This window comes from Streptomyces sp. NPDC001536 (genome assembly GCF_042894505.1).
Taxonomy (GTDB): Bacteria; Actinomycetota; Actinomycetes; order Streptomycetales; family Streptomycetaceae; genus Streptomyces.
Genome location: NZ_JBIAVQ010000002.1, coordinates 1 through 57,671, shown reverse-complemented (window position 1 = coordinate 57,671; position 57,671 = coordinate 1). Strand labels below are relative to the sequence as shown.

Here is a 57,671-nt window from a genome sequence, read left to right as displayed (position 1 = left end):
ACGCCTACCGGCGCCGGCTCTACCGGCTCGCCGACCGCCGCCGCAGTGCCGGCCCGGCCGGCCCGGTCACGCCGGGGACGGTCTTCCTCCAGCTGGACGGCGTCGGCCACGACGTCCTGGAGGCGGCGGTGAAGAAGGGCCTCATGCCCACCGTCGCCCAGTGGCTGGACGGCAGCCACCGCCTCACCCCGTGGCGCACCGACTGGTCCAGCCAGACCGGCGCCAGCCAGCTCGGCATCCTGCACGGCAGCAACGAGGACGTGCCCGCCTTCCGCTGGTACGAGAAGGACAGCCAGGAGGTGATGGTCTGCAACCGCCCCACCAGCGCCGCCGAGCTCCAGCGCCGGGCGGTCGAACGCACCGGTGACGGCGGGCTGCTCAGCGCCGACGGCGCCAGCCGCGGCAACCTCTTCAGCGGCGGCGCCGACGAGCAGGCCCTCGTGCTGTCCATCGCCACCCGCCGCCGCAGCCGCGAGACCCGGTCCCGCGCGGGCTACTTCGCGTACTTCTCCGACCCGGCCAACGCCGTCCGCACGGCTCTGTCGTTCTTCGCCGAGGTCGGCCGGGAGATCGCGCAGTCGACCGGGAGCCGGGCCCGCCGGGTCCGCCCGCGCGTCAGACGCGGCGGCCTCTACCCGTTCATCCGCGCCTTCGCGACCGTCGTCGAACGGGACGTCGTCGTCGCCGCGGTGATGGGCGACATGCTCGCCGGGCGCACCGCCGTCTACGCCGACCTCGTGGCGTACGACGAGGTCGCCCACCACTCCGGGCCGCACAGCCGGGACGCCGAGAAGGTCCTCGAACGCCTCGACCGCTCCCTCGCGCTGATCGAGAACGTCGCCGAGCACGCCCCGCGCCCGTACCGGATCGTCGTCCTGTCCGACCACGGCCAGAGCCCCGGCGAGACCTTCCGTACCCGCTACGGCCTCTCCCTGGGCGATCTGGTGCGGGCGGGCTGCGGGCTGCCCGTGCCGCGCAAGGCGCAGCGCACCCACAGCGGTGCCGAGGCGCGCGCCGCCGTGCGGGCCGCGCTGCGCCGGCCCGTCGAGGAGCGCGGTGAGCAGCGCCGGCCCTCGCGCCGCCGCTCCGAGCCGCTCGTGCTGGCCTCCGGCAACCTCGGTCTGGTCTCCTTCCCGGACGTGCACCACCGGATGACCAAGGAGGAGATCGACGCCCGCCACCCCGCCCTGCTGACCACGCTCGCCAACCACCCCGGCATCGGCTTCCTCCTGGTACGCAGCGAGGAGCACGGGGGAGTGGTGCTCGGGCCGTTCGGCACCGAGATCCCGCTCGACCGACTCGACGAGGAACCGGGCCCGTTGGCCCCCTTCGGGCCGGGCGCCGCCGATGCCGTGCGCCGCACCCACGGCTTCGCGCACACCGCCGACATCATGGTCAACTCCTGGTACGACCCGGTCGACGGCGAAGTCCTCGCCTTCGAGGAGCAGATCGGCTCGCACGGCGGTCTCGGCGGCGCCCAGGGCCGGCCGTTCCTGCTGTCGCCCGTCGTCCTGTCCGCGCCCGTGGCGGACACCGAGGAACTCGTCGGCGCCGAGCACGTCCACCGCGTCCTGCGCCGCTGGCTGCGCGAATCGGACGGCCCCCAGGTGCCTTTGACGACCCGTCAGGACGAGGACCGGCGCGCGGCCTAGCGCGCGGGGTCTGCCGCTCCTCCATACCCCCATGAAACGGAGGAGCGGCTCACACAGAGGACCGCGCACACCGTGTCACCGCGGCACGGTTTTGCCCAGGGCACATTCCGGTCACAGCCGCTCGCCCCGGACATGCCGCCCCGTCCCACCCGTGAGCGGCTCCGGTGGTACGCCCCTCGCGCCGCGGGCCCGGAAAATCGAGTGCGCCCGCGCGAGGCCCCGCACACACTGTTCGTATCGGACCCCGCGCACCAGCGCGCCCTTGTCGAACATCCCCTGGAGCCACTGCGTGCAGGCCGCCGTCACCGTCACTCCCGCCCGGATCCCGGAGCTGCTGCTCGGTCTCGCGACCGTACGGCCGGTCTTCATCTGGGGCGCCCCCGGCATCGGAAAGTCCTCCCTGGTACGGGAGTTCGCCGAGTCCCTGGGACTGGAGTGCGTGAGCCTGCTGGGCACCCAGCTCGCCCCCGAGGACCTGATCGGCGTGCCGCAGATCCGCGACGGCCGCTCGGTGTTCTGCCCGCCGGAGGCGATCGCCCGCGACGAGCCGTACTGCCTGTTCCTGGACGAGCTCAACGCGGCCACCCCGGATGTGCAGAAGGCGTTCTACTCGCTGATCCTGGACCGCCGGATCGGCGACTACGACCTGCCGGCCGGCTCGATCGTGATCGGCGCCGGCAACCGCGCCACCGACAACGCCCTCGCCCGCCCCATCGCCTCCGCGCTGGTCAACCGGCTCGCCCACGTCCATCTGGAGGCCTCCGCGAAGGACTGGCTCGTGTGGGCCGCGGGCAACGGCATCCACCCCTGGGTCCTGGACCACCTCGTCGACCGGCCCGACCACCTGTGGTCCAAGCCGCCCAAGACCGAGGAGCCGTTCTCCACGCCCCGTTCCTGGCACATGCTCTCCGACGCCCTGCACTCCTTCGGCCGCGGCCTCGACGAGGAGACGCTGAAGGTGATCGCGCACGGCACGCTGACGCCCGCCCACGCCGTCGCGTTCTGCGGCTACGTCAAGATCGTGCGCGGCCAGTACGGCATCGAGGCGATCATCAAGGGCGACGCCCGCTGGCCGCACCGCATGGAGGACCGCGACCTCCTGTACTACCTCGCCGAGTCCTTCCGCGGCCGTCTGGTCAAGGAGCTCCCCGCCAGCAAGGAGCACCTCTCGGCCACCGGGCAGCAGACCGCGTACCGCGCCAAGTCGCTGCTCGTGCAGCTCGCCGAGATCTCGGTGGAGGTCGCCCAGAGCGTGATCGCCCCGGACACCGACGGCAACCCGCTGCTGCCGGCCTGGTTCCTGGTCGAGGCGGCCCGCGACATGCCGCGCCTGGTGGAGGCGCGACAGTGAGCCGTACGAAGGGGGCGGGCCGGTGAGCCGTACACGCGCCGCGAAGCCGCCCAAGAAGGACCTCGCCGCCGAGGCCTTCGCCGAGGGACTGCGGCTGGTGCGGGCCAACCGGGCGCTCGCCGCGACCGGGTTCAGCACCTGCCGCAAGGAGGACTGCCCCCACGCGCCCGCCTCCGGGCTGGTCCGCGTCGACTCGGACGGCATCCTGCACGTCCACCCCACCCGCCGCGCCGACCCCGTCGACTGGGCCTGGGCGGTCGCCCATGCCATCATCCACCTCGGCTTCGGCCACGTCCCGGCGAAGGAGGGCCGCCGCACCCAGGCCGACCGGTTCGAGCTGGCCGCCCGCTGCGCCGTCGTCAACCGCTTCCTGCTCGGCTTCCCCATCGGCCGCACCCCCGAGGACCTGCCGCCGTCCTACCCCGAAGGCGACGAGGAGCAGCTCGCCGCCCGCTGGCGCCGCGACGGCATCCCGCCCGCGTACGCGCACTGCGGCACGGCGGGCCACGAACCGGACCAACTGCTCGTGCCCTGGGACGTCTGGCGGGGCGGCACCCCGAAGAACTGGCAGCTGGACTTCGCGCACGCCCTCACCCGGACCGTCGCCACCGCCATGGACGTGGCGGGCGGCCGCCGTTCCTCGATGCGCGGCGGTTCGACCCGACTCCAGCCGTGGGAACGGGCGTTGAGCTGGTTCGTCTCCTCCTACCCGCTGCTCGGCGGCATCGCGGCCGGCATCACCCTGGTCGCCGACGCCGAACTGGCCCGCGCGCACGACATCTCTGTCGCCGCGGTCAACGCCGAACTCGCCGAGATCTACATCAACCCGCTGCGCGAACTCGACGACGAGGAATGGCGGTTCGTCCTCGCCCACGAGATGCTGCACGCCGCCCTGCGCCACGGCGACCGCTGCGGCACCCGCGACCCCTACCTCTTCAACGTCGCCTGCGACTACGTCATCAACGGCTGGCTGGTGGAGATGCAGGTCGGCACCATGCCCGACGGGCTGCTGTACGACCGGGAGCTCAAGGACCTCTCGGCCGAGGAGGTCTACGACCGTATCGCCGGTGACCTGCGCCGGATGCGACGGCTCGGCACCCTGCGCGGCAAGGGCCTCGGTGACGTCCTCGGCGGCCCGCTCGGCTCGCCCCGCGACTACGTCGACCTCGACGAGTTCTACCGCCGCGGCCTCGGCATGGGCCTGGACCTGCACCAGGAGCAGTCGCGCGGTTTCCTCCCCGGTGGCCTGGTCGAGGAGATCCGCGCGCTCAGCCATCCGCCGCTGCCGTGGGACGCGCAACTGGCCCGCTGGTTCGACGAGTTCGTGCCCCGTCCCGAGGCGTTGCGGTCGTACGCCCGGCCCTCGCGCCGCCAGTCGTCCACCCCGGACATCCCGCGTGCGGGCCGCTGGTTCCCGCCCGAGGAGATCGCCCGCTGCACCTTCGGCGTCGTCCTCGACACCTCCGGGTCCATGGACCGCACCCTGCTCGGCAAGGCGCTGGGCGCGATCGCCTCCTACGCCGAGGCCCGGGACGTACCGGCCGCGCGGGTCGTGTTCTGTGACGCGGCCCCCTACGACGCCGGATATCTGCCGGTCACCGAGATCGCGGGCCGGGTCCGGGTGCGCGGTCGCGGCGGTACGGTCCTGCAGCCCGGGATCGACCTGCTGCACCGCGCGGACGACTTCCCGCCCGGCGCTCCCGTGCTGGTGATCACGGACGGCTGGTGCGACGTCCTGCGGGTACGGCGCGAGCACGCGTATCTGATCCCGGAGGGCGCGCGGCTGCCCTTCAGCCCGCGCGGGCCGGTCTTCAGGGTGAGCCGCGCCCGAGTGTGATCGGATGGGGTGCATCACCCGGAACCGGGACCACACGAAAGGACTGACCGTGGCTACCACGCGCTCCGCACACACCGTCTGGGAAGGCAACCTGCTCGAGGGCAACGGAGTCGTCACCTTCGACTCCTCCGGCGCCATCGCCGAGCAGCCGGTGACGTGGGCTGCCCGCACCCAGGAGGCCAACGGCAAGACCAGCCCCGAGGAGCTGATCGCGGCCGCCCACTCCAGCTGCTTCTCGATGGCGTTCTCGCACGCCCTCGCGGGGGCCGGCACCCCGCCCACCAAGCTCGTCACCTCCGCCGACGTCACCTTCCAGCCCGGCGAGGGCATCACCGGCATCCACCTCACCGTCGAGGGCACCGTGCCCGGCCTCGACGAGGACGGCTTCGTCGCCGCGGCGGAGCAGGCCAAGGTGAACTGCCCGGTCAGCCAGGCCCTCAAGGCCGTACCGATCACCCTGTCGGCGAAGCTGGCCTGACACCCGCACGTCCCGCGATGCCGCGCCCCCTTCGCGAGGGGGACGCGGCATCGCCCGTTTCCGGGTACACGGGTACTCGGCATGGGTACGCGGCATTGACAACAGCCCGCTCAAGTTTTGTGCTGGAGTCCGGGAAGTGCCCTGGCGGAAGGGGACAGCGATGGGACGCGCGGTCGGGATCGATCTGGGGACCACGAACTCCGTGGTGGCCGTCCTGGAGGGCGGCGACCCCACGGTCGTCGCCAATGCGGAGGGGGCCAGGACCACGCCGTCGGTCGTGGCCTTCGCCAAGAACGGTGAGGTGCTCGTCGGGGAGGTCGCCAAACGGCAGGCGGTGACGAACGTCGAGCGGACGGCCCGCTCGGTGAAGCGGTACATGGGCGACGGGAGCTGGCGCTTCCCGGACCAGGGGGATGTCGACGGCACCCGCTACCGGGCGCAGGAGCTCTCCGCGCGGGTGCTCCAGAAGCTGAAGCGGGACGCCGAGTCCTATCTCGGCGAGGACGTCACCGACGCGGTGATCACCGTCCCGGCGTACTTCGACGACGCCCAGCGCCAGGCCACCAAGGAGGCCGGGGAGATCGCGGGCCTGAACGTGCTGCGGATCATCAACGAGCCCACCGCCGCCGCGCTCGCCTACGGCCTGGACCGCGGCGAGGAGCAGACCGTCCTCGTCTTCGACCTCGGCGGCGGCACCTTCGACGTCTCCCTGCTGGAGATCGGCGACGGCGTCATCGAGGTCAAGGCCACCAACGGCGACACACGGCTCGGTGGCGACGACTGGGACCAGCGGGTCATGGAGCACCTGGTGAAGAAGTTCCAGGGGCAGTACGGCGTGGACCTCGGCAAGGACAAGATGGCGCTGCAACGGCTGCGCGAGGGCGCCGAGAAGGCCAAGATCGAACTGTCGAGCTCCTCGGAGACGACGATCAACCTCCCCTACATCACCGCCTCCGCCGACGGCCCCCTGCACCTCGACGAGAAGATGACGCGCGCCCAGTTCCAGGAGCTGACCGCCGATCTGCTCGACCGCTGCAAGACCCCCTTCCACCAGGCAGTCAAGGACGCCGGCATCAAGCTCGCCGCCGTCGACCACGTCATCCTCGTCGGCGGCTCGACCCGGATGCCCGCCGTCACCGACCTGGTCAAGGAACTCACCGGCAAGGACCCGCACAAGGGCGTCAACCCGGACGAGGTCGTCGCCGTCGGCGCGGCCCTCCAGGCAGGCGTCATCCGTGGTGACGTGAAGGACGTCCTGCTGCTCGACGTCACCCCGCTGTCCCTGGGCATCGAGACCAAGGGCGGCATCATGACCAAGCTCATCGAACGCAACACCACGATCCCGACCCGCCGTTCGGAGATCTTCACGACGGCGACCGACAACCAGCCCTCGGTGGGCATCCAGGTGTACCAGGGCGAGCGCGAGATCGCCGCGTACAACAAGAAGCTGGGCGTCTTCGACCTCACCGGACTGCCGCCCGCACCGCGCGGCGTCCCGCAGATCGAGGTCGCGTTCGACATCGACGCCAACGGGATCATGCACGTCTCCGCCAAGGACCTGGCGACCGGCCGCGAACAGAAGATGACGGTGACGGGCGGCTCCGCGCTCCCCAAGGACGACATCGACCGCATGATGCGCGAGGCCGAGCAGTACGCCGAGGAGGACCGCAACCGCCGGGAGGCGGCCGAGACCCGCAATCACGCCGAGCAACTCGTCTACCAGACCGAGAAGTTCATCCGCGACAACGAGGAACGCGTCCCCGCCGACACCAAGTCCGAGGTGGAGTCGGCGATCGCGGAGCTGAAGACGCTCCTGGAGCAGAACGCCGACACGAACGCGCTGCGCACCGGCGTCGAGAAACTCGCCACCGTCAGCCAGAAGATGGGCCAGGCGATGTACGCCCAGGCGCAGTCCGAACCGGCCGCCGGGCAGGAGCAGTCGGCGTCGTCCGAGTCGCCGGAGGAGGAAGGCGTGGTGGACGCGGAGATCGTCGACGACGAGAAGGACGACAAGGGTCAGAAGGGCGGCGCGGCCTGAGATGCTGGCAGTACCGGACTTCACGGAGGGATACGAGCATGGGTGACAACAGGAAGCGGCGCGCACGGTTAGCGGCACTGGCGGCAGGTTCGCTGCTGGCGGGGGCCGCGGCCGTGGGCGTGCCCGGGGTCGTGGACAGCCCGGACAACCGGGACTGGTCCGTGGACGCGGCCCCGGCCGGCCACCACGACAACAGCACGGACGGGCACTACGACGGCGGCGCCGCCCCCGCCGGCCACGTCGACGGCGGCTGACGGACTACGCGCCCGTCTTCTCCCACCCCCGCCGCTCCGGCCGCGGCCCCAACTGCTTGGGGTCGCGGCTGCGGTACACGACATAGGGGCGGAACAAGTACTGCACCGGCGCGCTGAACATGTGCACCAGCCGGCTGTACGGCACGAACGCGATCAGCGCCATCCCGATCACCGCGTGGACCTGGTACAGCACCGGCACGCCCTCCATCCGGTCGATGTCCGGCTGGAGCGTGAACAGGCTGCGCGCCCAGGGGCCGATGGACTCACGGTAGTTGTAGCCGTCGCCGGAGGCGTGGGTGAGCTTGGCGATCATGCCCATCGCGATCGCGGCGAGCAGCACCAGGTACATGAGCTTGTCGTTGGCGGTGGTCGCCTTGAAGACGGGTGCCTTCGTCCGTCGACGGTATACGAGCACCAGGATCCCGCCGACCGCGAGCACCCCGGCCGCCGTGCCGCCGTAGAGGGAGAGCAAGTGGTACGCGTGCTCGCTGACCCCGATGTTCTCGGTCCACGACATCGGGATGAACAGCCCCACGATGTGCCCGGCCAGCACGAACAGGATGCCGTAGTGGAAGGCCGGCGAGGCGATGTTCAGCAGCTTCGACTCGTAGACCTGCGAGGATCGGGTGGTCCAGCCGAACTTGTCGTAGCGGTAGCGCCAGATCAGACCGGCGACGAGCAGGGCGAAGGCGACGTACGGCAGGACGCCCCAGAGGAGTGTGGTCATGAGCGCACCCCGGTGTACGTGTTCGGCAGTGTGGCGCATACGGCATCCAGGACGGATGCGTACGGTGTACCGAAGTCGGTGAGCCGGGAGCGCAGCTGCTCCAGGCCCTCCCGGTGTTCGATGAGCAGGGCGGTGTCGCCGGTGCGGGCCGCGAACTCCAGGACCGCGGGCAGGAAGTCGGGCAGCTCCTCGCCGGTGAACTCCAGTCCGGCCGCCCGGTACACCTCCTTGAAGCGGACCAGCGACATACCGCGCCGGCGGGTGTCCCCGTCCTGCCACCAGCTCAGATAGAGGCTGTGCCGGTTCTTGAAGTCGAAGACCTGGACGTAGTGCGCGGCCAGTTCCTGCGGCGGGGTGAGCGCCGCGTGGTCGACGAACTCCCGTAGCTGCGGGGCCGCTTCACGCAGCAGCGGCAGGCGGGCGCGGAAGTCGTCGTCGGGATACGTCAGACAGAGCGCGGCTGCCTGGTACAGCACGGCGTACGAGGGCATCAGACCTCCTCGGCGTCGGCCGGGTCGTCGGACGTCTGGCGTTTGCGCAGACCGTGGAAGTTCTCCACGGACACGACCGGCAGCAGCTTGCGGCCGGAGTCCTGGCCGAACGGCCCGTCGCCGCCCATGCCCGGGCCGCCGTCGTACTCGAGGGAGCAGTCCTCCGGGATCGCCGACTCCTCCAGCCGGCGCGCGTCACCGACGGCGGCGGTCGGGATGACGTAGCGGTCCTCGTACTTGGCGATCGCCAGCAGCCGGTACAACTCCTCGATCTCCGCGGGCTTCATGCCGACGGCCTCGGTGACCGAAGGGTCCGGCTCCTCGCCGAGGTTGATCGCCCGCATGTGGGCGCGCATCGCCGCGAGCTTCTCCAGGGAGGCCCGCACCGGGGCGGTGTCGCCCGCGGTGAAGACCTCCGCGAGGTACTCCAGGGGGATGCGGAGCGTGTCGATGGCGCCGAAGAGGTTCTGGGCGTCCTCGCCGTCGTGGCCGGTCTCCGTCAGCGCGTCCACCACCGGGGACAGCGGCGGGATGTACCAGACCATCGGCATGGTGCGGTACTCCGGATGCAGGGGGAGCGCCACCTTGTACGTGCTGATCAGCGCCCGCACGGGGGAACGGCGGGCTGCCTCCATCCAGTCGTAGGGGATCCCGGCCTCCTCCGCCGCCCGTTGCACGGCGTGGTCGTCGGGGTCGAGGAAGACGCCCAACTGGGCTTCGTACAGGCCCTTTTCCTCGGGCGTGGAGGCCGCGGCGGTCACCTTGTCGGCGTCGTACAGGATCACACCGAGGTAGCGCAGCCGCCCCACGCACGTCTCCGAGCAGACCGTCGGCAGACCGACCTCGACGCGCGGGTAGCACATCGTGCACTTCTCGGCCTTGCCGGTGCGGTGGTTGAAGTAGACCTTCTTGTACGGGCATCCGGTCACACACATCCGCCAGCCCCGGCAGTGGTCCTGGTCGACCAGGACGATGCCGTCCTCCGCCCGCTTGTACATCGCGCCGGAGGGACACGAGGCGACGCAGGACGGGTTGAGACAGTGCTCGCAGATGCGCGGCAGATAGAACATGAAGGTCTGCTCGAACTCGAACTTCACCTTGTCCGCGGCCTGTTGGCGGGTGCGCTCGACCATCGGGTCGAGATCGCCGTAGGCGGGGGCGCCGGCGAGGTTGTCGTCCCAGTTCGAGGACCACTCGATCTTCATCGGCTTGCCGTCGATCTGCGACACCGGCCGGGCCACCGGGTAGTCGTCGCCGAGCGGGGCGTCGGTGAGGTTCTTGTAGTCGTAGGTCCAGGGCTCGTAGTAGTCCTTGATCTCCGGCAGCTTCGGGTTGGAGAAGATGCCGAGGAGCTTGTGGAAACGGCCGCCCGCCTTGAGCTTGAGGGCGCCGCGCTTGTTCAGCTCCCAGCCGCCGCGCCACTTCTCCTGGTCCTCGTAGCGGCGCGGATAGCCCTGGCCGGGCCGGGTCTCGACATTGTTGAACCAGACGTACTCCATGCCCTGGCGGTTGGTCCACGCCTGCTTGCAGGTGACCGAGCAGGTGTGGCAGCCGATGCACTTGTCGAGGTTCATGACCATCGCGATCTGTGCCATGACGCGCATCAGTACTCGACCTCCTGGCTGCGACGGCGGATGACCGTGACCTCGTCGCGCTGGTTGCCCGTCGGGCCCAGGTAGTTGAACGCCCAGCTCAACTGGGCGTAGCCGCCGACGAGATGGGACGGTTTGAGGATCAGACGGGTGAGTGAGTTGTGGATGCCGCCGCGCTTGCCGGTCGTCTCCGTCTTGGGGACGTTCACCGTGCGTTCCTGCGCGTGGTGCATGTAGACCGTGCCGGCCGGCATGCGGTGCGAGACGACCGCCCGGGCCACGACCACGCCGTTGCGGTTGGCCGCCTCGATCCAGTCGTCGTCCTTCACACCGATCGCGTCCGCGTCCTGCGGGGACATCCAGATGGACTGGCCGCCGCGGGAGAGGGCGAGCATGAACAGGTTGTCCTGGTACTCGGAGTGGATGGACCACTTGTTGTGCGGGGTGAGGTAACGGACCGTCACCTCCCGTTGGCCGTCCGGCCCGAGCTCGGGTTCGTTGAACAGCTTGTTCATGTCGAGCGGCGGCCGGTAGATCGGGAGCGCCTCGCCGAGCTCGTGCATCCAGTCGTGGTCGATGAAGAAGTGCTGGCGCCCGGTGAGGGTGTGCCACGGCTTGAGGTGCTCGGTGTTCAGCGTGAAGGCCGTGTACCGGCGCCCGCCGGCCTCGCTGCCGGACCACTCCGGAGAGGTGATCACCGGGACGGGGGCCGCCTGGGTGTCGGCGTACGTGATCCGCTTGCCCTCGTGCTCGGCCGCGAGGTGCGCCATCTCCTGGCCGGTGCGCTCCTCCAGGGTGTGGAAGCCCTGGGTGGCGAGGCGGCCGTTGGTGGTGCCGGACAGGGACAGGATCGTGTTGGCGGCCTTCACCGCCGTGTCGAGGGCGGGGCGTCCCGCTGCGGGGCCCTCGCGGACCACCCCGTTGAGTTCCCGGAGGTGGTCGACCTCCTCGTCCGGCCTCAGGGCGATGCCCTTGCAGGGCAGCCCCAGTTCCTCGACCAGTGGGCCGAGGGCCCGGAACTTCGCGCCGATCGCCGTGTAGTCCCGCTCGACGACGGTGAGGTTCGGCAGGGTCCTGCCGGGCACCGGATCGCACTCGCCGCGCTTCCAGTCCAGGACGATCCCGCCGGGCTGGGCGGTCTCGCCCGGGGTGTCGTGCTGCATCGGGGTCGCCACCAGGTCCTTGCGGACGCCGAGGTGCAGGACCGCCATCTCGCTCAGCCGGTCGGCGAGCGCCTTGAAGGTGTCGAAGTCGGTGCGGGCCTGCCACGGCGGGTCCACGGCCGGGGTGAAGGAGTGCACGTAGGGGTGCATGTCCGTGCTGGACAGGTCGTTCTTCTCGTACCAGGTCGCGGCCGGCAGGACGACGTCCGAGAGCAGCGTGGAGGAGGTCTGCCGGAAGTCCAGCGAAAGGAGCAGGTCGAGCTTGCCCTCGGGGGCCTCGTCCCGCCAGGTCACGTCCCGGGGCCGCTCGTCGGGCTCGGCCTCCTTGGCGCTCAACGACGAGTGCGTGCCCAGGAGATGCCTGGTGAAGTACTCGGCGCCCTTCGCGGACGAGCCGAGCAGGTTGGCCCGCCACAGCGTCAGCACGCGCGGCCAGTTCTCGGGGGCGTCGGGGTCCTCGCAGGCGAAGTTCAGTGTCCCCGCCCGGAGTTCGGCCACCGCCTTCGCCACCGGGTCGCCGAAGGCCGCGCCCAGCTCCAGCGGGTTGCGGTCGAAGGTCGGGTACGACGGCATCCACCCCGAACGCGCCGACAGGGCCAGGCAGTCGGCGCCCGTCATGCCCTTGAACCGGCCCTCACCGAGCGGCGAGGCGAGCACGTCGGCGCTGAAGTGGTCGTAGCGCCACTGGTCGGTGTTGAGGAACCAGTAGGCCGTGCCGATCATCTGGCGCGGCGGCCGCGACCAGTCGGAGGCGGCGGCGAGGGTGGCCCAGCCGGTGACCGGGCGGCACTTCTCCTGGCCGACGTAGTGGGCCCAGCCGCCGCCGTTGCGGCCCTGGCAGCCGGTCAGCTGGAGCAGGGCGAGGAAGGAGCGGTAGATCGTCTCGGAGTGGAACCAGTGGTTGGTGCCGGCGCCCATCAGGATCATGCAGCGGCCCTTGGAGCGCTCGGCGGTCCGCGCGAACTCCCGGGCGATCTTGACGCACTTGGCGGCCGGGACGGAGGTGTGCACCTCCTGCCAGGCGGGGGTGCCGGGCGCTCCGGCGTCCTCGTAGGAGGCGGGCCAGCTGCCGGGGAGGTCGGGGCGCTGCACACCGTATTGCGCCAACAGTAGATCGTAGACAGTCGTCACCAGGGGGCCGTTCGGCCCGCCCAGCCGCGTCGCCGGGACACCGCGCCGTACGACGTCGCCCCGGCCCTGGCCGTGCTCGCCGCCCTCGGTGTCGAAGCGGGGGAGCAGCACCTCGACGCCACTGGAGATCTTCTGCCCGTGCAGGGTCAACGTCGGCTCGATCGGGCCGAGTTCGAGGTTCCAGCGGCCCTTGCCGGAATCGGTCCAGCGGAAGCCGAGGGAGCCGTTGGGGACGACCGCGCGGCCGCTCGCCGCGTCAAGGACGACCGTCTTCCACTCCGCGCCCTCGCCCTCCTGACCGAGGTCGGTGGCGCGCAGGAACTTGGACGGGACGTAGCCGCCGTCCTTCTCCGTGAGCGTCACCAGGAAGGGAAGGTCGGTGAACTTGCGTACGTAGTCCGCGAAGAACGGTGTCTCGCGGTCGACGAAGAACTCCTTGAGGATGACGTGGCCCATCGCCAGGGCCAGCGCGCCGTCCGTGCCGGGGTGCGGGTGCAGCCACTCGTCGGCGAACTTGGCGTTGTCGGCGTAGTCCGGCGCGACCACGACCACCTTCTGGCCCCGGTAGCGGGCCTCCGCCATCCAGTGCGCGTCCGGCGTACGGGTCACCGGGACGTTCGAGCCCCACATCATCAGATACGCGGCATCCCACCAGTCGCCCGACTCGGGGACGTCGGTCTGGTCGCCGAAGACCTGCGGGGAGGCCACCGGGAGGTCCGCGTACCAGTCGTAGAACGACAGCATCGGGGCGCCGATCAGCGAATGGAAACGCGCACCTGCCGCATGCGACACCATCGACATCGCCGGGATCGGGGAGAACCCGGCGATGCGGTCCGGGCCGTACGTCCTGATCGTGTGGACGTGCGCGGCCGCGACGATCTCCACGGCCTCGTCCCAGGTGGCCCGCACCAGGCCGCCCTTGCCGCGGGCTTGCTGGTAGCGGCGCCGGCGCTCGGGGTCGTTCTGGATGTCCGCCCAGGCCAGGACCGGGTCGCCGAGGCGGCCGAGGGCCTCGCGGTACAGCTCCAGCAGGACACCGCGCACGTACGGGTAGCGGACCCGGGTGGGGGAGTACGTGTACCAGGAGAAGGCGGCGCCCCGGGGGCAGCCGCGCGGCTCGTACTCGGGGCGGTCGGGGCCGACGCTCGGGTAGTCGGTCTGCTGGGTCTCCCACGTGATGATGCCGTCCTTGACGTACACCTTCCAGCGGCAGGAACCCGTGCAGTTCACGCCGTGCGTGGAGTTCACGACCTTGTCGTGGCTCCACCGGTCCCGGTAGAAGGCGTCCGCCTCGCGCCCACCCGTCAGCCCGATGCTGTGCAGGTCGGGCGCCGGCTTGCCCGGCCGGAAGAACCTCCCGGCCCGCAGCAGCGCCGCACCCGGCTCCGAGGGCGGTGTCTGGGTGTCGGTCACATGCGCTCCCTTGCTTGCCCGTGCTCTCGAAGCTAGGGCTGGGCAGGGGAGCGCACCCGTCGGCGGCACCCGTTCGGGTCAAGTCACGCCTTGCGCGCGACCCCCGCGTACACCGGCACGATGCCCTCCGCCTGGGCCGCCACGTCCTCGGGGCCGGGGCGCCAGCCGGAGACCGGGATCACGCCGGGGCCGAGCAGCTCCAGACCCTCGAAGAAGCGCGAGAACTCGGCGAGCGAACGCGGGTAGAACGGGGTGCCGCCGGCCCGGAAGTGCTCGGCGGCCTTCGCGATGGCCTCCGGGCTCAGGTCGGGGGTGACCTGGGACAGGATCACGAAGCTGCCCGGCGCCAGCTCGGCCACGTACCGCTTGAGCAGGCCGTACGCGTCGTCGCCGGCGGGGTCGTCGTCCAGGTAGTGGGTGAGGGCCACCAGGGACAGCGCGACGGGCTGGGCGAAGTCCAGGGTCTCCGCGGCCAGCCGCAGGATGGTGTCGGGGTCCCGGACGTCGGCGTGCACATAGTTCGTGGCGCCCTCGGGGGTGCTGTGCAGCAGCGCCTGGGCGTGCCGGAGGACGATCGGGTCGTTGTCGGCGTACACGACCCTCGACTCCGGGGCGACCTCCTGGGCCACCTGGTGGAGGTTCGGCTCGGTGGGGATGCCGGTGCCGATGTCCAGGAACTGCCGGATCCCGGTCTCGGCGGCCGTCCGCACCGCCCGGTGCATGAACCGGCGATTGGCCCGCGCCCCGCGCACCGCCGTGCCGTCGGTGGCGAGGATCCTGCGGGCCAGCGCCTCGTCCACCGGGTAGTTGTCCTTGCCGCCCAGCCACCAGTCGTACACCCGCGCGGGATGCGGGCGGCTGGTGTCGACGGTGGTGGGCGCGGCTTCGGATCCGGATCCGGTCATGCGGTGTCTTCTCCTCGGTGCGCGGTGCCTGACGGGGTCTGCTCGGGAGTCGTCGGGGGTGGCCGGAAGGTTGCCGTGGGCGACTCAATAAGTCGCGCGGCGCTCTCGCAGGATCTTCTTGGTGCGTTCGGCCGACGCGGCGCGCGCCGTCATGTGGTCCAGGGTCTCCAGATGCGCGGAGACCTCCGCGCGGGAGTCCAGGTACAGGGCGCCGGTCAGATACTCGGTGAACGCCATGTCGGGCAGTTCCGGCTCGGCGAAACGGAACAGCGAGAAGGGCGCGTACGTCCCCGGGTGCGGGCCCGCGGCGAACTCCGCGATCTGGAGGGTGACCCGGTCGCGCTCGGCGAACTCCAGGAGCCTGTCGAGCTGTTCGCGCATGACCTCGCCGCCCTGCCCGACCGGCCGGCACAGCACCGTCTCGTCCATGATCACCCACAGGTGGGGCGGATCCGGCTTCTCCAGCAGCTGCTGCCGGGCCATCCGCAGGGACACATGCCGCTCGATGGTGTCGGAGCCCTGCTGCGCGATGGTGCCCGCCTCCATGACGGCGCGCGCGTACGCCTCGGTCTGCAACAGGCCGGGCACGAAGTGCGGTTCGTAGGAGCGGATGATGCGGGCGGCACCCTCCAGGCTCACGTACAGGCTGAACCAGTCCGGCAGCACATCGTGGAACCGCTGCCACCAGCCCGGCTGGTTGGCCTCCTCGGCCAGCGCGACGAAGGAGTCCGTCTCCTCCGCGGGGACGCCGTACGTGGAGAGCAGCAGCTGCACGTAAGGGATCTTCAGGGCGACCTCGGCCATCTCCATGCGCCGTACCGTCGCGGGCGCCACACGGAGGACCTTCGCGGCCTCCTCGCGCTTGAGCCCGGCCGCCTCCCGCAACTCCTGGAGCCTCTTGCCGAGCACCACCTGACCCACTGTGGGCGCAGGCCGCCGCTCACTCACGCCACGCCTCCCCTACGCGCCGAAGTATGCAGGGCAGTGTGCCATGTTCCGCTGTCGGTCTCACGGGGTCCGCGGTGAGGCGCTCGCCACGTGTGGCATTACCTCGGGGGTAATCGACGCTGCCGGCCGACGGCGGGATCGTGGTGACACCGGATTCCGGGCCGGCGCACTCCGGTCCGGAACCCGGGTCCCGACGTCTCTCGGAACTCCAACTCGACCTCGCCGGAGGGTGATTCACCATGTCCGCCACCCAGCTGTCCGCTCTCGCCCGCACCGGTGATCCGCACACCGCCCTGCGGCGCTTCCTCGCCCTCGACGCGGTCGTGACCGGCGCGAACGCCCTCGCCTACCTGGCCCTGTCCGGGCCGCTGGGACGCCTGTTGGGGGTCGACTCCACGCTCCTGCTCGAACTCGGGGCGTTCCTGGCGGTCTACGCCGCGGCCGTCGGCCTGCTGGCCTCCCGGGCCCGCCCCGCCGCGCTGCCCGTTCAGGCCGTCGTCGAGATCAACCTCGCCTGGGCCGTGGTGAGTTGTGCCGCCCTGGCCCTGTGGCTGACTCCTTCGACGGCGGGTGCGGTGTGGACCGTGCTTCAGGCTCTGACCGTCGCCGGGTTCGCCGTCCTTCAGTACATGTCCCTGAAGGCACGTCAGGACATCAGCGACTGAAGGTACTTGACCGTCGCCGGGTCGGCCGGGAGGAACGTCTCGATGGCCAGCTCGGCGACGGTCACGTCCATGGGGGTGTTGAAGGTGGCGATGGAGGAGATGAACGACAGCACCCGGCCCTCGTGCTCGATCTGCATCGGGAGCGCGAAGTACGGCACGTCCTCCAGCGGTTCACCGGGATCGGTGTCCGGTACGGGATACGCCGCCACCTCCTCGTACAGCTCCCGTAGCGGCTGCGAGCGGTGCAGCGCGATCTGCCGCTCCATCTGCGCGAGCAGATGCCCGCGCCACTCGGGGAGGTTGCGGATCCGGGGGGCCATGCCCTCGGGGTGCAGCGTGAGCCGCATCGCGTTCAGCGGGGGTTCGAGCAGGGACTCCGGGATGCCGTCGAGCAGCATGAGGATGCCCCGGTTGGCCGCGAGCACGTTGTACATCGCGTCCAGCACCAGTGCCGGATAGGGCTCGTAGCCCTGGATCAGCCGCTCCATGCCGGCCCGCACGGCGTCCAGCGCCGGATCGTCCAGCGGGGTCTCCGCGTAGTGCGGGGCGTAACCCGCCGCCAGCAGCAGCGCGTTGCGCTCCCGTACGGGGACGTCCAGATGCTCGGCCAGCCGCAGCACCATCTCCTCGCTCGGCCGGGAACGCCCGGTCTCGATGAAGCTGATGTGCCGGGCGGAGGAGTCGGCCCGCAGCGCCAGCTCCAGCTGACTGACCCGGCGCTGCTCCCGCCAGGCCCGCAGCAAAGGTCCGACGCCCTTGTCGACGGCAGTGGTGGTCATACGAGGACCGTAGACGACGAAACGGTACGCCGGGGAAGAGGACCCTTCTGACCAGGGCTTCGGCGGCCTCCGTGTGGCAGGCTGAAGGAGAACCCCCAGCCCAGGAAGGAACAGCGTCATGCCCCTCGAACCGCTGTCGCAGAAGGAGATCGAGGACCGCCTCGCGGAACTGCCGGGCTGGTCGCTCGACGGGGACCGCCTCGCCCGTTCCTACCGTCTGGCCTCGCACTTCGCGGCCACGGCCATGGTCGTCCACATCGCCCAGGTCCAGGAGGAGCTCGACCACCACTCCGACCTCACGCTCGGCTACAACACGGTGTCCCTGACCGTGAACACGCACAGCGTGGGCGGCGCGGTGACCGAGAAGGACTTCGAACTCGCCCAGAGGGTGGAGGCGCTCGCCCCCGACCACGGAGCCCGGTGAGGTGCTGGACTACGACAAGGAGGCCGACGCCTACGACCTCACCCGCGGCGGCGAACCCCGCGCCGCCGCGGCCGCCGACGCCGTCCTGGGCCTGGTCCCCGAGAGCGCCCGCCGGCTGCTCGACGTGGCCTGCGGCACCGGGATCGTCACCCGGCGGCTCGCGAACGCACGGCCCGCGCTGCGGGTGGCGGGCGCCGACCTGACGTACGGCATGGCACGGATGGCCGCGGCACGGCTGCCCGGCGCGATCGTCCTCGCGGACAGCCGCCGACTGCCCTTCCCCGACGGAGCCTTCGACGCGGTGACCAGTGTGTGGCTGCTGCATCTCGTCGACGACGCTGACGACGTGCGCAGCATCGTCGCCGAGTGCGCCCGGGTGCTGCGGCCCGGCGGTGTGTACGTGACCACCGTCGACAAGGCCGCCGCGCACGACGTCGGCAGCGACGTCGACGCCGTCCTCGCCCCGCGCCCCCGCAGGCCCGCCCCGGACGCCGAGCCCCGCGTCGAGGCGTACGCCGCCGCGCAGGGCCTAGTCGACGCCGGACGGGCCCGGTTTCCGGGCCGGGGGCAGGGCCGCAGCCCGCGCCGTACCGCCGCCGACCTGCGGCGCGGCTGGTTCACCCTGCTGCCGCCGGGCGACCCGCGCACCGAGGCGCTCGCCGCCCGCCTGGAGGCCCTGCCGGACCAGGACCGGCCGCGCGCCGACCCGGTGTTCGCGCTGCGGGCCTTCAGGAAGCCCGGGTGAACTCCATGACCCAGTTGGTCAGCCAGCTGTCCCCGCCGTCGAGCGAGAACGCCTGCTCCCAGCGGGCCCCGGTGTCGGAGACGCCGGACCAGACGAAGCGGACCCGCACGTCCTTGCCGTCGTGGGTGTCGTCGCCGTGGAACTCACCGCGGTCGCCGTCGAATTGACCGAAAACCGGCGGGAAGAGGGTGCCGCTGCGACTGGAGGCCCAGTTCAGCGACCACTGCCCGGTCTCCCGGTCGAAGAGTCGCAGGGTCGCGCCCTTCGCGGCGAGATGCGGCATGTCGATCTCGTCGATGTTGGCGGTGCCGTCGAACAGCGGCCAGCAGCGGCTCGTCGCCGGGAACTCCTCCCAGGCGCTGTCCGGGTCGAGGAAGTCGGTGCGGCGGCGGTTGCGGACCTGCCACTCGCCGTGGAAGAAGTCGAAGTCGTGCGGGCTGCTCATGCGCGGTCTCCAGTGGTTCCTTCGGGCAGGGAGTCGGCCAGGTAGGCGGCCAGGTCCGGGACGTCGGGGGCCAGCAGGTGCCGCACCCAGGCATCCCGTTCGTGCAGGATCGGCGGGAGCTCCCAGACACAGCCGATCCACGGCAGATCGGGCTTGACGAAGTGGGTGGGGTCGCGGTCGGGGCAGCCGAGCACGGGCTGGCCGGCCGAGGCGCCGCGGAAGTGCAGGACGTTGTCCCACACCCAGCTGTAGGCGTTGAGGTAGGCGCCGTCGTCGCCGCCCCGGTGCAGGACGACGAAGGTCGCGGGCGGGGTGCCGTCGGGCTCCGGCAGCAGCTCCGGGAGGATCTCGTACGCCGCCTTCTCCACGTCGGGCGCGATGCCGGCCGGGTCGGCGGTGACGTGGTAGCGCTTGATGTGCCGGCCCGCCACCTCGATGGGGGGTGGGACGGTGAGGAGTTTCTCGGTGAAGCTCATGCCGGGACGTTAGGACCGCTTCACTGACATCTTCTGTCAGTGAAGTCTGGGATTCTGTGCCGGTGAAATCCAGTCGGCTCGTCTCGATCCTGCTCCTGCTCCAGACCCGGGGGCGGATGACCGCCGCCCAGCTCGCCGAGGAGCTGGAGGTGTCGGTGCGTACCGTCTACCGGGACGTGGAGGCGCTGAGCGCGGCCGGGGTCCCGCTGTACGCCGACGCGGGCCACGCGGGCGGCTACCGGCTGCTCGACGGCTACCGCACCCGGCTGACCGGGCTCACCGCCGACGAGGCCGAGGCGCTGTTCCTGGCGGGCGTGCCCGGTCCGGCGGCCGAGCTGGGACTGGGGTCGGTGCTGGCGGCGGCACAGCTCAAGGTGCGGGCGGCGCTGCCGGTGGAGCTGCGGGCGCATGCCGACCGGATCAGCGGCCGCTTCCATCTGGACGCGCCGGGGTGGTACGCGGAGGGGGACGAGACGCCGTATCTGTCGGCGGTCGCGGATGCGGTATGGAACAACCGTGTACTGGATATCGTATACCGTCGTTGGCGTACACCGACTGATGTGGAGCGTCGGCTGGAGCCGTACGGGCTGGTGCTGAAGGCGGGGCGCTGGTACGTCGTGGCCGGGCCGGGGCCGCGCACCTTCCGGGTCGACCAGATTCTCCAACTCGCCGTGACTGAGAGGGAGTTCAACCGACCCGACGACTTCGACCTGGCCGCGTACTGGGCGGACTACCAGCGGGACTTCCATGAGCGGCTGTACCGGGAGGAGGCCGTGGTGCGGCTGGCGCCGGGGGTGACACTCGCCCGGGCGGTCGACGTCCGTGTCGAGGAGGACGGCTCGACCCTGGCCACCGTCCCCATCGAGTCCGTCGACCACGCCCTGGGCGAGTTTCTGCGCAGGGGCACGGACATCGAGGTCCTGGAGCCGCCCGAACTGCGCGAACGGCTCGCCCGCACCGCGGCGGAAGTGGCCGAAATGTACGGCAACTCCAGCGCGCGCGGCGGCCACTGAGGAACGGAATCCGCACGTCCTCACGGACCCCCGTCCGTCCTCCCAGGAGGTACGTCTCGTGCAGCACCCGCACCCGCAGCCGCCCCCGCACCGCAGACGAAGGGCCGTCCTCTCCGCGCTGACCGCCGCCACGGCGCTCGTCGCCGCCGGCCTCACCCAGCTCGCCACCGGCACGGCCGAGGCCGCGACCGCCCGGCAGGTGGAGGCACTCGACCGCGGTGTCGTCAGCGTCCACACCGACGCCGGCAACCTGGTCAGCTGGCGCTGGCTCGGCACCGACCCCAACGATGTGTCGTTCAACGTCTATCGAGCCGGTACGAAGGTCAACTCGACCCCGATCACCGGCTCCACGAACTACTTCCACTCCGGCGCCCCGTCCCAGGCCGACTACACGATCCGCGCGATCGTCGGCGGCGTGGAGCAGGCCGACTCGGTGCACGCGATCCAGTTCCGCACCGGCTACAAGGACGTGCCGATCAGCCCGCCCGCGGGCGGCACCACCCCCGACGGCGTCGCCTACACCTACGAGGCCAACGACGCGTCGGTGGCCGACCTCGACGGTGACGGTGCGCTCGACTTCGTCCTCAAGTGGCAGCCCACCAACGCCAAGGACAACTCCCAGTCCGGCTACACCGGCAACACGATCCTCGACGGTGTCAAGCTCGACGGCACCCGGCTGTGGCGCATCGACCTGGGCCGCAACATCCGCTCCGGCGCGCACTACACGCAGTTCCAGGTCTACGACTACGACGGCGACCGCAAGGCCGAGGTCGCCGTGAAGACCGCGGACGGAACCGTCGACGGGACGGGCGCGGTGATCGGCAGTTCGTCGGCCGACCACCGCAACTCCAGCGGGTACGTCCTGTCCGGACCCGAGTACCTGACCATGTTCAACGGCCAGACCGGCAAGGCGATGCAGAGCGTCGACTACGTCCCGGCCCGCGGCACGGTGAGCTCCTGGGGAGACTCGTACGGCAACCGCGTCGACCGCTTCCTCGCGGGCACGGCCTACCTGGACGGGGCCCGTCCCTCGCTGATCATGGCGCGGGGCTACTACACCCGTTCGGTGCTGGCGGCCTGGGACTGGCGCAACGGGACCTTCACCCGCCGCTGGACCTTCGACACCAACTCCTCCACCAACTCCGGCAAGGGGTACGACGGTCAGGGCTCGCACAGCCTGTCCGTCGGGGATGTCGACAACGACGGCAAGGACGAGATCGTGTACGGCGCGATGGCCGTCGACGACAACGGCAACGGCCTGTGGACCACGCGGACCGGGCACGGCGACGCGCAGCACCTGGGCGACCTGGACCCGTCGACGTCCGGTCTGGAGTACTTCAAGGTCTCGGAGTCGACATCCCAGCCCGCCGAGCTGTACATCAACCCCGCGACAGGCGCGGTCCGTTGGCAGCTGGCCGCCTGCTGCGACAACGGTCGTGGGGTTGCGGGGGACATCTACGCCGGCAACGACGGCGCCGAGGCCTGGTCCGCCTCCGACACCTCCATCCGCGACGAGGCCGGCGCGACGAAGGGCCGCGAACCGTCGTCGGTCAACTTCCTGTCCTGGTGGGACGGCGACACCACCCGCGAACTCCTCGACGGCACCCGCATCGACAAGTACGGCACCTCCTCCGACACCCGCCTGCTGACCGCCTCCGGCGTTCACTCCAACAACAGCACCAAGGCCACCCCGTCCCTGTCCGGCGACCTCTTCGGCGACTGGCGCGAGGAGGTCGTCTGGCCGACCTCCGACAACACGGCCCTGCGGATCTACTCCACGCCGTACGAGACCACCACGAAGATCACGACCCTCCTCCACGACACGATGTACCGCACGGGTCTGGCCTGGCAAAATACGGCCTATAACCAGCCCCCGCACCCGAGCTTCTACATCGGCAACGGCATGGCCACGGCGCCCAGGCCGACGGTCTACACCCCCTGACGGCGGACGAGGCCCCGCCCGTTCGTGGGCGGGGCCTCGTCACGCTCTGGGCTCAGTTGACGGTGCAGGTCTGGTCACCCAGCTTGAACGCCGCCGGTTTGGTGTTCGTCCCCGACCAGTTGCCCGTGAAGCCGAAGCTCACGGAGGAGCCTGCCGCCACGTTGGCGTTCCAGTTCACGTTCTTGGCCGTCACCGCCGAACCCGACTGGGTGTGCTCGGCGTTCCACAGTTGGCCGATCGTCTGGCCGTTGGGGAAGGTCCAGCCGAGTGACCAGCCGCTCCAGGAACTTGAGCCGGTGTTGCTGAGCTGGACGTCCGCCTGGAAGCCGCCCGACCACTGGTTGGTGATCTTGTACGTCACCGCGCAGGCGCCCGTGGGCGTCGGTGTGGGGTCGGTGCCGCCACCGCCGCCCGTGTCGGAGGAGTCGCCGTAGATGACTCCGCGGCCGTTGGTCGCCACGTAGACGCGGCCGTACACGCGCGGGTCACCGGTGATCGCCGCACCCGTCCAACCCCACTGGTGGGCATCGTCGTTGATCTTCGTCCAGGTCGAACCCTGGTCCGTGGAGCGGAAGATGCCGCGTACGCCGCCGATCTTCGCGCTGGTGTACAGGGTTTGGTACGAGGCTCCCGTGGCCGCCTTGCCGAAGCCGACGGCGTCGGCCTGCTCGACGTTCGACAGCTTGGTGAAGGACGTACCGCCGTTCGTCGAGTGCCACAGACCGTACGCGCCGTCCGTCGCGCCGCCCGCCAGCCACACATCGCCCTTGGTGCCGGGCAACGCCTTGAAGCGGACGCTGTCGCCGCTCGGGAGCCCGGTGGCCGCCGAGGCCGTGAAGGTCGCGCCGCCGTCCGTACTGACGTAGAACTTCCCGGACTTGAAGCCGTAGAAGGTCTTCGGGTCGACCCGGTCGGACTCGACGATCGCGCCCTCCGGGATCCCGCCCGACGCCGCCCAGGACGAGCCGAAGCCCGTCGCGTACTGCACACCGGTGCCTGTCGGGCTCCACACGAAGCGGCTGCCGTCCGCCGCCGCCGCGACCGTGCCGCCACCGCTGACGCCCGAAGGGTCCGTCCCGCCGAACCAGTTGGCGCCGTTGTCGGTGGAGAACGCGATGTGCGGACCCGAGTCGAGGTCGCCGACCCGCACCACCGTGTTCGGGTTGGTCTCGGCGAAGTCCAGACTCGTCGTCGTGGTGAAGTTCGGCTGGGTGTACATCATCGCCGGCACCTTGGTCAGGTCCGTGTGCCGGAAACCGCCGACGTCCCCCAGGGCGCTGAAGAGTTGGGCGCCACCGGACGGGGGAGCGGCGAGGTCGAGGACCGCGGTCTCCTCCAGGCCCTGCACCATCGGCTTGACGGTGAACTGGCTCCCGGAGTCCCAGTTCGTCAGGTTCTCCGTGCCGTAGACCGTGGCGCCCGTCCCGTACATCATCCGGTCCGAGTTGAACGGATCGATCTCCAGCGCCTCCGTCATCCAGCCGAGCTTCGGCGTCTGCTCGGGCGGCGACGGGTTGGCGCCCCAGGTCAGCCACGGCGAGGACGACACGTCCATCGTGTAGCGGTTGGAACGGTTGGGATACGACGTGTAGTCCCAGGCCTTCGTCCAGGTGGCGCCGCTGTCGGTGGAGCGGAAGATCTGGGTGTCCGGCCACCAGGAGCTGTACGCCGTCGCCATCACCGTGCCCGGATCCTGCCGGTCGACGGTCAGCCCGCTGAAGCCGTAGTACGTGTCGGCCTCGGCGACCGGGCTGATGTCCGTCCACGTGCCGGTCGCGGTCGCGTACCGCAGCAGCCGGCCCTTGCCGCCGTCGTACGGACCGCCCTTGTCGCTGTATGCGAGGTACAGATAGCCGTTGACGGTATCCAGTACGCCCTTGTGCGCGAGGTATCCCGTCGGCTGCCCGGCCAGCCGCGACCAGCTCGCGCCCCCGTCCGTCGAGCGGTACACCGCGTTCTGAAGGTCCGCGACCCCGACGTAGAGCGTCTGTGTCGCGTTGCCCGACGTACCCGTCCGCTCGTCGAAGGTGACCCACGCGATGCCCTGGTTGTCACTGGCGTAGCCGGAGGTGTCGCTCGGATCCTGGACGTAGTTGCCCACGTTGGGGAAGTTCGCGACCTGCGACCAGGTCACACCGGAGTCCGTCGACCGCCACAGGCCCTTGCCGCTGGGCGCGCCCAGGTACAGCACGCTGTTCTTGTTCGGGTCGATCGCCAGTCGCTCACCCATGCCGCGCCCCGGCATGTTGCCGCCCAGCTTGAACGGCAGGTCGGTCTTCTGCCAGCTGGCGCCCCGGTCCGAGGAGCGCAGGATCGCCCCGTTCCCCGGGTCCCAGCTGTTGGTGTACGTGCCGACCGCCGCGTACACCCGGTTGGGGTTCACGGAGTCGGAGGCCAGGCTCGCCACACCCGTGTGCCCCCAGTCGTCCCAGCCGATCGAGTCCAGCAGCGGTGTCCAGGTCTTGCTCGACTCCACCCAGCGGTAGGCGCCGCCGATGTCGGTGCGGGCGTAGGCCAGGTTCTTCTCGCTGCGGTTGAAGACGATGCCGGGGACGAATCCACCGCCGTCGATCCGGGCGTTCTTCCAGGTGTAGGTGTCGGCGGCGATGACCGCCTTCGTGGTGTCGGCGGCCAGTGCGGGCGGGGTACCCGCGAGCAGGCCGGCCGCGAGCGCCAGCACGGCCGTGAGGATGCGTGTTCTTCGCACGGGGGTCCTTTCCGGGACGTGGGGGAGGAGGGGGGAAGGTGCGAATAGCAAGCGCTTGCCATGTAGTGCGAGAGGTGCCGGGCGACCCCCTGTGCGGGAGGGGGCCGCCCGGCGAGTCGGCCTCGCCGTCAGGTGGCGAGACCTCGTACGCGGAGCCTTTCAGGCGGTTCCACGGGTCAGGGGGTGAGCTGCCGCGCCCCTGCCTTTCAGGGGCGCGGGGAACTGCGCGACCAGCCACAACGGACCCGCAGTTTTCAAGCGGCCCAACCCGCGGAGCGCCCGGCGGGGGCTATTCGAGGAGCTCCGCGTACGAACCCATGGCCAAGGCGATGTCCGCCTGGGCCCAGAACCGGTGATACGTGAACGACGGCACCGCGCCGCCCGCGAGATACGCCTCGATCTTCGACCAGGCCGGATCGTCCTCGTAGAACGACCGGATGGAGTCGAAGGTCGACGACGAGTTGATCGCGTCGCCGTTGGGCATGGTGCCGGTCCAGCCGCTCGGGATGTACACCGCGTCGTCGAACCGGTTGTAGTCGGCCCGGTTCTCCGGCACGGCGATGCCGAGCGCGTCCTGGTAGTTGTCCCACATGCCGTCCAGCAACGCCTTCGCCGTCGTCGCGGCGGCGGTGTCACCGGAACGGTCCGCGTAGTACGTCAGGGTCTTGGCGTACGCGGCGGCCACCCCGACGTCGTTGGTGTAGTCGGCGACGGTGACGTGAAGTCCGCTGTTGGACCCGGGATTTGACGCGTTCCAGGTGTCGGGCTGGCCCGACCACTGGAGGGTCGACGGGATCTGGTAGGTGCCGTCGGGGTTGATGGTGGTGTGGTCCAGCGCCCAGTCCACCCACTTGTCGAGGACGGTCTTCGCGGCCGCGTTCCCCGTCTGCTGGTAGTACTCCGCCACCCGCTCCATCGACCACGCCTGGAAGCCGAACCACTGGTTGGACGGCGGGTCGTGGTAGACGGGCTGCTGGTCGTAGTACATGCCGTAGAACGTGGACTTGCCGGCCGGCGGCGTCGCGTACCGGCCCGCCCAGCTGTTGGTCGCACCGCCCGCGATGGCACCCTCGTTGGACTGGAGCCAGCGGTAGAACTCGATCTGCCGGGTCAGCGAGGTGCCCCAATCGGCGGCGCCCGTCGTCGACTTGGGCTTGAGGTCGGCGTAGGAGCTCAGCGCGTACGCGGCCATCGGGTTCTGGTAGCCGCCGTGCGCATGGCTGGAGCCGATGCGCCAGGCCCAGCCCGCCGAGGTGTCGGTGGCGCCGCCCCAGGCGTAGTACCAGGACATCAGGTACATCGAGGCGTCCTTGCCGGTCCCGGCCGCACACGTGGTCGGACCGACGCAGTTGCCGATCTTCTTGAAGTACTTGTCGTACATCGAGTAGCGCAGGTAGTCGCCCATCTTCGCGGCCTTGGCGACCGTCGCGGAGATCTCGCCGCCCTTGCCCTGCGCGTCGGCCCACTTGTCGGCCCAGTAGGCGGCCTGCACCGCACGCGCGTCGGCGTCCGGGGCGTTGGTGAACTTCCACTGCTTGGCGTAGGAGGCGTCACCGGTGAAGAGGTCCAAGTACCCGTTCTTGCCGCCGTACTTGAAGGCGTCACAGGTCGGCTGCGGCACCGTCTCCCACACCGACTCCTGCGCACCGCGCTGGAAGGTGTTGATGTACGACGGGCCGGTGTCCGTCGGACCCGCCTCGCACTTGCCGGGCGCGTTGCCGTAGCCGTAGACGTTGTCGACGTCCTGCAACCAGTGCATACCGTAGACATCGTCGGTACCGTATGCGGTCTTCAGTTCACCGGCGATCGGATCCGAACCCACCGACACTCCGGTGTTGAGCGCTGCCGGGTACTCGTTGGGCGTGTCCAGCTCGGGCGCGTAGGTCGCCGGCTTCGAGGCGTTGTAGAAGGAGTTGGTCGGCTGGTCGGCGTGCGTGGGGATCATGTACTTCTCCATGATGTCCCAGGCACCGTTGAACTTGGTCCAGTCGCCGGTCACCTTGCCGTACATGGCCTGCAGCCAGAGAAGGTAGCTGTACGCCTCCGACGTGGTCTCATGGCCGTGGTCCGGCGCCTCGACGATCAGCGTCTCCACCGAGTGATAGGGGATGCCCTCGGGTGAGAAGTAGCCGTTCGCCGGGTTGGTGATCTTGCCGTACAACTCCAGGAAACGGGCGTCGTACTCGCCCGCCGCCTCGATCTGGGTGACCGTCACCGATGCCTTGGCGTGTCCGGTCGCCGTCGACTCGAAGGTCGCGGCTCCGGTGCCGGAGGAGTCTGCTGTGATGGTCACGTTCTGGGCGGTGTTCCAGTTCGACGGGGTGAAGGTCAGGGAAGCCCCGCCGGTCACGGACAGGCCCGAGTTGCCGCCGGTGCGGGCGGTCGTCACCGTCACGTTCGCGGACGGCTGCGTCGACAGCTTCACCCCGAACGTGCCCGTCTCGCCCTGCTGCACGGCGAGTTGGGTCGCCGAGGCCACGATGGCGGGGCCCGAGACGACCGTGATGCCGACCGGTGTGGACTCCGCCGACGCGCCCATGCTGTCGTAGGCCTTCGCCAACAGTGAATGACTGCCCACGGTCAAGCTTGAGGCCGAGAGCGAGTACGGCGAGGTCGTGTCGGTGCCGAGCAGCGTGGTGTTGTCGTAGAACTCCACCTTGCTGATCGTGGCGCCGTCGGCGGCCGCGGCGGTCGCCGCGAGCGGGACGGCGTTGCCCTGGGTGTAGACGGCGCCCGCCGCCGGGCTGGTCAGCACGGTGATCGGCGGCTGGTGCGCGCCGGTGCAGGTGGTGCCGTTGATCGCGAAGGACGTCGGGGCGGCGTTGGTGCCGCTGTAGGTGAACTGCGCGCCGGTGGAGACCGCGGCGCCGGCCGCGATGTTCCCGTTGTAGCTCGCGTTGTTCACCGTGACCGTCTGACCGGACTGGGACCAGGTGCCGTTCCAGCCGTTCGTCAGCTTCTGGTTGCCCGTGTAGGCATACGTGAGGGTCCAGCCACTGATGGCGTCCGTACCGCGGTTCGTGATCGTCACGTCCGTGGTGAAGCCGGAGCCCCAGTCGTTCGTCTTGTAGTCGACGCTGCACTGAACTGCGGCTGCCTGTGCGGGAGTTGAACCCATGCTGAGCATCGCGAACGGAAGTGCCATGGCGGCCGTGACGGCCGTCCATAAGCGCCGGACAGCCCGGCGTCTCTTTCTCGGTGCCATGTGCTGGTTCCTCCTTGCGGCTCGGAGAAGTCAAGGCTTGAACCAGTGGGAGCGCTCCCATAGTGAGGATGAGGGTGTGAGGGGTCAAGGTGCTTGAAGAGTCGAAAAGATTCGATGAATGTGGTTGAGGAAAAGTCAAGTGACTCCTCTGTTCTTTGCCGTCACTTGGCGCTAGCTTCGGTGGCACCAGTGGGAGCGATTCCATCAGTCGACGCGTCCGTCACGACGCGCTGATCTGCAAGGAGTCGCTCATGCGACACCCCCCGCGTTCAGTACTTTTAGCCGTCGCCGGCGCCGTGACCATCACCAACAACGCCGCCGCCGTGCGCAGTCGGAGTCTCGTCTTCGGCTTCGCGGGCGGTCAGAAGCTGGGCCAGGTCCGGAACGCCAAGTGGTCCCGGTCCGGTACGACGGTGACGGCGGCCAACGAGAGCTACAACGGCACGCTCGCCGCCGGCGCGAAGGTCGGCGCCGGCTTCCTCGGCTCCTGGTCGGGGAGGTCGTCTGCTCGACGCCAACACGGTCCGCATTCCGCTGAACGAGGAGTGCTGGCTCGGCCTGTCCGACATCAAGCCCCAGTACGCCGGTTCGCATGACATCAACGGCGTCGAGGACCTGGTGGCGAAGGTGAAGGCGAACGGTATGACGCCGATGCTCGAACTGCACTGGACCTACCGTCGTCCTCGACCTGTTCAACGAGCCCTACCGCGTACTCGAACGACCTCAGGCAATGGCTGACGTACAAGCCCAGCGACCTGAAGAACAATCTCGCGGCCGCCTGGCACGTCTACAACTTCAACTCCTGCGCGAACGAGAGTTGCTGGAACTCCCCGCTCGCCCCGGTGGCGGCCCAAGTGCCGCTGGTCGCCGGGGAGATCGGCGAGAACACCTGCGGCCACGCCGTCATCGACCAGGTCATGAAGTGGTTCGACGACCGTGGCCTGTCCTACCCGGGCTGGACCTGGAACACATGGAACTGCTCCTCCGGTCCCGCCCTGATCTCCAGCTACGACGGAACTCCCACGTCGTATGGCATCGGGCTGCGCGATCACCTGCGCGCGGTCAATCCGTAAATCCCGTATCGGAGAGGGAAACCCGCACTCATGAGTCGTACCAGAACTGCGCTCCTCGCCGCCCTGGCGCTGACCGCCGGGGCCACCGGAACGGCGCTCGCCAACGTCCCGGCCGACGTCGGCGTGACCGCCATTCCCTGCACCGTCGACTACAAGATCCAGAACCAGTGGGGCACCGGCTTCACCGCCGCCGTGACGATCACCAACAACAGCGCCGCCAAGAGCAGTTGGGCGGTCAAGTGGGCGTACGCCGGCAACCAGCAGGTCACCAGCGGCTGGAACGCCAAGATCACCCAGAGCGGGACGGCCGTCACCGCCGCCAACGAGACCTACAACGGCACGCTGGCGACCGGCGGTTCGGTGAGCTTCGGCTTCAACGGGTCCTACAGCGGCACCAACCCGATCCCGACCACGTTCACCCTCGACGGGGTGGCCTGCAACGTCGACGACGGCGGCAGCGGTCCGACCAACCCGCCGGACCCCGGGGGCGGCACCCGGGTCGACAACCCGTACACCGGCGCCAAGGTGTACGTGAACCCCGAGTGGTCGGCGAAGGCCGCCGCCGAGCCGGGCGGCAGCCGGATCTCCAACCAGCCCACCGGTGTGTGGCTGGACCGGATCGCCGCGATCAACGGCGTGAACGGCGGCATGGGCCTGCGCGACCACCTCGACGCGGCGCTCACCCAGAAGGGCTCCGGCCAGCTCGTCGTCCAGCTCGTCATCTACAACCTGCCCGGCCGTGACTGCGCCGCCCTCGCCTCCAACGGCGAGCTCGGCCCGACGGAGATCGACAAGTACAAGACGCAGTACATCGACCCGATCGCCGCGATCCTCGCCGACTCCAAGTACGCCGGGCTGCGGATCGTCACCACCATCGAGATCGACTCGCTGCCCAACCTCGTCACCAACACCGGCAGCCGTCCCACCGCCACCCCGCAGTGCGACGTGATGAAGGCCAACGGCAACTACCAGAAGGGCGTCGGCTACGCCCTGAACAAGCTCGGTGACGCCCCCAACGTCTACAACTACATCGACGCCGGACACCACGGCTGGATCGGCTGGGACGACAACTTCGCCGCCAGCGCGACGGTGATGAAGGAGGCCGCCACCACCGAGGGCGCCACCGTCAACGACGTGCACGGCTTCATCGCCAACACGGCCAACTACAGCGCCCTGAAGGAGAACAACTACACCATCAACGACTCCGTGGCCGGCAAGTCCGTCCGCGAGTCCAAGTGGGTGGACTGGAACCGGTACGTGGACGAGCTGTCGTTCGCCCAGGCCTTCCGCAACCAGCTGGTCACCACCGGCTTCAACTCCGGTATCGGCATGCTGATCGACACCTCCCGCAACGGCTGGGGCGGCACCGCCCGGCCCGCCGGACCGGGCGCGACGACGGACGTCGACACCTATGTCAACGGCGGCCGCTACGACCGCCGTATCCACGTCGGCAACTGGTGCAACCAGTCCGGAGCCGGCCTCGGTGAGCGTCCGCAGGCCAACCCCGCCGCCGGGATCGACGCCTACGTGTGGATCAAGCCCCCGGGTGAGTCCGACGGTTCGAGCTCTGCCATCCCCAACGACGAGGGCAAGGGCTTCGACCGGATGTGCGACCCGACGTACACGGGCAACCCGCGCAACGGCAACAACCTGTCCGGTGCGCTGCCGAACGCTCCGCTGTCCGGGCACTGGTTCTCGGCGCAGTTCCAGCAGCTGATGACGAACGCGTACCCGCCGTTGTCGTGACCCTGTGAGTGCGGCTGCGGGTCCGCTGTGGCTGGTCGCGCCCGCGCGGCGGAGCCGCATGTCGACACAGCCCCGCGCCCCTAGAGGGGCGCGGGGCTTCGCCGGGGTTCCTTAGTTCTCTCTCGCCAGGCCCCGGCGGATCGCGAACTCCACCGGTGAGTAGTTGCCGTCCACCTGCTCCAGCTCATGTGGTACCGCCGACATCAGCGGTGGCTGCGCCATGAAGCGGGGGCGGGTGCCGTGGTGGGGCTGGGCGGAGTGGACCAGGAAAGGGTGGCAGAGGTAGACGTCGCCGGGGCGGCCGGTGGCGTGGGCGAGGGGGCGGTGGGCCGAGGCCTCGGCGACCTTCGGGCCGAGTTCCAGGAAGGAGGCGCCCTCTTCGCCGTACGGGGCCAGCACCGGCGGTACGTCGAGATGCGAGCCGACCCGGATGCGGGTCGGGGCGTCCGCCTCGGTGACCTCGCTGAACAGGAACAGCATCAGCAGGGCGCGATCCCGTGAGCGCAGGTTCGTGTGCGGGAGGTCGGCGCCCTCCGGGACGTAGCTCGCCTCGATGTGCCAGCCCGCGTCGTCCGGTTCCTCCTCGTGCGGGAACCGCAGCGGGAAACTGCCCAGCGAGTAGCGCGAGTGCCAGCGGTCCTCGCCGACCAGTACGTCGAACGCCTCATGCAGCACAGGGGAGTTGACCGCCGCCGCGAACGGTCCCTGCGCCATGTCGGCCACCCACACCACCGGGTCCTGCCAGGTGGCCGGGTCCTCGGGGTCGTACCCCGTCTCCCGCCACAGCAGCCGCGCGCCGTGCTGGGCGACACGGGGCGGGAAAGCACCCTCGATCTTCACGAACCCGTCCTCGAGGAAGCGCTCCACCATCTTGTCGTCCATCCGGCCATCCTGGGCTCGCGGGCGGAAGGGACGCATCTCATTTTTTGCCGTCCCGGCAACAGTGGTGGCCTCTCCACGGTGCGTCGGCGCACGCTGGCCGCACCCGGACGAGAGGCTGACCCCCATGGCGCACGACCACCACGACCACACCCATGACCACCACGGTCACTCCCACGACCAGCACGGCCATCACCACGACCACGCCGACATCGACTGGGCCGAGATGGCCCCGATGCTGGAGGAGCAGGCCGAGCTGTACATGCCGATGTACGAGCGGGCGATGGCGTGGCTCGCCAAACGGCAGACCGAGCCGGGGCTGGTCGTCGACGCGGGCAGCGGACCCGGTGTCGCCTCCTGTCTGCTCGCCGAGAACTTCCCCGGCGCCCGGATCGTCGCCGTCGACGGCTCCGAGGCGCTTCTCGAACGCGCCCGCGACCGGGCGGGCCGGCTCGGCGTCGCGGACCGGTTCGGCACGCTCGCCGGTGAACTGCCCGGTGTACTCGGCGACTTGGAGTACCCGGCCGATCTGATCTGGGCCAGCTGGAGTCTGCACCACCTCGGCGACCAGCGGGCCGCCCTCGCCTCGTTCGCGGACCGGCTCGCGCCGGGCGGCACGCTGGCCCTGCTGGAGGGCAGCCTGCCCACCCGGTATCTGCCGCGCGACATCGGCATCGGCCGCCCCGGACTCCAGGCCAGGCTCGACGCGCTGCACGAGGACTGGTTCAGCGAGATGCGGGCCGGACTGCCCGGCACCGTCGACGTGATCGAGGACTGGCCTGCGCTGCTGGCCTCCGTGGGCCTCAAGCACACCGGCACCCGCAGCTTCCTCCTCGACCTGCCCGCCCCGACCACGGACCGGGCCCGTCATGTCGCCGTCAACACCCTGACCCGGATGCGCGAGGTGGTCGGCGACCGCCTCGACGCCGAGGACCGCGCCACCCTCGACCGGCTCGTCGATCCCGACGACAAGGCGAGCATCCACCACCGGCCGGACGTCTTCTTCCTGGCGGCGCGCACGGTGCACACGGCCGCCCGCGGCGTCTGACGTTCAGCAGCGGCCCGGCCGGGCGTAGACGCTGATCCGCGCCCCCTGCACCCGGCGGGTGCCGCACTCCACGAAGTGGTCGGCGAGCACCCGCCGCTTGACCCGCTCCTGGGCCGTCCGGTCGAGTGGCTGACCCACCGGGTCTCTCAGCACCACGATGCGAGCCGTCGCCAGCATGCGCGCCCGGATCTCGGCCGCGGGCGCCTCCGTGCCGTACAGCGTGTGCGAGGCGGCCGGGTCGCGCTCCAGGGCCAGGTCCCGCAGCCCCCGCATGGACCCCGGGTCCACCAGCGACCACACCCGGCGCCGCGCCGGCAGGTACAGCACCCCGTCGGCTTCGGCCCCGGCCGCACGCAGCGCCCGCGCCACCGCCGTGACGTCGTCGGTACGGCTCTGCGGGGTCCGCAGGTGCACCGCGAGGGGCAGCAGTACGAGGACGGCGGCACCGGCGGCGAGCAGGGCGGCCCCCCGGACCCGGCCCCGCGCTCCGACCAGCCGGTCGAGCGCCGCGCCGACCAGCAGGGCGGTGCCGGCGTGGCCGTAGAGGACGTAACGGTCCACGTAGAGGGGCTTGAGCGGGGTGGCCAGCAGGAGCAGGAGCGCGGGCAGCACGAGGAGGGGCAGGGCGAGGGCCGGCAGCGGGCCGCCCCGGAGCAGCGCGGCGCAGGCGATGCCCAGCAACGCCACCCCGCCGAACCCCAGCAGCGCGCCCGCGCCGACCCCGCCGATCCACGCCACCTGGTCGGACTGGCGCATGCTCACCACGACCAGAGGAGCCAGGCAGGCACCGACCACGGCCGCCACCCGCACACCGGTCCGGCGGGCGGTCCGGGGCAGGGCGACGAGGTGCGCGACCACGGCCAGTACGGCGAACTCGTGCGTCAGACAGGCCGCCAGGGTGACGGCGCCGTACCCCGCCCACAACCGGCGCGACCGTGTCTCGACCGCCCGCACCAGGAGATACGACGCCCACACCACCAGCATGCAGACGACTGCATACGATCGACCTTCTTGTGCATACCGTTGCACCGGCGGCAGCAGTGCGAACACGATCCCCGCCAGCAGCCCCGCCCGCGCCCCCGCCAGCCGACGGCCCAGCAGCGCCAGCGTCCCGCTCGCCACGGCGGTCGCCAGGACCGACGGCAGCCGCAGCACCAGCAGCGGGTCGGCGCCCCCGAACACCCCGAACAGACCGTGCAGCACCAGGTAGTACAGACCGTGCACGGCGTCCGCCTGGCCCAGCGTCGCCCACAGGTCGGGCAGCGAGCGGTGCGCCATGTCGTACGACACCGCCTCGTCCCGCCACATGCCGCCGCCGCGCCGGACGCCCCACAGGCCGAGGGCGAGGGAGAGGACGGCGGGCGGGAGCGCCGTCGCGTACGCACGGGGGCGCGGGTCGACGGGGACGTCCGGCAACCGTGCGGGCCGCAGAAGAGGTCTGGGTGAGTGTGTGGTGGCGATGGCCGGCTCCGTGGCTGCGTAGCTGCGAGGCGGATGACGTGCGGTCGTGCACCACGAGTCCAGAGGCGGAGGGATTGATGGGCAGCCCAGGTCAGGACCGCCAATCAATTCGTCCGGGGCGGTCGTCAGCGTGGGGGACGGCCGCGAACGCGGAGGGAGTGGTGCATGGGGCGCCGTGAGAAACCGCTGGATCCGGGGCTCGGCGCGGTGCAGCGATTCGCCTACGCACTGCGCAAGTTGCGCGACGAGGCGGGCACACCGACATACCGCTCGATGGCACGGCGGGCCGGCTACTCGGGGCCCACGCTGTCCGCCGCGGCGGCCGGGGAACGGCTGCCGACGCTGCCGGTGGTGCGGGCGTACGTCATCGCGTGCGGGGGCGACCCCGAGGAGTGGACGGAGCGGTGGAAGGAGGCCGTCGCCGCGGAGGGCGACGCGCGCGTCTCCGACGACGCGGACGACGATCCCGGCCCGTATCCGGGGCTGGCCCGCTTCGGCACGGGCGACGAGGAGCACTTCCACGGGCGCGGTGAACTGGTCGACGGGCTGGTCCGGTTGACCGGACGGGCGAGGATCACCGCGGTGGTGGGAGCGTCGGGGAGCGGCAAGTCGTCCTTGTTGCGGGCCGGGTTGATACCGGCGTTGCGGGGGAGTGCGGGATCGGTGGGGGCGTGGGGCCGTGCGGCGCCGGAGGGGGCGGCGGAGGCGGAGGCGGCGGGTGCGCGGGGGCGGGACGCTGCCGACACCGACACCGACGCCGACACCAGCATCCGCACCGACGCCGACGCCGACGCCAGCACCGGCACCGACTCCGACCCCCGCTCCGACACCGGCTCCGGCGTCGAGGGGCGCGTGCCGCAGGGGCCCGCCGTCATCCGCCTTCTCACCCCCGGCCCCCACCCCGCCCGTACTCACGAGGCGCTCTTCACCCCGCACTCCGGTCCCGGTGACACCCTGCTCGTCGTCGACCAGTTCGAGGAGGTCTTCACGCTCTGTGCCGATCCGGCCGAACGGGCCCGCTTTCTCGGGCAGTTGCTCGGCGCGGCCGATCCGGCGGCGCGGCTGCGGGTCGTGATCGCCGTACGGGCCGACTTCTACGGCCGCTGCGCCGAACACGGTCCGCTGGCCGAGGCGTTGCGGGACTCCACTCTGCTCGTCGGTCCGATGACACCCGCCCAACTGCGGGAGGCCGTGGTCCGGCCGGCCGCCGCACGCCGGATCGTGGTCGAACGCGCGCTGACCGCCAGGATCGTCGCGGACGTCGCCGGTGAACCCGGCGGGTTGCCGCTGATGGCCCACGCGCTGCGCGAGGTCTGGCGCCGGCGCACCGGCAAGACGCTCACCCTCGCCGCGTACGAGGCGATCGGCGGCGTCCAGGGTGCCGTCGCGCACACCGCGGAGTCCGTCCACACCGCCTGCACACCGGACGAGGCGCGGGCGGTACGGGCGTTGCTGCTGCGGCTGGTGAACCCCGGCGACGGCACCGAGGACACCCGGCGGCCCCTCGGCCGTACGGAGCTCGACGCCGACACCACCACCGCCCGCGTCCTCGAACGACTCGTCGGGGCCCGGCTGTTGACGGTCGACGGCGACACGGTCGAACTCGCCCACGAGGCACTGATCGTCGCCTGGCCCCGGCTGCGCGGCTGGGTGGACGAGGACCGCGACCGGTTGCGCCTGCACCGCCGGCTCACCGAAGCGGCCCGCACCTGGGCCGAGTTGGGGCGGGACGGGGGTGCGCTGTACCGGGGGGTGCGGCTGACGGAGGCGCGGGAGGTCTTCGGGGACGGGGGCGAGGGGACGGCCCCGCCCGGCCGCGGCGTTCCGGTGCCGGGCGAACACGGGGCCCGACGTGGGGAGTTGAGCCGTCTCGAAGGTGACTTCCTCGCCGCGAGTGTCACCGCCCACGAGCGGAGTCGTCGGGCCGGTGCTCGGGCGACGCGCCGGCTGCGGGCGCTCACCGGCGGGCTCGCCGTGCTGCTGTGTCTGACGGTGGTCGCCGGTGCCACCGCCTGGCGGCAGAGCGATGTCAGCGCGCGGCAGCGCGACGAGGCCGAGGCCCGCCGGGCCGCCGCACTGTCCGACACCCTGCGCTCCGCCGAACCACGCACCGCGATGCGCCTCGCCCTCGCCGCCTGGCACACCGCCGACCTGCCGGAGACCCGGCAGGCCCTGCGCACCGCCGCCGCCCAGAGCGAACAGGACGTGTTCACCCAGCCCGAGGAGGGCGGCCGCGCCCTCAACGCGCCCGCCTGGCTCGACGGGGACGGGCGGATCCTCACCACCGTCGTGCACGACAAGGCCGTCCAGTGGGACGTACGGACGCATCGGCGCATCCGTTCCGTCGAGCGGCCCGGGCTGTCGGAGCGGGTGCGGGAGGTCAGCCCCGACGGCAGGTTCGTCGCCTATCAGGGGCCCGGCCGCAAGGACGTGCTGATCGGCGGGCTGGTGGACGAGAGCACCCGCCGGCTGGCGGTCGGCCGACGGCCGGACACGGAGGTCGCGTTCGGGGACAGCGGGCGGACGGTCCTCGTCCGGTGGAGGGTGCCGGGTGCCGACGACGGACGGGCGACGCTCGAACTGTGGGACCTGCGGCGCCAGCGGGTCGTGATGCGCTACGAGCGCGGCAGCGACGACGGGGCCATGCCCGTGCTCAGCCGCGACGACCGGCACCTCGCCTGGTGCGACCAGGACGGCACGCGCCTGCGCGTCCTTGACGTCACCGCGGAACGTCTCGTCACCGGACGGGTGCCCGCGGCGACCCAACGGGCCGTGTGCCAGGGCGACCTCACCTTCACCGCCGATCAGCGGGCCGTGGCCGCCGGCACCCCCGACGGGGTCGTCACATGGGACTTCCGTGCGGGCCGGGAACGGCCCCTGCTGCCGCTCGACGGCGGCGCGCTCGTCGTGGAGTTCGCCGGCGACTACGCGCTGACCTGGGGGGCGGGCACCGTCGCGGTATGGCGTACGGACCTTCCGGCGCCGGCGGGCGACATGCCGCGCGAGCCGCTGCTGACGTATCCCGTGCGGAGTTCGACCATCGGTGACTTCCGGCTGGACCCCGCCGAGGGCGTGCTGCGCTATCGCGAGGGCGGACGCACGAGCGTCGTCCGCACGCTCTCCCTGCACGGGCTGACGGGCCGCGACTGGCGGGACGAGGCGGCACCCGGCACGACCGAGCGCGTCACCGTCGCCGGGGAGGAGACCGTCGCCGTCGACCCCACGGGCCGCACGGCACTCACCTACGAGGGAACGCTCGTCGATGTGTCAACGGGCAGGCCGCGCAAGGGAGTCAAGGGGGTCCAGGGCGAGGACGTCCTCACCAGGGCCGCCTTCAGCGCGGACGGCGGACATCTGGCCGCCGCGGACTCGCAGGGCCGCCTCACCCTGTGGGACGCCCGTGGTTGGCGCCGCCTGGCCGTCCTGCGGGAGTCCGGTTCCACCGTGGACCCGACGGCCCTGGCCTTCTCCGCCGACGGCTCCCTGCTCGCGGGCGGCGCGCCCGACGGGGCGGTACAGGTGTGGGAGACGGACACGCCCACCGTCCCCGCGGCCACCCTGTGGGCCGGGGACAGCCCGGTACGAGGTCTCCGATTCGCCGCGGACGGCGGTCGGTTGCACATCGCGACCGCTCATCTCGCCGACCGCGTCGCCGAGTCGGCACCCCGGCGGGCGGCGGAACACGTGTGCGCGCGGGCCGCGGGCGGTCTGACGGCCACCGAGTGGCGGCGCTGGTTCCCGTCCGCCGACTACCGTGCCACCTGCGGCACTTGACTTCGAGAACGCTCCAACTGATCTACTCCCCGGCATCCGCAGGACACCACAGGGGGTAACCATGACCGACTCTCCGGTCGCACTGATCACCGGCGGCGGCAGCGGTATCGGCGCCGCGGTCGCCCGGCAGCTGCTCGCGGCGGGCCATCGGGTGACCGTCACCGGGCGCGGGGAGGAGCGCCTGCGCGGCTTCGCCGAGGAACTCGGTGACCCGGCCGAGCTGCTGACGCTCGTCGGCAACGCGGCCGAGTACGACAGCGTGCGCTCGGCGGTCGACCGTACGCTCAAGGAATTCGGCCGACTGGACACCGTCGTCGCCAACGCCGGCTTCGCCACCCACGACTCCGTCGCCGAAGGAGACCCCGCCGGCTGGACCGAGATGGTGCTGACCAACGTCCTGGGCCCGGCACTGCTCATCCGCGCCTCCATCGACGCCCTGAAGGAGACGCGCGGCCGGATCGTGCTGGTCGGGAGCGTCGCCGGGTTCGTGCCCGGGCCGGGCAACATCTACGGGGCGACGAAGTGGGCGGTCACCGGGCTCGCCGAGAACACCCGCCGCCAGGTCACCGAGTGGGGTGTCGGCGTGACCCACATCGCGCCGGGCCGTGTCGAGACCCCCTTCTGGGACAGCTACGGCAGCCTCCCGCCCGGCCACCTCCTCACCGCCGACCAGATCGCCGACTCGGTGGTGTGGGCCATCCGCCGGCCCGAGGGCGTCGACGTCAACACCGTCGTCGTACGACCGATCGGCCAGCCCAACTGACGTGCGCGAGGGACGCCGCCGCCGAGTGAGGGCGCCCCTCGGCGACGGCCGGCCGTGGACCTCTACCCATGACGAAGGCCCGGGCGGCGCACCGCCCGGGCCCCGAAGTGCCGTACCGTCAGGCCGCGTTGAAGGTCGACGGGTCCGGACCCAGCCGGCGGTCCTCGTTCAGCGCGCTGATCGCCGCGAGGTCCTCGGTGTCCAGGCTGAAGTCGAAGACCTCGATGTTCTCCTTGATCCGCGACGGGGTCACGGACTTGGGGATCACGACGAGGCCCAGCTGGAGGTGCCAGCGCAGGACGACCTGCGCCGGGGTGCGCCCGTGCTTCTGTGCGATGGCCACGATCGCCGGGACCTCCAGGAGGCCCTTGCCCGAACCGAGCGGCGACCAGGCCTCGGTGGCGATGCCCTGCTCCGCGTGGTACTCACGGGCAGCGCGCTGCTGGAGGTGCGGGTGCAGCTCGATCTGGTCGACGGCCGGGACGACGGACGTCTCGGCGATCAGCCGCTCGAGGTGCGCGGGCTCGAAGTTGGACACACCGATGGCGCGGATCCGGCCGTCGGCGTGCAGCTTCTCGAACGCCTTGTACGTGTCGACGTACAGGTCCCGCTCGGGGGTGGGCCAGTGGATCAGGTACAGATCCACGTAGTCCAGGCCGAGCTTGGCCAGCGAGGTGTCGAAGGCACGCAGGGTGGAGTCGTACCCCTGGTCGCTGTTCCAGAGCTTGGTGGTGACGAAAATGTCCTCGCGCGGGAGACCGGCGGCGGCGATCGCCTTGCCGGTGCCCTCTTCGTTGCCGTAGATCGCCGCTGTGTCGATGCTGCGGTACCCGGCCTCCAGAGCGGTGCTGACCGCCTGCTCGGCCTCGTCGTCCGGCACCTGCCAGACTCCGAACCCCAGCTGGGGCATCTCCACGCCGTTGTTGAGGATGATCGGGGGGACCTTGCTGCTCACGAGCTCTTGATCCTTACGGTTGCCGACAGGTGGTACTCCCATCGTCAACGATCAACCGCCCCGATGCATTCCTGACCGCGGAATCCGACAGAATCCGCCGGAAACAGGCTCAGGCCCGGTACAAGGCCTCGACCTCGCCGGCGTACGTCGTCTCGATCGCCTTGCGCTTCAGTTTCAGCGACGGCGTCAGCAGCCCGTGCTCCTCGGTGAACGGCTGCGCCAGGATGCGGAAGGTACGGATCGACTCGGCCTGCGAGACCAGTGTGTTGGCGGCCACCACGGCCCGTCTGACCTCCGCCTCCAGGTCCGCGTCCCGCACCAGCTCGGCCGCCGTCAGCTGCGGTTTGGCACGCATCGCCAGCCAGTGCTCGACGGCCTCCTGGTCGAGGGTGACCAGAGCGGCGACATAGGGGCGGTCATTGCCGACGACGATGCACTGGGCGACGAGCGGATGGTCCCGGACGCGTTCCTCCAGCAGCCCGGGCGCCACGCTCTTGCCGCCCGAGGTGACCAGGATCTCCTTCTTGCGTCCGGTGATGGTGAGGAAGCCGTCCTCGTCGAGGGAGCCGAGGTCGCCGGTGGCGAGCCAGCCGTCGTGCAGGGTCTCGTCGGTGGCCTTCTGGTTGTTGAGGTAGCACTGGAAGAGGTTGGGGCCGTGCAGCCAGATCTCCCCGTCGTCCGCGATGTGCACGGTGACGCCCGGGATGGGCTGGCCGACCGTGCCGTAGCGGGTGCGCCCGGGCGGGTTGGCGGTCGCCGCCGCCGTCGACTCGGTCAGGCCGTAGCCCTCGTAGATCTGCACGCCCGCGCCCGCGAAGAACAGGCCGAGCCGGCGGTCCATCGCCGAGCCGCCCGACATCGCGTTGCGGATCCGGCCGCCCATCGCGGCCCGCACCTTGGCGTAGACGAGCTTGTCGAAGAGCTGGTGCTGCACGCGCAGCCCCGCCGAAGGGCCGGGCCCGATGCCCCAGGCCTTGGCCTCGATGGCCTCCGCGTACTTCACCGCGATCTCGACGGCCTTCTCGAAGGGCCCGGCCTTGCCCTCCTTCTCGGCCTTGCGGCGGGCCGCGTTGAAGACCTTCTCGAAGATGTACGGCACCGCGAGGATGAACGTCGGCTTGAACGCGGCCAGGTCCGGCAGCAATGCGGCGGCGTTGAGCTGCGGCTGATGGCCGAAGCGGACCCCGCGGCTGATCGCGGCGACCTCCACCATCCGTCCGAAGACGTGCGCGAGTGGCAGGAACAGCAGGGTCGCCGCCTCGTCGCCCTTCTTGGAGTGGAACACCGGCTCCCAGCGCTCGGCGACCGTGTCGGCCTCCCACATGAAGCTGCCGTGGGTGATGACACAGCCCTTCGGGCGGCCCGTGGTGCCCGAGGTGTAGATGATCGTGGCGACCGAGTCCGGGGTGACCGCCTGCCGGTGCCGGTGCACCACGTCGTCGTCGAGGGAGGCGCCCGCGTCGTACAGCTCGTGCACGGCGTCGGCGTCCAGCTGCCACAGCCGGCCCAGCTGCGGCAGCCGGTCGATGACGGTGGCGATCGTCATCGCGTGGTCCTCGTGCTCCACGATCGCGGCCGTGCACTCGGCGTCGTAGAGCATCCAGAAACACTGCTCGGCCGAGGAGGTGGGGTAGATCGGCACCACCTGGGCGCCGATCGTCCACAGGGCGTAGTCGAAGAGGGTCCACTCGTAGCGGGTGCGGGACATGATGGCGACCCGGTCGCCGAACCGGATGCCCTGGGCGAGCAGGCCCTTGGCGAGGGCGAGCACCTCGTCCCGGAACTCCGCGGAGGAGACGTCCCGCCACTGTCCGTGCTCGTCCTTGCGGCCGAGCGCGATGTGCAGGGGGTCCTCCTGGGCGCGCCGGAAGACGACGTCGGCCAGTCCCCCCACGGGGGCCGGCAACGCCAACGGAGGATTGGTGAACTCGCGCAAACCCCGCTCCCCGCTCCCTGGTCCCCGTTCCTGGTGACGCTCCGCACAGCGCCGTGAAAGCTACCCCACCCGGCGACGGGACGGGAGGGGGTGCGGATCCGAGCCATGTTCAGGTTCGCACTGGTCAGCGCCGGAAAATGCGCTCACATGGGGAAGGGTCGGACAGAAAACTGACGGTTGAGTAAGTTTCGGTCCCGTAATCTCCACCGAATCTGTACGACCCGACTACGGCTCACGGTCACCCGCGGAAGGATCAGTTCCGCTGCGCTGCCGTCTCCTCTGTCAGCGTTTTCGCGGCCGGATCCGTCACACCCCGGTCGGCGGCACCCGGCGTCCGGACCAGCGCGAGCATCAGCGCCCCGCCCACCGTCGCCAGCGCACCCGCGGTCACCGCCGCCGTGTCGAGCCCCGAGGCGAACGCGGCCCGCAGCACCTGCTCCGGGAAAGCGCCCCGCAGCGCGTCGGCACCGCCGCCCGCGAGCGTGTGCGCCGCCTCGTGCGGCAGCGTGTCCCGCATCCCGGAGGTCAGCGCCGTACCGAAACCGGCGATCCCGAGCGCGTACCCGAGCTGCCGGAAGGTGTTGACCGCGCCCCCGGCCATCCCCGCCCGCTCCGGCGGTACGGCGGCCAGCGCGGCCCCCGCGATCCCGGGCGCCACCAGCCCCGTACCGAAGCCCACCAGCAGCAGCCCCGGCACCAGCGCCCCCGCCCCCGACCCCGCGTCCAGGACCGCCATGCAGAACTGTCCGGCCCCGATCAGCAACAGTCCGCCCCCGACGGTGATCCGGGCGGGCACCCCGTGCAGCAGCCGCCCGCCGGCCGCGGACACCACGAACGCGGCCAGCGACATCCACAGGAACACCAGCCCGCCGCGCACCGGACTCATCCCCAGCACGGTCTGCACCCAGATCGAGGTGTACGCCATCACCCCGAACGCCGCCGCGTTGTAGGCGAGCGCGCCCGCCATCACCCCGGAGAACGCGGGCCGCAGGAACAGCCGCAGATCCAGCAGCGGATCGGCCACCCGGCGCTCCACCACGACGAAGCAGACCAGCGCGAGCGCCGCGAGCCCGAAGGCGGCGAGGGTGCCGGCCGCGGTCCAGCCGTGTGAGCCGGCCCGCACCGCCCCGTACGTCACCCCGCCCGCGCACGCCGCGAACGTCACCGTGCCCGCCCAGTCCACCCGGCGCCCGCGCGCCGCCCGCGACCTGGGCACGACCCGCAGCGTCAGCCACACCGCCACCACGCTCACCGGCAGATTGACGTAGAAGATCCACCGCCAGCCCGGCCCCTCGGTCAGCAGCCCGCCCAGCACCGGCCCCACCGCGGCCGCCCCGCCGCTGACCGCACCCCACACACCGAGCGCCACCGACCGCCGCCGCCCCTGGTAGACCGCGCCCAGCAGCGGCAGCGTCGTCGCGAACATCGCCGCCGCGCCCACCCCTTGCAGCCCTCGTGCCGCGACCAGCGTCCCCGGCCCGGACGCGAGGCCGCACAGCAGCGACGCCACCGCGAACAGCACGACACCCACGACATGCACCCGCCGATGCCCGAGCACATCGGCCGCGGCACCGATCCCGAGCAGCAGCGCGGCCAGTGCCAGCGCGTACCCGTCCATCACCCATTGCAGATCGCTCAGCGACGCGTCCAGCGAACGCGCCATGTCCGGCAGCGCGACGATCGCGATCGTCACGTCCAGCAGCAACATGAACGTCCCCAGGCACACCGCGGTGAGCGGCCCCCATGTACGCATGTCCTCAACTCCTCGTCCGTTTGCTCGCGCAGCACTTCGTACGATGGCTTCGGAGCGGACGATCCCATCGGTGGTGGGTGCGGGAGCGCCGGAACTCGACGGGAGAGGCCATGTTGACGCTGGAATCCACCGTTCTGGACGCCCTCGACCTCCAATTGCTCTCTCGGCGCTGGAGGTCAACGGCCGCGCCTCCTTCAGCCGTCTCGGAGCGATGCTCGGGGCCTCCGACCAGACCATCGCCCGCCGCTACCGCAAGCTGTGCGCCGAGGCGGGACTGCGGGTCCTCGCGCTCCGCGACCCCCAGGCCCTCGGCGAGGACCAGTGGATCCTCCGGTTCCGCTGCGCGCCCGACAGCGCCCCGGCCATCTCCGACGCGCTCGCCAAGCGGCCCGACACGGCCTGGATCGGACTGGCCTCCGGGGGCACCGAGATCGTCTGCATGACCCGGCCGCGCGGCCCCGGCGACCACGACGAACTGCTGCTCGGCAAGCTGCCGCGCACCCCGGGCGTGGTGGACATCCGCGCCCACCAGCTGCTCCATCGCTTCTACGGCGGCCCGGCCGGCTGGTCGAGGAAGTTCGGCGCGCTCGACGACGAGCAGATCGCCGCCCTGCGCCCGCGCCCGGAACCCGGGCCCGGACCGGCCGTCATCGAGCCGGACGACGAACCCCTGCTCGCGGTCCTGCGGCGCGACGGACGCGCCGGCTACCCGGAACTCCAGCGCGCCACCGGCCGCTCCGAGTCGGCCGTCAAACGCCGCCTCGCCGCGCTGCTCGCCTCGGGGGCCGTGTACATCGACATCGAGTACCACTCCGAGGCGCTCGGCTACCCCCGGGCCGCGTCCCTGTGGATCACCGCCGCCCCGGGCGCCCTCACCTCCGTCGGCCAGGCTCTGGCCGGTCACGACGAGGTGGCCTTCGCCAGCGCCACGGCCGGTCCGTCCAACCTCGTCGTGACCGCGGTCGTCAGGGACACGCAGGGGCTCTACGCCTACCTCAGCGGGCCACTGGGCCGGCTGGAGGGCGTCCAGCACGTGGAGGCGACGCCGTTCCTGCGGAGGGTGAAGCAGCTGACGTACGAGGTGCCGGGCCGCTGAGGTCGGTGCGGTCGTTCGGCAGGGGCGCTCAACGCCGGTGCAGCCGGTCGCCGCCCGTCAGGATCGCCGCCGCGAGCGCGTCCGCCGCGCCCTGGGACGCCGTCCGTCTGCGGCCGTGGACCAGGACGAAGTCGACGCGGCCGAGTTCGGGCAGGCCGGCGCGGTCGGGCATGCGGACCAGGCCCGGTGGGATCAGGCCGCGGGAGTGGGCCATCACTCCCAGGCCCGCGCGGGCCGCGGCGATGAGGCCGTTGAGGCTGCCGCTGGTGCAGACGATGCGCCACTCGCGGCCCTGGCGCTCCAAGGCCTCCAGGGCGAGGGCCCGGGTGATGCCCGGCGGGGGATAGACGATCAGCGGAACAGGGCGGTCCGGCTCCAGCCGGAGGCGTTCCGCGCCGATCCACACCAGCCTGTCGTGCCAGACGAGTTCACCGTGCGGATCCTCCGGCCGCCGCTTCGCCAGCACCAGATCCAGCTTCCCGGCCTCCAACTGCTCGTGCAGGGTGCCCGAGAGCTCGACGGTCAGCTCAAGGTCGACCTCGGGATGGTCGTAGCGGAAGCCCTCCAGGATCTCCGGCAGCCGGGTCAGCACGAAGTCCTCCGACGCCCCGAAGCGCAACCGGCCGCGGAGCCGGGTACCCGTGAAGAACGCCGACGCCTGCTCGTGCACGTCCAGGATCCGGCGCGCGAAGCCGAGCATCGCCTCGCCGTCCTCCGTCAGCTCCACGGAGTGCGTGTCCCGGGTGAACAACTGCCGCCCCGCGGCATCCTCCAGCCGCCGTACGTGCTGGCTCACCGTCGACTGGCGCAGCCCGAGCCGCCGGGCGGCCTGCGTGAAGCTCAGCGTCTGCGCCACCGCCAGGAACGTACGCAACTGGGACGGGTCGTACATACCGCGGAGCTTATCGCGGAACGTGATGACAGTCAGTGCCGTATGCCGGATTCCCGATCGCGGGCCGGAGGAGGACGATGAAGGGGGGCCCTGCGGCCCCGGTACCGCCGACAGTCACCAGCTAGATGGAGCACCGTGAAACGCCTGCGTTGGCCGAGTTGGATGCCGATCGACCCGTACATCCTGCTGCTCCTGGGAACGGTGGGCCTCGCCGCCCTCCTCCCGGCGCGCGGGACGGGCGCGGACGTCGCCTCCGGCGCCTCCACCGCCGCGATCGCCTTCCTCTTCTTCCTCTACGGCGCCCGTCTGTCCACCCGTGAGGCGATGGACGGACTCAAGCACTGGCGCCTCCACATCACGGTCCTGGCCTGCACCTTCCTGATCTTCCCGCTGCTCGGCATGGCCGCCCGCGGCCTCGTCCCGGTGCTGCTGACCCAACCGCTCTACCAGGGCCTGCTCTTCCTCACCCTCGTCCCCTCGACCATCCAGTCGTCGATCGCCTTCACCTCCATGGCCCGCGGCAACGTGCCCGCCGCGATCTGCGCCGGCTCCTTCTCCTCACTGGTCGGCATCGTCATCACCCCGCTGCTGGCGGCCGCCCTGCTCGGCAGCAGCGCCGGCGGGTTCTCCGCCGACTCGCTCGTCCAGATCGTGCTCCAGCTGCTGGTGCCGTTCGTCGCCGGGCAGTTGCTGCGCCGCTGGATCGGCGGCTTCATCACCCGGCACAAGAAGGTCCTCGGCCTGGTCGACCGCGGCTCGATCCTGCTCGTCGTCTACACCGCGTTCAGCGAGGGCATGGTCCAGGGCATCTGGCACCAGGTGAGCCCGCTGCGGCTGGCCGGACTGCTCGTGGTCGAGGCCGTGCTGCTCGCCGTGATGCTGGCGCTGACCTGGTACGGCACCAAGGCGCTCCGTTTCGATCGCGAGGACCGGATCGCGATCCAGTTCGCGGGCTCGAAGAAGTCCCTCGCCTCCGGACTGCCCATGGCGAGCGTGCTGTTCGGCGCGCACGCCTCGCTGGCGGTGCTGCCGTTGATGCTCTTCCACCAGATGCAGCTGATGGTGTGCGCGGTGATCGCCAAGCGCCGCTCCCGCGACCCGCGCCCGGAGGAACGGCCGGGGCAGGGGCCGGGGACCGAGGTCACCTCTGCGGCTTCAGCGTCAGCGTCACGAACCGCGGTCGGTACAGGGACACGTTCCGGTTGAGCTGCGCGGCCGCGGCGGTCGGCTCCAGCCAGTTGACGTCGTAGCTGAGCACCAGCCGTCCGCCGGTGGACGCCGCGGGATGGAGCTGCGGGTTGTACGCCGCGACCTCGCCGTCCGGCAGCGAGGCCGGGAGGTTCTTCGTCGGCCCGTGCCACGGACCGGTGGGGGAGCAGGCCCAGTACGAGGAGACGGTGGTCAGTCCGGCGGTGCCGGCCGCCATGGTGAACAGGACGTACGTGCCGTCCTCGCGCACCACGGAGAAGGCGCTGCCGACCCCGGTGCGCTTGTGTTGGTTGCCGAGGACCGGGGCGGGCCGGCCGCCGGAGGCCCAGGTGGAGCCGTTCCAGTACTGCCAGGCGGCGGGCTCCCCGAGCCTGCCCTCCGGGACCCGGGCCACATACGCCGAGGAGACCGGCCGGGACGCCGCCTGGCCGTCGTCGCCGCCGAAGACGTACGTCCAGCCGTCCTCCTCGATCAGCGTGGTGCCGAACAGGACCCGCCGGGAGGCGTCCGGGACCAGCTGCTGGTCGAACACCTTGGTGATGGACTCGACCCGCAGATCCGGCAGCGAGAGCGTGGCCACCTCGGTGGCGGTGGGCATCCCGTAGATCCACGGCGCCGCCCCCGCCGTCCGCACCCACAGCAGCACCCGTACGACCTGTTCGTCCGACCCGGGCGCACGCGGCTCGACCCGCGCCGCGACCGGCCAGCGCCACTGGTTGGGCGCCGGGTCGGGGAAGAGCGGGGCCGGCAGGGTGGTCTCCAGCCGGCCGTCGCGCATCAGCACCGCCGAGTTACGGACCAGGGGCGCGGTGGTGTCCCGCCAGGCGAAGGACTCGCCGACCGGGTTGGGCGGGGCGTACACCTGGCCCAGATAGGTGTCCGAGAACAGCCACAGCACCCGGCCGTCCGGCAGCCGCACCGAGTGGGTGCCGTCACCGCCGGTCCAGTCGTCGGCGCGGGTCGCGTCGTCGCCGTAGCGGGCGAACTCGCCGGTCAGCCGGTCGTCCGCCGACCACGCGCCGACCGTGTACGGCATACAGTCGTCCGCATCCTGGCGATCGTCGTCCTCGGGCAGGGCCGTGAGCAGCACGGCTCCGAGAACCAGGGCCAGCAACAGACCGAGCCCCGTTCCCGTCCGCTGTCGTGCTCGTACGTCGTCGGGCACCCACGGGACGTTAGTGGCTCCTGCTCGTCCGGTCCATGGGCAGCCAGAGGACCGTGCCGCTCAACGGGGCGGCGCCCGTGGCCAGTTCCTCGTCGCTGAGCGCCCGGTCCCACACGTGGACGTCGTCGATCGCGCCGGTGAAGAACGCCCGGCTGTCCATGCGCTGCCCGATGTGCACGCCGAACGGCGAGTTGCGGCTGACCGAGCCCGGGACGTCGGCGGTGCCGACCGCCGTACCGTCGAGGAACAGGGTCAGCCGTCCGCCGCCGCGCCGGAGCGCCACGTGGTGCCACAGGCCGTCGTTGTGGGCCCCGGCGGCCCGCACGGAGGCCGTCCGGGGTGCCGAGGCTCCGTCGCGGACGGTGATGAGGCCCTGGACACGGTCGTTCGCGGGCTCCGCGCGCAGCCACACCTGGGGTTGGGCGGTGCCGATGCCGCCCATCCACAGCAGGGGCTGCTCGCCGCTGGTGGCGGAGTAGCGGAACCACAACGACGCCGTGAAGTCCTTCGTCCCGAGCGGCAGTTCATCGCGGTAGGGGAGGCGTACGGCGTCGTCGGCGCCGTCGAAGGACAGCGCGCCGCCGTGGACGCCGCCGGTGGCCCGGGCGCCCCCGAGCACGGTCGCGCGCGGGGCGTCCGGGGCGAGGTCGGCGGTGGTGGGGTCCGCGGCGCGGCGCGGGGCGAGCCAGTCCTCGGTGAAGCGGGCGAAGCGGATCTCGTCACGGGCGTCCGCGGCACCGCCCTCGTACAGCAGGCCCACGGTGTCGTCCCCGATCGGCGCCAGGTCGGAGTAGCCCGACCAGTCCGTGGTGACGACCGTGCCCCGGTCGACACTGTCCCAGGTCTGTCCGTCGTCGTAGGAGGAGCGGATCATCATCGTGCGGCGGCGGTCGGGATCGGCCGGAGCGGCCAGCAGGAGGCGGTCGTCCAGAGGGAGCATCGAGCCCTGCACCTGGGGTGTGTAGAGGTCCGGCAGGGCGCTGAACGGGGAGCCGAAACTGTCGCCCCCGTCGTGGCTGACCGCCTGGGCGCGGTGCCCGGGGTCGGTGCCGTCCTGCTCCCGGCCGCTGACCAGGACGGAGCCGTCGGCACGCTCGGCGAGGGTCATCTCGGACGGCTTCTGACGGAAGGTGCCGTCGGCGGCGACCGGCCAGGAGCCCCTCGCACCGACGCTCCAGTGGTCCCCGCCGTCGTCGCTGACGATCAGCGCCGCGTGGTTGGCACTGACCCTCCCCCAGCCTGCGGCCGGGGGGACCCCCATCTCGCTTCGCTCGCCGTCCCACGTCTCGGTGTTGACGCTCAGGACGAGCCGTCCGGCGTGCCGGCCACGGGTGAGCTGGATGCCGTGCACCGGCCCGGTGGCGTACCAGGAGTTCCACTCCGGCGGCAGGACCTCCGCGCTGAGGTCGCGGGGCCGGGACCATGTCAGACCGTCGTCGTCGCTGTACTGGAGACGGGGGGTGCGGTCGCACGGCACGGTGCAGCTCTCGCTGTCCGTACGGCCCGTGTTGTACGTCTGGGCCAACAGGATGCGGCCGGTCTCCTGATCCACGACCGGTGCCGGATTGCCGTGGGTGTCGCCGCCGCCCTCGTTGACCACCTGGAGCGGACCCCAGGTGCGGCCGCCGTCGGTGGAACGCTTCAGGACGATGTCGATGTCGGCCGCGTCGCCGCAGTTGAGGACCCGGCCCTCCGCGAAGGCGAGCAGTGTGCCGTCCGTGCTCCGCACGATCGCGGGGATGCGGAAACAGGCGTAGCCGGGGTCCTGGGAGGCCTTGAAGAGGATCTGCTGTTCGAACTCCGGGGCCGCGGTGTCAGGTCGGGCGTGTGCCTGGATCGATGACGCGGTGAGCGCCAGGACGGCGACGGTGACGGTTCTCAGACGTGCACGAAGCCTCGACGGCACAGTGCGACCTGCCCTTCGTCAAAAATACGGACATCTGGATATCCCATGTCCAACGTGCACGTCGCAGAGGCCAGTTCTGTCTCCGACACCTCACAAGGAGCGCGCATTCACCCGTCGGCGGGGTACCACGGGGAGGATCGGCAGGACAGCGGCGGGGCTGGGAGCCGGTACCGGGGCGGCCGCGCCGCTCTTGCGGCAGATCAGGGCGTCCGGGTCGGTGGCGGGGACCTGGAGGGTGTAGCCGTCGGGGCAGGCGGGGCCGGGGTCGCCCGGCCGGCCGGGGTCCCCCTTGTCGCCCTTGTCGCCCTTGGGTCCCTGGAGGCCCTCGGAGCCCTGGGTGCCGTCCAGGCCCGCGGGGCCCACCGGCCCTGGGGACCCTTCGGCACCGGCGGGGCCCGGTTCCCCGGGCCCTCCGTCCTCGCCGGGCGAGCCGGAGGGGCCGGGGGGACCGGGGGAGCCCTCCGGTCCGGGTGGCCCGGACGGGCCGGGCTCGCCGCGCGGTCCGGTCGCGCCGGGTGCGCCGCCCGCTCCGGTGGCCCCGCGGTCGCCCTTCGCGCCGCGCTCGCCGGGCAGTGCCGCGGGCACCCGGATACGGTCGGTCAGGTCGTCCACCGCGTCCGACGGATCGGGCGCCGCCGGTGTCCCCCCGCCCGCCTCGACCTGGGCGCGCAGTGCGCGCACGTCCTGGGCCAGCGTGGACACGGCCTTGCCGCGCCGGTCGGCCTCGGCCTGCATCTCGGCGGCACGGCGGTCGCCGGCGTCGATGCGCGCCCACAGGATCACGGCGACCCCGCAGAGCGCGATCAGCACGCACACGAGGAAGACGCCGCGCCAGCGCGGTGCCAGCAGCCGTTCGAAGCGTGCCCTCACGACGTACCTCCGAGTCGGTGGATGTCGAGCCTGAGCCGCGCGATCTCCGACTGGTCGGCGGTGTGCAGCGAGGTCAACTCGTCGATGCGCGAGTCGCGTTCGGCGACCTGGCGCTCCAGCCGGTCGCGCTCGGTCTGCAACTTCTCGGTCAGGCTGGAGTAGCCGCTCAGCGCGTTCTCCCCGCGCTTTCCCAGATACGCCACGGCGGCTGCGCCCAGCACGCCCGTGGCGGCCAGTAACGATCCGAGCAGGGTGGTGCCGGCATCCAAGGGACTGCCTCCTACTGGACGACGGGCCGGTTCCGACACGGCGCGGCCCGTTGAACTCACCACCATCAACGAGCCACTTGCCGCCGGGGTGTGCCACGGAAGCCGACTACGCCGGACGGGTGGTGACGGAGCGTCAGGGCTGACGTCAGGTACACGCGTAATCAAGGGCGCGGGACGGCCTTCCCGGTGCGAGTTGCTCGCCCCGCTTTCTCCGCCGCCGAACGCGAGCGTTTCATGGGCCTGTTGATCCGGATTTCCGGTACGGACGGCTGACGGCGGATAACGTTCCGTCATGACCGCACCCGTCACCCTCGATCCGGCGCGCAGCGCCCTCGTCCTCGTCGATCTGATGGACCGGATCGTCGCGCTGCCCCTGGAGCCCCGCAAGGGCACCGAAGTCCTCACCGTCGCAGAGGAGTTGGCGTCCGTCTTCCGCGCGGCGGGCGCCCCTGTCGTCCTCATCCGCGTCGAACGCCCCGGGGTCGCCGAACAGCCGCCCGGCAGCGGGCTGGTGGCCGGTCTCGCCCAGGACGGCGACGTCGAGATCGTGAAGCGGACGATCGGCGGCTTCCAGGGCACCGGCCTCGACGACCGCCTCCGCGAACTCGGCGTCACCACCCTCGTGTTCGGCGGCATCGCCACCAACCTCGGCGTGGAGTCCACCGCCCGCGCCGCCGGCGACCTCGGCTACGACCTCGTCTTCGTCGAGGACGCCATGGCCGCGTTCACGGCTGCCGAGCACGAGGCGTCCGTACGGCTGGACTTTCCGCGGCTGGGGTCGGTGGTGCGGGCGGCGGGGCTGACCTTCGGCCGGGGCTGATCCTCGGTCGGAGCTGATCCTTGGACGGGACCGGTTCTGGCGCCATGCTGCCTCCTGCGCGAGGCCGGTCCGTGGGGGCCCCGCTGGGCAGGGGGCGCCGTCTGTCGCTCGTCCCGGGTGCGCCGGCGGGGTCAGCCCCGGTGGGCCGTGGCCTCCAGGGCGATGCGGTTCTCTCCCGCGTACACGTTCATGTTGGAGCCGCGCAGGAAGCCGACGAGGGTCAGGCCGGTCTCGGCCGCCAGGTCGACGGCGAGGGACGAGGGCGCGGAGACGGCGGCCAGGACGGGGATGCCGGCCATGACCGCCTTCTGGGCGAGCTCGAAGGAGGCCCGGCCGGAGACGAGCAGGATCACTCGGGACAGCGGCAGGTCGTCGTTCTGGAGGGCGCGGCCGACGAGCTTGTCGACGGCGTTGTGCCGGCCGACGTCCTCGCGTATGTCGAGGAGTTCGCCGTCCTCGGTGAAGAGGGCGGCGGCGTGCAGACCCCCGGTCCGGTCGAAGACCCGCTGAGCCGCGCGCAACCGGTCGGGGAGGCTCGCGAGCAGTTCGGGTTCGAGACGGACCGGGGGAGTGTCGGAGATGGGCCAGCGGGCCGTCGTACGGACCGCGTCGAGGCTCGCCTTGCCGCACAGGCCGCAGGACGAGGTGGTGTAGACATTGCGTTCGAGGGTGATGTCGGGGATCACCACGCCGGGCGCGGTCCGCACGTCCACCACGTTGTAGGTGTTGGAACCGTCCACGGTCGCCCCGGCGCAGTAGACGATGTTCTGCAGATCGGATCCGGTCGCCAGGACACCCTCGCTGACCAGGAAACCGGCCGCCAGGGCGAAGTCGTCGCCCGGGGTGCGCATGGTGATCGCGAGCGGCTTGCCGTTCAGCCGGATCTCCAGCGGTTCCTCGGCGACCAGGGTGTCCGGGCGGGACGAGATCGCCCCGTCGCGGATGCGGATCACCTTGCGTCGTTCCGTGACTCGTCCCATGTCCTGATCAGCCCCGGTTCTGTACGTGCTGGTAGCCGAAACGGCCCTTGATGCAGAGGTTGCCCCGGGTCACCGGGTCGTCCTGCGGCGCGGTGACCTTCACGATGCCATTGTCCTGCACGTGCAGGGTGAGGCCGCAGCCCACCCCGCAGTACCCACAGACGGTGTTCGTCCTGGTCTGTACTGACTCATCCCAAGTGCCCGCCACGCGTCCGTCGAACTCCGACCGGGACGACAGGGCCCCTGTCGGGCACACGTCGAGACAGTTACCGCAGTACACGCACGCCGAGTCGGTGAGCGGGGCGTCGTGCTCCACGGTCACGCGGGCGTCGTGTCCGCGGCCGGAAACCGTGATGGCGAACGTGTGCTGCCCCTGGTCGCCGCAGACGTCCACGCAGCGGCGGCACAGGATGCACTTGCCGTGGTCCCGCACGAACAGGTCGTTGTCGACCCTTGGCTCCGCGTCGAGCCGGGCCGCGACCGGGCCGAAACGGTCCGGATCGGCCCCGTACTCCTCGATCCACCCGGCGACGCCCGGTGTCGTCGACAAGTCGACCGAGGAGGCGAGCAGTTCCAGGACGGTCCGGCGGCTGTGCCGTACGCGCTCGGTGGCCGTCCGCACCTCCATGCCGGGCTCGGCCCGGCGGGAGCAGGCCGGGACGAGGGCGGGCGAGCCCTCGACCTCGACGACGCAGAGACGGCAGGTGCTTCGCGGGGCGAGGGAGTCGCCGTGGCAGAGGGCCGGGACGTCCGTGCCCGCCGCCCGGCAGGCGTCGAGGATCGTCGTGTCCTCGGGGACCCGGGTCTCCGCGCCGTCGAGGGTGAACGTGAGCATCCGGCGCGGAATCCCCAGCGCTGTCAGGGTCACGCGTGCACCCCCAGCCGGTCGACGGCGGATGCCACGGCGTTCCCCGCGGACCGCCCGACACCGCACAGCGAGGCGTCCCGCATCGCCCGGCCGACATCCCTGAGCAGGGCGAGATCGTCGGCCGCGGCCGCGCCGGACCGCTCCACGATCCGGCGCAGCGCCTCTTCCTGCCGCACGGTCCCGATCCGGCACGGCACACAGCTCCCGCACGACGCGGCGCGGAAGAACTCCGCGACACCCAGCGCCAGCCGAGGCAGCGGCACGGTGTCGTCGAAGGCCATGACGACACCGGAGCCGAGTGCGGTCCCGGCCTCCCGCGAGCCTTCGAAGGCGAGCGGGACGTCGAGTTCGTCGGGGCGTACGAAGCCGCCGGCCGCCCCGCCGAGAAGCACCGCGCGCAGGCCCTCGCGCACACCGGCCAGAGCGAGCAGCTCGGCCGCCGTGGCGCCGAACGGCAGCTCGTACACCCCGGGCCGGTCCACGCTGCCCGACACACAGAACAGCTTCGTCCCGGTGGAACGGCCCGGGCCGCTGTTCGCGTACTCCGGTGCCGCCCCGGTCAGGACGGGTAGTACGTCGATCAGCGTCTCGACGTCCGCCACGACCGTCGGCCGGCCGAACAGCCCCTTCTCCGCCGGGTGGGGCGGCGTGGGGCGCGGCTCGGCGCGGTACCCCTCCATGGCGTGGAACAGGGCGGTCTCCTCGCCGCAGACGTAGGCGCCCGCACCTCGCCGGATCTCGATGTCGAAGGCGTGGCCCCGGCCGAGGATGTCGTCGCCGAGCAGACCGCGGGCACGCACACGGTCGACGGCATATTGCATACGGTGTATCGCCCGAGGATATGTGTCACGCAGGAAGAGGTATCCCGTATGCGCGCCGATCGCATACGCCGCGATCGTCATCGCCTCCACCAGCGCGTACGGATCTCCCTCCATGATCACCCGGCTCCTGAAGGCTCCCGGCCCGGATTCGTCGGCGTTGCACACCAGATGGTGCGGATGGTCGGGCCGCGATGCGACGGCCGGCCATGTGCGGCGCACCACGTGGCCGGTGGGGAGGCCGGAGCCGGTGATCTCGCGGAGGACTCCGGCCGGTCCTAGCTCATAGGCCCGCCGCAGCGCGGTGTAGCCGCCGTGGGCGCGGTAGTCGTCCAGCGAGGACGGGTCGACCACGCCGATGCGCCGCAGCAGCGTCAGCGACGCGTCCCCGGCCTGAGGCACCGCGTTCGCGGCCGGTGGTTCCTCGGGCGCCGAGTCGGGGGAGACCGCGGCGAGCACGGCCGCGGGCACGGTCGCCGGCGCCGACACCGCCGTACGCACCGGATCGCCCGCCCTGACCACGAGCGCCGCCGGGGCCCGCTCGCACAGGCCGAGACAGCCGCCGCGCTCGACCGCCACCCCGCTGTCCGGGCCCAGCCGCGCCTCGACCCCGGCGCACAGTTCCGCAGCCCCGGCCGCCGTGCAGGCCAGGTCCGTGCACACACGGAGCACGGTCGCGGGCTGGGTCCGTACCGAGAACCGGTCGTAGAAGGTGGCGACGCCGTACGCCTCCGCCGGCGCCACCGTCAGCCGTCGGCACAGATAGGCGAGGGCGCCCTCGCTGATCCAGCCGACGCGGTCGTTCAGCGCGTGCAGCCCGGGCAGCAGCAGATCGCGGCGGGCCCGGGCCGTCCGTCCGCCGCGGGACCACCGCAGGTCCGCCTCGGAGCGTTCCCCGCCCTCCCAGAAGGAGGCGGGAGGACCCAACAGCTCGTCGACGGCCGCGCGTTCGTCGTCCGTCGGCTCGCAGGCGCCGAAGTGCAGGTCCACTCACGTCACCCCACGTACGTCACGACGGGCAGCTTGTCGATCCGGACGGCCGTCGCCTCGAACTCCGCCGTCCCCGCGATCGGGCAGGCGGCCCCGACCGTCGGCCGGTCGGTGCCGTCCGCCTCGTCCGTGAGGCGCAGCGTCATGAAGGCGAGCCCCGGCCGCAGGGCGGTGTCGATCCACACCGGTGCGAGGACCGATCCGCGCCGCGAGGAGATCCGTACCTTCTCACCGACCACGACCCCGTAGCGCTCGGCGTCCTCCGGGCACAGCTCGACGAACTCGCCACGCCTGAGAGCCGACGCGAAACTCCCGCCCCGCACAACGGTGTTGTAGGAATCCAGCCGCCGTCCCGTCGTCAGCCGGATCGGGTAGTGCTCGTCCGTGAGATCGACCGGGGGATCGTGCCGCACGATGCCGAACGGCGCGAGCCTGCCCCGCGCGGCCGGATCCGTCTCCCACAACCGGCCGTGCAGACAAGGCGGTTCGATCCGGTCGACGTCAGGACACGGCCACTGGATGCCGTGGTGCCGCTCCAGGCGCTCGTACGTCATCCCGTGGTGGTCCGGGGACAGCGAGCGCACCTCGTTCCAGACGGCCTCGGCGTCGGCGTACCGCCACTCGTGACCGAGACGCCGGGCCAGCTCGCACAGGATGCCGACGTCGTCACGGGCCTCACCGGGCGGCTCGACCGCCTTGCGCACCCGCTGAACTCGGCGCTCACCACTGGTGGTTGTGCCGTCGCTCTCCACCCGGTCGGCGGTCGCGGGCAGCACCACGTCGGCCAGTTCCGCGGTGTCGGTGAGGAAGGCGTCCTGTACGACGAGGAAGTCGAGCGCCTTCAACCGCCGTACGGTCGCCGCGCTGTCCGACCGCGACCGGACCGGGTTGTCGGCCAGGCAGTGGACGGCCCGCAGGGTGCCGGACTCCATCTCCTCGAACATCTCCGCCAGGTTCAGCCCGTAGTGCGGCGGGACGACGGCACCCCAGGCCGACTCGAACTTCAGCCGGGCGCCCCGGTCGAGGACGTCCTGGAAGCCGGGAAGGCGATGGGGGAGGGCGCCCATGTCGACGCCGCCCTGCACGTTGCTCCCGCCGGACAGGGGCTGCAGGCCGGAGCCGGGGCGGCCGACGTGACCGGTCAGCAGGGAGAGGTTGATCAGGGCGCGGACGTTGCCGGTGCCGTTGTGGTGCCCGGTGACGCCGAGGCCCCAGCACAGCTGGGCCCGGTCGGCGCGGGCGTACGCGTGCGCCAACTCCCGTATCGCGGCCGCCGGTACGCCCGTCACCTTCTGCGCGAGAGACGGCGTCCACGGTTCGACGAGTGCCCGGTACTCCTCGAAGCCGCTTGTCGCGCGCTCGATGAAGGCCTCGTTGGCGAGGCCCGCTTGGATGATCTCCCGGCCGATCGCGTGCGCCAGCGGAATGTCGGTCCCCACGTTGAGACCGAGCCAGCCGTCCGCCCACTCGGCGGAGGGCGTCCGCCGCGGATCGACCGCGTACAGCCTGGCGCCGCCTCGGATCCCCTTCAGGACGTGCTGGAAGAAGACCGGGTGCGCCACGCGGGGGTCGGAACCCCACAGCACGATGACGTCGGTGTGCTCCATCTCCTCGTACGAGGAAGTGCCCCCACCCGAACCGAACACGGCCGCCAGATCCGCGACGCTCGGGGCATGGCAGGCGCGGTCGCAGGAATCGACGTTGTTGGTGCCCATGACGACGCGGGCGAACTTCTGTGCCACGTAGTGCGTTTCGTTGGTCGCCCGGGCGCCGGAGAGCAGTCCGAACGCGTCCCGGTTGCGCCGCAGACCCCGGGCCGCTCGATCCAGCGCCTCGTCCCAACTCGCCCTGCGCAACGGCTCGTCGCGTGTGTCCCTGACGAGCGGGTGGGTGAGACGCGGGTACGGCTTCGCCTCATGGTCCGTCATGCGGCGGTCCGGTGGGCGAGGAGGTCGCTGATGGCGTGGACGGTTTGGAGGGTGGGGACGTTGGTGCCGGTGATGTGGGCGAGTTCGATGA

General features: G+C 71.2%; 42 protein-coding genes and 2 pseudogenes (1 of these 44 running past the window's edge). 19 read left to right on the top strand and 25 right to left on the bottom strand.

Features of this window, described 5'->3' with window-relative positions; translation table 11 throughout:
* From ACFY0U_RS05475 to ACFY0U_RS05450, 6 genes are all read left to right on the top strand, one after another.
* Positions 1-1,652: the 3' portion of a phage holin family protein gene (locus tag ACFY0U_RS05475; RefSeq protein WP_388630605.1), read on the top strand. The gene continues 424 nt to the left of window position 1, outside the view; only the last 1,652 of its 2,076 coding nucleotides appear in the window; its start codon lies off the left edge, out of view; the stop codon is at positions 1,650-1,652.
* Positions 1,653-1,941: 289 nt separating this feature from the next.
* Entirely contained in the window at positions 1,942-3,003 is a 1,062-nt protein-coding gene (locus tag ACFY0U_RS05470; RefSeq protein WP_388632341.1) for an ATP-binding protein, read from the top strand.
* A 22-nt stretch (positions 3,004-3,025) separates the two neighbouring features.
* Complete coding sequence (locus ACFY0U_RS05465; RefSeq protein WP_388630602.1) at positions 3,026-4,840, top strand: hypothetical protein; 1,815 nt, start codon at positions 3,026-3,028, stop codon at positions 4,838-4,840.
* A 49-nt stretch (positions 4,841-4,889) separates the two neighbouring features.
* Entirely contained in the window at positions 4,890-5,318 is a 429-nt protein-coding gene (locus ACFY0U_RS05460) for an OsmC family protein (protein ID WP_266820753.1), read from the top strand.
* Positions 5,319-5,478: 160 nt separating this feature from the next.
* Complete coding sequence (gene dnaK, locus ACFY0U_RS05455; RefSeq protein ID WP_388630599.1) at positions 5,479-7,356, top strand: molecular chaperone DnaK; 1,878 nt, start codon at positions 5,479-5,481, stop codon at positions 7,354-7,356.
* Between the two features lie 38 nt (positions 7,357-7,394).
* Positions 7,395-7,610: a hypothetical protein gene (locus tag ACFY0U_RS05450; protein ID WP_388630596.1), complete on the top strand. Its 216-nt coding sequence runs from the start codon at positions 7,395-7,397 to the stop codon at positions 7,608-7,610.
* Positions 7,611-7,614: 4 nt separating this feature from the next.
* Here the strand turns inward: ACFY0U_RS05450 and narI are convergent, their stop codons facing one another.
* From narI to ACFY0U_RS05420, 6 genes are all read right to left on the bottom strand, one after another.
* Positions 7,615-8,337: a respiratory nitrate reductase subunit gamma gene (narI, locus tag ACFY0U_RS05445; protein WP_388630593.1), complete on the bottom strand. Its 723-nt coding sequence runs from the start codon at positions 8,335-8,337 to the stop codon at positions 7,615-7,617.
* The gene (gene narJ, locus ACFY0U_RS05440; protein WP_388630591.1) at positions 8,334-8,828 is read right to left on the bottom strand and encodes a nitrate reductase molybdenum cofactor assembly chaperone; all 495 of its coding nucleotides are present in this window, start codon (positions 8,826-8,828) and stop codon (positions 8,334-8,336) included. Before narJ ends, narI begins: the two co-directional genes overlap by 4 nt.
* Entirely contained in the window at positions 8,828-10,432 is a 1,605-nt protein-coding gene (gene narH / locus ACFY0U_RS05435; protein WP_388630588.1) for a nitrate reductase subunit beta, read from the bottom strand. Before narH ends, narJ begins: the two co-directional genes overlap by 1 nt.
* A complete protein-coding gene (locus ACFY0U_RS05430) occupies positions 10,432-14,127 on the bottom strand; it encodes a nitrate reductase subunit alpha (RefSeq protein WP_388630585.1) in 3,696 nt (1,231 codons plus the stop codon). Before ACFY0U_RS05430 ends, narH begins: the two co-directional genes overlap by 1 nt.
* Before the next feature lie 83 nt (positions 14,128-14,210).
* On the bottom strand, positions 14,211-15,032 hold the full coding sequence (locus ACFY0U_RS05425; RefSeq protein WP_388630582.1) for an SAM-dependent methyltransferase: 822 nt from the start codon (positions 15,030-15,032) through the stop codon (positions 14,211-14,213).
* An 84-nt stretch (positions 15,033-15,116) separates the two neighbouring features.
* On the bottom strand, positions 15,117-15,980 hold the full coding sequence (locus ACFY0U_RS05420) for a helix-turn-helix transcriptional regulator (protein WP_388630579.1): 864 nt from the start codon (positions 15,978-15,980) through the stop codon (positions 15,117-15,119).
* Between the two features lie 239 nt (positions 15,981-16,219).
* On the opposite strand from ACFY0U_RS05420, the gene ACFY0U_RS05415 reads away from it, so the two are divergent.
* On the top strand, positions 16,220-16,645 hold the full coding sequence (locus ACFY0U_RS05415; protein WP_388630577.1) for a hypothetical protein: 426 nt from the start codon (positions 16,220-16,222) through the stop codon (positions 16,643-16,645).
* On the opposite strand, the gene ACFY0U_RS05410 is transcribed toward ACFY0U_RS05415, so the two are convergent.
* Complete coding sequence (locus tag ACFY0U_RS05410; RefSeq protein WP_388630575.1) at positions 16,627-17,424, bottom strand: helix-turn-helix domain-containing protein; 798 nt, start codon at positions 17,422-17,424, stop codon at positions 16,627-16,629. The genes ACFY0U_RS05415 and ACFY0U_RS05410 overlap by 19 nt on opposite strands.
* A gap of 118 nt (positions 17,425-17,542) precedes the next feature.
* On the opposite strand from ACFY0U_RS05410, the gene ACFY0U_RS05405 reads away from it, so the two are divergent.
* Together ACFY0U_RS05405 and ACFY0U_RS05400 are read left to right on the top strand one after the other, a co-directional pair.
* Positions 17,543-17,848 (top strand): 4a-hydroxytetrahydrobiopterin dehydratase, encoded by a 306-nt coding sequence (locus tag ACFY0U_RS05405; protein ID WP_388630572.1) that lies wholly within the window; start codon positions 17,543-17,545, stop codon positions 17,846-17,848.
* A 1-nt stretch (position 17,849) separates the two neighbouring features.
* Positions 17,850-18,593: a class I SAM-dependent methyltransferase gene (locus ACFY0U_RS05400; RefSeq protein WP_388630569.1), complete on the top strand. Its 744-nt coding sequence runs from the start codon at positions 17,850-17,852 to the stop codon at positions 18,591-18,593.
* Here the strand turns inward: ACFY0U_RS05400 and ACFY0U_RS05395 are convergent.
* Positions 18,577-19,038: a hypothetical protein gene (locus ACFY0U_RS05395; RefSeq protein ID WP_388630566.1), complete on the bottom strand. Its 462-nt coding sequence runs from the start codon at positions 19,036-19,038 to the stop codon at positions 18,577-18,579. The two genes, ACFY0U_RS05400 and ACFY0U_RS05395, sit on opposite strands and share 17 nt — an antisense overlap.
* Positions 19,035-19,514: a hypothetical protein gene (locus ACFY0U_RS05390; protein WP_388630563.1), complete on the bottom strand. Its 480-nt coding sequence runs from the start codon at positions 19,512-19,514 to the stop codon at positions 19,035-19,037. The genes ACFY0U_RS05395 and ACFY0U_RS05390 overlap by 4 nt, the downstream gene beginning before the upstream one ends.
* A gap of 62 nt (positions 19,515-19,576) precedes the next feature.
* Between ACFY0U_RS05390 and ACFY0U_RS05385 the strand changes: the two genes are divergently transcribed.
* The gene (locus ACFY0U_RS05385) at positions 19,577-20,527 is read left to right on the top strand and encodes a helix-turn-helix transcriptional regulator (RefSeq protein WP_388630560.1); all 951 of its coding nucleotides are present in this window, start codon (positions 19,577-19,579) and stop codon (positions 20,525-20,527) included.
* Positions 20,528-20,585: 58 nt separating this feature from the next.
* On the top strand, positions 20,586-22,469 hold the full coding sequence (locus tag ACFY0U_RS05380) for a rhamnogalacturonan lyase (protein WP_388630557.1): 1,884 nt from the start codon (positions 20,586-20,588) through the stop codon (positions 22,467-22,469).
* A gap of 52 nt (positions 22,470-22,521) precedes the next feature.
* On the opposite strand, the gene ACFY0U_RS05375 is transcribed toward ACFY0U_RS05380, so the two are convergent.
* Positions 22,522-25,176 (bottom strand): cellulose binding domain-containing protein, encoded by a 2,655-nt coding sequence (locus ACFY0U_RS05375; RefSeq protein ID WP_388630554.1) that lies wholly within the window; start codon positions 25,174-25,176, stop codon positions 22,522-22,524.
* Between the two features lie 289 nt (positions 25,177-25,465).
* Positions 25,466-28,381, bottom strand: coding sequence for a glycoside hydrolase family 48 protein (locus tag ACFY0U_RS05370; RefSeq protein WP_388630551.1), 2,916 nt, complete (start codon positions 28,379-28,381; stop codon positions 25,466-25,468).
* 251 nt (positions 28,382-28,632) lie between these two features.
* Here ACFY0U_RS05370 and ACFY0U_RS05365 point away from each other — a divergent pair.
* Together ACFY0U_RS05365 and ACFY0U_RS05360 are read left to right on the top strand one after the other, a co-directional pair.
* Positions 28,633-29,454: pseudogene (locus ACFY0U_RS05365) on the top strand (cellulose binding domain-containing protein).
* A gap of 30 nt (positions 29,455-29,484) precedes the next feature.
* The gene (locus tag ACFY0U_RS05360) at positions 29,485-31,200 is read left to right on the top strand and encodes a glycoside hydrolase family 6 protein (protein WP_388630548.1); all 1,716 of its coding nucleotides are present in this window, start codon (positions 29,485-29,487) and stop codon (positions 31,198-31,200) included.
* A gap of 111 nt (positions 31,201-31,311) precedes the next feature.
* On the opposite strand, the gene ACFY0U_RS05355 is transcribed toward ACFY0U_RS05360, so the two are convergent.
* A complete protein-coding gene (locus tag ACFY0U_RS05355) occupies positions 31,312-32,082 on the bottom strand; it encodes a phytanoyl-CoA dioxygenase family protein (protein ID WP_388630545.1) in 771 nt (256 codons plus the stop codon).
* Positions 32,083-32,206: 124 nt separating this feature from the next.
* On the opposite strand from ACFY0U_RS05355, the gene ACFY0U_RS05350 reads away from it, so the two are divergent.
* The gene (locus ACFY0U_RS05350) at positions 32,207-33,127 is read left to right on the top strand and encodes a class I SAM-dependent methyltransferase (RefSeq protein ID WP_388630542.1); all 921 of its coding nucleotides are present in this window, start codon (positions 32,207-32,209) and stop codon (positions 33,125-33,127) included.
* A 3-nt stretch (positions 33,128-33,130) separates the two neighbouring features.
* Here the strand turns inward: ACFY0U_RS05350 and ACFY0U_RS05345 are convergent, their stop codons facing one another.
* Complete coding sequence (locus tag ACFY0U_RS05345) at positions 33,131-34,543, bottom strand: glycosyltransferase family 39 protein (protein ID WP_388630539.1); 1,413 nt, start codon at positions 34,541-34,543, stop codon at positions 33,131-33,133.
* Positions 34,544-34,753: 210 nt separating this feature from the next.
* On the opposite strand from ACFY0U_RS05345, the gene ACFY0U_RS05340 reads away from it, so the two are divergent.
* Together ACFY0U_RS05340 and ACFY0U_RS05335 are read left to right on the top strand one after the other, a co-directional pair.
* Complete coding sequence (locus ACFY0U_RS05340; RefSeq protein ID WP_388630536.1) at positions 34,754-38,362, top strand: hypothetical protein; 3,609 nt, start codon at positions 34,754-34,756, stop codon at positions 38,360-38,362.
* Between the two features lie 61 nt (positions 38,363-38,423).
* Positions 38,424-39,125, top strand: a complete 702-nt coding sequence (locus ACFY0U_RS05335) for an SDR family oxidoreductase (protein ID WP_388630534.1) — start codon at positions 38,424-38,426, stop codon at positions 39,123-39,125.
* Between the two features lie 118 nt (positions 39,126-39,243).
* On the opposite strand, the gene ACFY0U_RS05330 is transcribed toward ACFY0U_RS05335, so the two are convergent.
* The 3 genes from ACFY0U_RS05330 to ACFY0U_RS05320 form a co-directional block, all read right to left on the bottom strand.
* Positions 39,244-40,080 (bottom strand): aldo/keto reductase, encoded by an 837-nt coding sequence (locus tag ACFY0U_RS05330; RefSeq protein WP_388630531.1) that lies wholly within the window; start codon positions 40,078-40,080, stop codon positions 39,244-39,246.
* 109 nt (positions 40,081-40,189) lie between these two features.
* Positions 40,190-42,016, bottom strand: a complete 1,827-nt coding sequence (locus tag ACFY0U_RS05325) for an AMP-dependent synthetase/ligase (RefSeq protein WP_388630528.1) — start codon at positions 42,014-42,016, stop codon at positions 40,190-40,192.
* A gap of 253 nt (positions 42,017-42,269) precedes the next feature.
* Positions 42,270-43,769 (bottom strand): MFS transporter, encoded by a 1,500-nt coding sequence (locus ACFY0U_RS05320; protein ID WP_388630525.1) that lies wholly within the window; start codon positions 43,767-43,769, stop codon positions 42,270-42,272.
* 110 nt (positions 43,770-43,879) lie between these two features.
* On the opposite strand from ACFY0U_RS05320, the pseudogene ACFY0U_RS05315 reads away from it, so the two are divergent.
* A pseudogene (locus tag ACFY0U_RS05315) lies at positions 43,880-44,865 on the top strand (Lrp/AsnC family transcriptional regulator).
* 28 nt (positions 44,866-44,893) lie between these two features.
* Here ACFY0U_RS05315 and ACFY0U_RS05310 read toward each other — a convergent pair.
* A complete protein-coding gene (locus tag ACFY0U_RS05310) occupies positions 44,894-45,757 on the bottom strand; it encodes a LysR substrate-binding domain-containing protein (RefSeq protein ID WP_388630522.1) in 864 nt (287 codons plus the stop codon).
* A 162-nt stretch (positions 45,758-45,919) separates the two neighbouring features.
* Between ACFY0U_RS05310 and ACFY0U_RS05305 the strand changes: the two genes are divergently transcribed.
* Positions 45,920-46,963 (top strand): bile acid:sodium symporter family protein, encoded by a 1,044-nt coding sequence (locus ACFY0U_RS05305; protein WP_388632338.1) that lies wholly within the window; start codon positions 45,920-45,922, stop codon positions 46,961-46,963.
* Here ACFY0U_RS05305 and ACFY0U_RS05300 read toward each other — a convergent pair.
* From ACFY0U_RS05300 to ACFY0U_RS05285, 4 genes are all read right to left on the bottom strand, one after another.
* Positions 46,899-48,131: a DUF4185 domain-containing protein gene (locus tag ACFY0U_RS05300; RefSeq protein ID WP_388630519.1), complete on the bottom strand. Its 1,233-nt coding sequence runs from the start codon at positions 48,129-48,131 to the stop codon at positions 46,899-46,901. The genes ACFY0U_RS05305 and ACFY0U_RS05300 overlap by 65 nt on opposite strands.
* A gap of 10 nt (positions 48,132-48,141) precedes the next feature.
* Positions 48,142-50,037 (bottom strand): exo-alpha-sialidase, encoded by a 1,896-nt coding sequence (locus tag ACFY0U_RS05295; protein ID WP_388630516.1) that lies wholly within the window; start codon positions 50,035-50,037, stop codon positions 48,142-48,144.
* A 90-nt stretch (positions 50,038-50,127) separates the two neighbouring features.
* A complete protein-coding gene (locus tag ACFY0U_RS05290; protein ID WP_388630513.1) occupies positions 50,128-50,907 on the bottom strand; it encodes a collagen-like protein in 780 nt (259 codons plus the stop codon).
* A complete protein-coding gene (locus ACFY0U_RS05285) occupies positions 50,904-51,176 on the bottom strand; it encodes a hypothetical protein (protein WP_388630510.1) in 273 nt (90 codons plus the stop codon). The genes ACFY0U_RS05290 and ACFY0U_RS05285 overlap by 4 nt, the downstream gene beginning before the upstream one ends.
* A gap of 292 nt (positions 51,177-51,468) precedes the next feature.
* Between ACFY0U_RS05285 and ACFY0U_RS05280 the strand changes: the two genes are divergently transcribed.
* Entirely contained in the window at positions 51,469-51,996 is a 528-nt protein-coding gene (locus ACFY0U_RS05280) for an isochorismatase family protein (protein WP_388630507.1), read from the top strand.
* A 131-nt stretch (positions 51,997-52,127) separates the two neighbouring features.
* Here the strand turns inward: ACFY0U_RS05280 and fdhD are convergent, their stop codons facing one another.
* From fdhD to ACFY0U_RS05260, 4 genes are read right to left on the bottom strand one after another with little or no spacing between them, the layout of a single operon-like run.
* Entirely contained in the window at positions 52,128-52,976 is an 849-nt protein-coding gene (gene fdhD, locus ACFY0U_RS05275; protein ID WP_388630504.1) for a formate dehydrogenase accessory sulfurtransferase FdhD, read from the bottom strand.
* Between the two features lie 7 nt (positions 52,977-52,983).
* Positions 52,984-53,844, bottom strand: a complete 861-nt coding sequence (locus ACFY0U_RS05270; RefSeq protein ID WP_388630501.1) for a 2Fe-2S iron-sulfur cluster-binding protein — start codon at positions 53,842-53,844, stop codon at positions 52,984-52,986.
* Positions 53,841-55,652 carry an NAD(P)H-dependent oxidoreductase subunit E gene (locus tag ACFY0U_RS05265; protein WP_388630498.1) on the bottom strand — a complete coding sequence of 604 codons (1,812 nt, stop codon included), beginning with the start codon at positions 55,650-55,652 and terminating at the stop codon, positions 53,841-53,843. The genes ACFY0U_RS05270 and ACFY0U_RS05265 overlap by 4 nt, the downstream gene beginning before the upstream one ends.
* Positions 55,653-55,657: 5 nt before the next feature.
* A complete protein-coding gene (locus ACFY0U_RS05260; protein ID WP_388630495.1) occupies positions 55,658-57,580 on the bottom strand; it encodes a molybdopterin oxidoreductase family protein in 1,923 nt (640 codons plus the stop codon).
* Between the last annotated feature and the right edge of the window lie 91 nt (positions 57,581-57,671).

What these genes read in the sequence shown, in the direction of transcription:
- dnaK (WP_388630599.1), top strand. Translation starts at nt 5,479, where the DNA reads ATGGGACGCGCGGTCGGGATCGATCTGGGGACCACGAACTCCGTGGTG.
- ACFY0U_RS05450 (WP_388630596.1), top strand. Translation starts at nt 7,395, where the DNA reads ATGGGTGACAACAGGAAGCGGCGCGCACGGTTAGCGGCACTGGCGGCA.
- narI (WP_388630593.1), bottom strand. Translation starts at nt 8,337, where the DNA reads ATGACCACACTCCTCTGGGGCGTCCTGCCGTACGTCGCCTTCGCCCTG.
- narJ (WP_388630591.1), bottom strand. Translation starts at nt 8,828, where the DNA reads ATGCCCTCGTACGCCGTGCTGTACCAGGCAGCCGCGCTCTGTCTGACG.
- narH (WP_388630588.1), bottom strand. Translation starts at nt 10,432, where the DNA reads ATGCGCGTCATGGCACAGATCGCGATGGTCATGAACCTCGACAAGTGC.
- ACFY0U_RS05425 (WP_388630582.1), bottom strand. Translation starts at nt 15,032, where the DNA reads ATGACCGGATCCGGATCCGAAGCCGCGCCCACCACCGTCGACACCAGC.
- ACFY0U_RS05415 (WP_388630577.1), top strand. Translation starts at nt 16,220, where the DNA reads ATGTCCGCCACCCAGCTGTCCGCTCTCGCCCGCACCGGTGATCCGCAC.
- ACFY0U_RS05410 (WP_388630575.1), bottom strand. Translation starts at nt 17,424, where the DNA reads ATGACCACCACTGCCGTCGACAAGGGCGTCGGACCTTTGCTGCGGGCC.
- ACFY0U_RS05405 (WP_388630572.1), top strand. Translation starts at nt 17,543, where the DNA reads ATGCCCCTCGAACCGCTGTCGCAGAAGGAGATCGAGGACCGCCTCGCG.
- ACFY0U_RS05395 (WP_388630566.1), bottom strand. Translation starts at nt 19,038, where the DNA reads ATGAGCAGCCCGCACGACTTCGACTTCTTCCACGGCGAGTGGCAGGTC.
- ACFY0U_RS05390 (WP_388630563.1), bottom strand. Translation starts at nt 19,514, where the DNA reads ATGAGCTTCACCGAGAAACTCCTCACCGTCCCACCCCCCATCGAGGTG.
- ACFY0U_RS05370 (WP_388630551.1), bottom strand. Translation starts at nt 28,381, where the DNA reads ATGGCACCGAGAAAGAGACGCCGGGCTGTCCGGCGCTTATGGACGGCC.
- ACFY0U_RS05360 (WP_388630548.1), top strand. Translation starts at nt 29,485, where the DNA reads ATGAGTCGTACCAGAACTGCGCTCCTCGCCGCCCTGGCGCTGACCGCC.
- ACFY0U_RS05355 (WP_388630545.1), bottom strand. Translation starts at nt 32,082, where the DNA reads ATGGACGACAAGATGGTGGAGCGCTTCCTCGAGGACGGGTTCGTGAAG.
- ACFY0U_RS05350 (WP_388630542.1), top strand. Translation starts at nt 32,207, where the DNA reads ATGGCGCACGACCACCACGACCACACCCATGACCACCACGGTCACTCC.
- ACFY0U_RS05340 (WP_388630536.1), top strand. Translation starts at nt 34,754, where the DNA reads ATGGGGCGCCGTGAGAAACCGCTGGATCCGGGGCTCGGCGCGGTGCAG.
- ACFY0U_RS05335 (WP_388630534.1), top strand. Translation starts at nt 38,424, where the DNA reads ATGACCGACTCTCCGGTCGCACTGATCACCGGCGGCGGCAGCGGTATC.
- ACFY0U_RS05320 (WP_388630525.1), bottom strand. Translation starts at nt 43,769, where the DNA reads ATGCGTACATGGGGGCCGCTCACCGCGGTGTGCCTGGGGACGTTCATG.
- ACFY0U_RS05310 (WP_388630522.1), bottom strand. Translation starts at nt 45,757, where the DNA reads ATGTACGACCCGTCCCAGTTGCGTACGTTCCTGGCGGTGGCGCAGACG.
- ACFY0U_RS05305 (WP_388632338.1), top strand. Translation starts at nt 45,920, where the DNA reads ATGCCGATCGACCCGTACATCCTGCTGCTCCTGGGAACGGTGGGCCTC.
- ACFY0U_RS05280 (WP_388630507.1), top strand. Translation starts at nt 51,469, where the DNA reads ATGACCGCACCCGTCACCCTCGATCCGGCGCGCAGCGCCCTCGTCCTC.
- fdhD (WP_388630504.1), bottom strand. Translation starts at nt 52,976, where the DNA reads ATGGGACGAGTCACGGAACGACGCAAGGTGATCCGCATCCGCGACGGG.
- ACFY0U_RS05260 (WP_388630495.1), bottom strand. Translation starts at nt 57,580, where the DNA reads ATGACGGACCATGAGGCGAAGCCGTACCCGCGTCTCACCCACCCGCTC.